Source organism: Halobacillus sp. GSS1, assembly GCF_017307035.1.
GTDB lineage: Bacteria > Bacillota > Bacilli > Bacillales > Halobacillaceae > Halobacillus > Halobacillus litoralis.
Map to the genome: position 1 here is coordinate 288102 of NZ_JAFLHE010000003.1, position 57671 is coordinate 345772.

Annotated in this window: 51 protein-coding genes (2 of these 51 cut by a window edge); 25 read left to right on the forward strand and 26 right to left on the reverse strand. The window is 44.0% G+C overall.

Features of this window, described 5'->3' with window-relative positions:
• Both J0K78_RS09850 and J0K78_RS09855 read right to left on the reverse strand, forming a co-directional pair.
• Window positions 1-91, reverse strand: the 5' portion of a protein-coding gene (locus J0K78_RS09850) for a PTS transporter subunit EIIC (RefSeq protein WP_206946550.1). Its footprint begins 1466 nt before the window's first position; the window shows 91 of its 1557 coding nt (coding positions 1-91); it begins with the start codon at window positions 89-91; the stop codon falls past the left edge of the window.
• 78 nt (window positions 92-169) lie between these two features.
• Window positions 170-1522, reverse strand: coding sequence for a 6-phospho-alpha-glucosidase (locus tag J0K78_RS09855; protein ID WP_206946552.1), 1353 nt, complete (start codon window positions 1520-1522; stop codon window positions 170-172).
• A gap of 213 nt (window positions 1523-1735) precedes the next feature.
• On the opposite strand from J0K78_RS09855, the gene J0K78_RS09860 reads away from it, so the two are divergent.
• Entirely contained in the window at window positions 1736-2446 is a 711-nt protein-coding gene (locus tag J0K78_RS09860; RefSeq protein WP_206946554.1) for a GntR family transcriptional regulator, read from the forward strand.
• 98 nt (window positions 2447-2544) lie between these two features.
• On the opposite strand, the gene J0K78_RS09865 is transcribed toward J0K78_RS09860, so the two are convergent.
• From J0K78_RS09865 to J0K78_RS09900, 8 genes are all read right to left on the reverse strand, one after another.
• A complete protein-coding gene (locus J0K78_RS09865; RefSeq protein WP_206946556.1) occupies window positions 2545-3657 on the reverse strand; it encodes a GerAB/ArcD/ProY family transporter in 1113 nt (370 codons plus the stop codon).
• A gap of 248 nt (window positions 3658-3905) precedes the next feature.
• A complete protein-coding gene (locus J0K78_RS09870; RefSeq protein WP_206946559.1) occupies window positions 3906-5102 on the reverse strand; it encodes a Ger(x)C family spore germination protein in 1197 nt (398 codons plus the stop codon).
• A 5-nt stretch (window positions 5103-5107) separates the two neighbouring features.
• On the reverse strand, window positions 5108-6625 hold the full coding sequence (locus tag J0K78_RS09875) for a spore germination protein (RefSeq protein ID WP_206946561.1): 1518 nt from the start codon (window positions 6623-6625) through the stop codon (window positions 5108-5110).
• Between the two features lie 196 nt (window positions 6626-6821).
• Window positions 6822-7649, reverse strand: coding sequence for a carbohydrate ABC transporter permease (locus J0K78_RS09880; protein WP_206946562.1), 828 nt, complete (start codon window positions 7647-7649; stop codon window positions 6822-6824).
• A gap of 15 nt (window positions 7650-7664) precedes the next feature.
• Window positions 7665-8978: a carbohydrate ABC transporter permease gene (locus J0K78_RS09885; RefSeq protein ID WP_370551107.1), complete on the reverse strand. Its 1314-nt coding sequence runs from the start codon at window positions 8976-8978 to the stop codon at window positions 7665-7667.
• A gap of 71 nt (window positions 8979-9049) precedes the next feature.
• Window positions 9050-10408 (reverse strand): ABC transporter substrate-binding protein, encoded by a 1359-nt coding sequence (locus tag J0K78_RS09890; RefSeq protein ID WP_206946564.1) that lies wholly within the window; start codon window positions 10406-10408, stop codon window positions 9050-9052.
• A gap of 29 nt (window positions 10409-10437) precedes the next feature.
• Entirely contained in the window at window positions 10438-11454 is a 1017-nt protein-coding gene (locus J0K78_RS09895; RefSeq protein WP_206946566.1) for a LacI family DNA-binding transcriptional regulator, read from the reverse strand.
• A gap of 214 nt (window positions 11455-11668) precedes the next feature.
• Window positions 11669-12130 (reverse strand): GNAT family N-acetyltransferase, encoded by a 462-nt coding sequence (locus J0K78_RS09900; RefSeq protein WP_206946569.1) that lies wholly within the window; start codon window positions 12128-12130, stop codon window positions 11669-11671.
• A gap of 198 nt (window positions 12131-12328) precedes the next feature.
• Between J0K78_RS09900 and J0K78_RS09905 the strand changes: the two genes are divergently transcribed.
• The 9 genes from J0K78_RS09905 to J0K78_RS09945 all read left to right on the forward strand — a co-directional run bounded on the left by J0K78_RS09905 (window position 12329) and on the right by J0K78_RS09945 (window position 24238).
• Window positions 12329-13636, forward strand: a complete 1308-nt coding sequence (locus tag J0K78_RS09905; RefSeq protein WP_206946571.1) for a lysine N(6)-hydroxylase/L-ornithine N(5)-oxygenase family protein — start codon at window positions 12329-12331, stop codon at window positions 13634-13636.
• A gap of 591 nt (window positions 13637-14227) precedes the next feature.
• Window positions 14228-15265 (forward strand): N-acetyl-gamma-glutamyl-phosphate reductase, encoded by a 1038-nt coding sequence (gene argC, locus J0K78_RS09910; RefSeq protein ID WP_206946573.1) that lies wholly within the window; start codon window positions 14228-14230, stop codon window positions 15263-15265.
• A 20-nt stretch (window positions 15266-15285) separates the two neighbouring features.
• Window positions 15286-16512, forward strand: a complete 1227-nt coding sequence (argJ, locus tag J0K78_RS09915) for a bifunctional ornithine acetyltransferase/N-acetylglutamate synthase (protein WP_206946575.1) — start codon at window positions 15286-15288, stop codon at window positions 16510-16512.
• On the forward strand, window positions 16475-17281 hold the full coding sequence (argB, locus tag J0K78_RS09920) for an acetylglutamate kinase (RefSeq protein ID WP_206946577.1): 807 nt from the start codon (window positions 16475-16477) through the stop codon (window positions 17279-17281). Before argJ ends, argB begins: the two co-directional genes overlap by 38 nt.
• The gene (locus tag J0K78_RS09925) at window positions 17278-18441 is read left to right on the forward strand and encodes an acetylornithine transaminase (RefSeq protein ID WP_206946730.1); all 1164 of its coding nucleotides are present in this window, start codon (window positions 17278-17280) and stop codon (window positions 18439-18441) included. Before argB ends, J0K78_RS09925 begins: the two co-directional genes overlap by 4 nt.
• A gap of 111 nt (window positions 18442-18552) precedes the next feature.
• Window positions 18553-19617 carry a carbamoyl phosphate synthase small subunit gene (locus tag J0K78_RS09930; protein WP_206946579.1) on the forward strand — a complete coding sequence of 355 codons (1065 nt, stop codon included), beginning with the start codon at window positions 18553-18555 and terminating at the stop codon, window positions 19615-19617.
• Complete coding sequence (locus J0K78_RS09935; protein WP_206946581.1) at window positions 19607-22609, forward strand: carbamoyl-phosphate synthase (glutamine-hydrolyzing) large subunit; 3003 nt, start codon at window positions 19607-19609, stop codon at window positions 22607-22609. The genes J0K78_RS09930 and J0K78_RS09935 overlap by 11 nt, the downstream gene beginning before the upstream one ends.
• Window positions 22609-23565, forward strand: a complete 957-nt coding sequence (gene argF / locus J0K78_RS09940; protein ID WP_206946583.1) for an ornithine carbamoyltransferase — start codon at window positions 22609-22611, stop codon at window positions 23563-23565. The genes J0K78_RS09935 and argF overlap by 1 nt, the downstream gene beginning before the upstream one ends.
• Before the next feature lie 187 nt (window positions 23566-23752).
• Entirely contained in the window at window positions 23753-24238 is a 486-nt protein-coding gene (locus J0K78_RS09945; RefSeq protein ID WP_160910703.1) for a GyrI-like domain-containing protein, read from the forward strand.
• 179 nt (window positions 24239-24417) lie between these two features.
• Here J0K78_RS09945 and J0K78_RS09950 read toward each other — a convergent pair whose 3' ends face one another.
• From J0K78_RS09950 to J0K78_RS09965, 4 genes are all read right to left on the reverse strand, one after another.
• A complete protein-coding gene (locus J0K78_RS09950) occupies window positions 24418-25785 on the reverse strand; it encodes a PTS ascorbate transporter subunit IIC (protein WP_206946585.1) in 1368 nt (455 codons plus the stop codon).
• A gap of 39 nt (window positions 25786-25824) precedes the next feature.
• On the reverse strand, window positions 25825-26094 hold the full coding sequence (locus J0K78_RS09955) for a PTS sugar transporter subunit IIB (protein ID WP_206946587.1): 270 nt from the start codon (window positions 26092-26094) through the stop codon (window positions 25825-25827).
• 22 nt (window positions 26095-26116) lie between these two features.
• Window positions 26117-28228: a BglG family transcription antiterminator gene (locus J0K78_RS09960; protein WP_206946589.1), complete on the reverse strand. Its 2112-nt coding sequence runs from the start codon at window positions 28226-28228 to the stop codon at window positions 26117-26119.
• A gap of 241 nt (window positions 28229-28469) precedes the next feature.
• Complete coding sequence (locus J0K78_RS09965) at window positions 28470-29879, reverse strand: Na+/H+ antiporter NhaC family protein (protein ID WP_206946591.1); 1410 nt, start codon at window positions 29877-29879, stop codon at window positions 28470-28472.
• 136 nt (window positions 29880-30015) lie between these two features.
• On the opposite strand from J0K78_RS09965, the gene J0K78_RS09970 reads away from it, so the two are divergent.
• The 5 genes from J0K78_RS09970 to J0K78_RS09990 all read left to right on the forward strand — a co-directional run bounded on the left by J0K78_RS09970 (window position 30016) and on the right by J0K78_RS09990 (window position 36810).
• Window positions 30016-30456: an SRPBCC family protein gene (locus J0K78_RS09970; protein ID WP_206946592.1), complete on the forward strand. Its 441-nt coding sequence runs from the start codon at window positions 30016-30018 to the stop codon at window positions 30454-30456.
• Between the two features lie 761 nt (window positions 30457-31217).
• Window positions 31218-32363, forward strand: coding sequence for a DEAD/DEAH box helicase (locus tag J0K78_RS09975; RefSeq protein ID WP_206946593.1), 1146 nt, complete (start codon window positions 31218-31220; stop codon window positions 32361-32363).
• A gap of 80 nt (window positions 32364-32443) precedes the next feature.
• A complete protein-coding gene (locus tag J0K78_RS09980; RefSeq protein ID WP_206946594.1) occupies window positions 32444-33148 on the forward strand; it encodes a CAP domain-containing protein in 705 nt (234 codons plus the stop codon).
• Between the two features lie 978 nt (window positions 33149-34126).
• Window positions 34127-35404 carry a sensor domain-containing diguanylate cyclase gene (locus J0K78_RS09985; protein ID WP_206946596.1) on the forward strand — a complete coding sequence of 426 codons (1278 nt, stop codon included), beginning with the start codon at window positions 34127-34129 and terminating at the stop codon, window positions 35402-35404.
• A 14-nt stretch (window positions 35405-35418) separates the two neighbouring features.
• Window positions 35419-36810 carry an amidase gene (locus J0K78_RS09990; protein ID WP_206946598.1) on the forward strand — a complete coding sequence of 464 codons (1392 nt, stop codon included), beginning with the start codon at window positions 35419-35421 and terminating at the stop codon, window positions 36808-36810.
• Between the two features lie 93 nt (window positions 36811-36903).
• On the opposite strand, the gene J0K78_RS09995 is transcribed toward J0K78_RS09990, so the two are convergent.
• Window positions 36904-37656, reverse strand: coding sequence for an alpha/beta hydrolase family protein (locus J0K78_RS09995; protein ID WP_206946600.1), 753 nt, complete (start codon window positions 37654-37656; stop codon window positions 36904-36906).
• A 152-nt stretch (window positions 37657-37808) separates the two neighbouring features.
• Between J0K78_RS09995 and J0K78_RS10000 the strand changes: the two genes are divergently transcribed.
• The 3 genes from J0K78_RS10000 (at window position 37809) to J0K78_RS10010 (ending at window position 41612) form a co-directional block, all read left to right on the forward strand.
• A complete protein-coding gene (locus J0K78_RS10000) occupies window positions 37809-38849 on the forward strand; it encodes an ATP synthase beta subunit C-terminal domain-containing protein (protein ID WP_206946602.1) in 1041 nt (346 codons plus the stop codon).
• Window positions 38850-39011: 162 nt separating this feature from the next.
• Window positions 39012-40184 carry an MFS transporter gene (locus tag J0K78_RS10005; protein ID WP_206946604.1) on the forward strand — a complete coding sequence of 391 codons (1173 nt, stop codon included), beginning with the start codon at window positions 39012-39014 and terminating at the stop codon, window positions 40182-40184.
• A gap of 135 nt (window positions 40185-40319) precedes the next feature.
• Window positions 40320-41612, forward strand: coding sequence for an alpha/beta hydrolase family protein (locus J0K78_RS10010; RefSeq protein ID WP_206946606.1), 1293 nt, complete (start codon window positions 40320-40322; stop codon window positions 41610-41612).
• Between the two features lie 99 nt (window positions 41613-41711).
• Here the strand turns inward: J0K78_RS10010 and J0K78_RS10015 are convergent, their stop codons facing one another.
• The 3 genes from J0K78_RS10015 to J0K78_RS10025 form a co-directional block, all read right to left on the reverse strand.
• Entirely contained in the window at window positions 41712-42434 is a 723-nt protein-coding gene (locus J0K78_RS10015; RefSeq protein WP_206946608.1) for a Bax inhibitor-1/YccA family protein, read from the reverse strand.
• 62 nt (window positions 42435-42496) lie between these two features.
• On the reverse strand, window positions 42497-43117 hold the full coding sequence (locus J0K78_RS10020) for a response regulator (RefSeq protein ID WP_160910720.1): 621 nt from the start codon (window positions 43115-43117) through the stop codon (window positions 42497-42499).
• On the reverse strand, window positions 43095-44450 hold the full coding sequence (locus J0K78_RS10025) for a sensor histidine kinase (protein ID WP_206946610.1): 1356 nt from the start codon (window positions 44448-44450) through the stop codon (window positions 43095-43097). Before J0K78_RS10025 ends, J0K78_RS10020 begins: the two co-directional genes overlap by 23 nt.
• Window positions 44451-44629: 179 nt before the next feature.
• Between J0K78_RS10025 and J0K78_RS10030 the strand changes: the two genes are divergently transcribed.
• The 3 genes from J0K78_RS10030 to J0K78_RS10040 are packed head-to-tail and all read left to right on the forward strand — an operon-like array spanning window position 44630 to window position 47369.
• The gene (locus J0K78_RS10030; protein WP_206946612.1) at window positions 44630-45235 is read left to right on the forward strand and encodes an anthranilate synthase component II; all 606 of its coding nucleotides are present in this window, start codon (window positions 44630-44632) and stop codon (window positions 45233-45235) included.
• The gene (gene pabB / locus J0K78_RS10035; protein WP_206946614.1) at window positions 45232-46977 is read left to right on the forward strand and encodes an aminodeoxychorismate synthase component I; all 1746 of its coding nucleotides are present in this window, start codon (window positions 45232-45234) and stop codon (window positions 46975-46977) included. The genes J0K78_RS10030 and pabB overlap by 4 nt, the downstream gene beginning before the upstream one ends.
• Window positions 46978-46997: 20 nt before the next feature.
• Window positions 46998-47369 (forward strand): thiol-disulfide oxidoreductase DCC family protein, encoded by a 372-nt coding sequence (locus tag J0K78_RS10040; protein WP_160910724.1) that lies wholly within the window; start codon window positions 46998-47000, stop codon window positions 47367-47369.
• A gap of 327 nt (window positions 47370-47696) precedes the next feature.
• On the opposite strand, the gene J0K78_RS10045 is transcribed toward J0K78_RS10040, so the two are convergent.
• The gene (locus J0K78_RS10045) at window positions 47697-47858 is read right to left on the reverse strand and encodes a hypothetical protein (protein ID WP_206946616.1); all 162 of its coding nucleotides are present in this window, start codon (window positions 47856-47858) and stop codon (window positions 47697-47699) included.
• 111 nt (window positions 47859-47969) lie between these two features.
• Between J0K78_RS10045 and J0K78_RS10050 the strand changes: the two genes are divergently transcribed.
• Window positions 47970-48794, forward strand: coding sequence for an STAS domain-containing protein (locus J0K78_RS10050; protein WP_160910726.1), 825 nt, complete (start codon window positions 47970-47972; stop codon window positions 48792-48794).
• Between the two features lie 72 nt (window positions 48795-48866).
• On the opposite strand, the gene J0K78_RS10055 is transcribed toward J0K78_RS10050, so the two are convergent.
• Window positions 48867-49874, reverse strand: coding sequence for an NADP-dependent oxidoreductase (locus tag J0K78_RS10055; RefSeq protein WP_206946618.1), 1008 nt, complete (start codon window positions 49872-49874; stop codon window positions 48867-48869).
• Between the two features lie 101 nt (window positions 49875-49975).
• On the opposite strand from J0K78_RS10055, the gene J0K78_RS10060 reads away from it, so the two are divergent.
• Window positions 49976-50740 (forward strand): GNAT family N-acetyltransferase, encoded by a 765-nt coding sequence (locus J0K78_RS10060; protein WP_206946620.1) that lies wholly within the window; start codon window positions 49976-49978, stop codon window positions 50738-50740.
• A 164-nt stretch (window positions 50741-50904) separates the two neighbouring features.
• Here the strand turns inward: J0K78_RS10060 and J0K78_RS10065 are convergent, their stop codons facing one another.
• Together J0K78_RS10065 and adh are read right to left on the reverse strand one after the other, a co-directional pair.
• On the reverse strand, window positions 50905-51273 hold the full coding sequence (locus J0K78_RS10065) for a DUF779 domain-containing protein (RefSeq protein WP_206946622.1): 369 nt from the start codon (window positions 51271-51273) through the stop codon (window positions 50905-50907).
• Window positions 51274-51326: 53 nt separating this feature from the next.
• Complete coding sequence (adh, locus tag J0K78_RS10070; protein WP_160910730.1) at window positions 51327-52847, reverse strand: aldehyde dehydrogenase; 1521 nt, start codon at window positions 52845-52847, stop codon at window positions 51327-51329.
• Between the two features lie 196 nt (window positions 52848-53043).
• Here adh and J0K78_RS10075 point away from each other — a divergent pair, with 196 nt between their 5' ends.
• Window positions 53044-53919, forward strand: coding sequence for a 5'-3' exonuclease (locus J0K78_RS10075; RefSeq protein ID WP_206946624.1), 876 nt, complete (start codon window positions 53044-53046; stop codon window positions 53917-53919).
• 33 nt (window positions 53920-53952) lie between these two features.
• Here the strand turns inward: J0K78_RS10075 and J0K78_RS10080 are convergent, their stop codons facing one another.
• The 4 genes from J0K78_RS10080 to J0K78_RS10095 all read right to left on the reverse strand — a co-directional run bounded on the left by J0K78_RS10080 (window position 53953) and on the right by J0K78_RS10095 (window position 57394).
• Complete coding sequence (locus J0K78_RS10080; protein WP_206946626.1) at window positions 53953-55224, reverse strand: tetratricopeptide repeat protein; 1272 nt, start codon at window positions 55222-55224, stop codon at window positions 53953-53955.
• 149 nt (window positions 55225-55373) lie between these two features.
• Window positions 55374-56009: an SDR family oxidoreductase gene (locus J0K78_RS10085; protein WP_206946628.1), complete on the reverse strand. Its 636-nt coding sequence runs from the start codon at window positions 56007-56009 to the stop codon at window positions 55374-55376.
• Between the two features lie 81 nt (window positions 56010-56090).
• The gene (locus J0K78_RS10090) at window positions 56091-57032 is read right to left on the reverse strand and encodes a PD-(D/E)XK nuclease family protein (protein WP_206946630.1); all 942 of its coding nucleotides are present in this window, start codon (window positions 57030-57032) and stop codon (window positions 56091-56093) included.
• A gap of 50 nt (window positions 57033-57082) precedes the next feature.
• Window positions 57083-57394 carry an MGMT family protein gene (locus J0K78_RS10095; protein ID WP_206946633.1) on the reverse strand — a complete coding sequence of 104 codons (312 nt, stop codon included), beginning with the start codon at window positions 57392-57394 and terminating at the stop codon, window positions 57083-57085.
• Between the two features lie 108 nt (window positions 57395-57502).
• On the opposite strand from J0K78_RS10095, the gene thiD reads away from it, so the two are divergent.
• On the forward strand, window positions 57503-57671 hold the 5' portion of the coding sequence (thiD, locus tag J0K78_RS10100; RefSeq protein WP_206946635.1) for a bifunctional hydroxymethylpyrimidine kinase/phosphomethylpyrimidine kinase. 635 nt of this gene lie beyond the right edge of the window; 169 of the gene's 804 nt are visible here — the first part of the coding sequence; the start codon lies at window positions 57503-57505; its stop codon lies off the right edge, out of view.

Here is a 57671-nt window from a genome sequence, read left to right on the forward strand (position 1 = left end):
ATCCCAGCAATATACCGGCAGCGGGGAGCAAGGCGACGGGAACCATCAGTGATTTTCCGAACTTCTGTAAGCTTCCAAAGTATTTCTTCACTTCTGATCCTCCTTTATAGGGAAACGCTTTCTTATTTGATGGAGAGGAGACCCCGGAATGGGCTGGGGTTCCTATGGGTTATTTTGATGTCACAAGCTGTTTGTTGGCATGCAATTCAGGCCAGTACTGTTGATTCGCCTCAATCATGTCATCCAAAATTTTGCGGGCGCGAGGTGCGTCTACAACTGTACGGTTCAACGTCAGCGCCTGCAGCGCTTTTTCATAGCTGTTTTCATAGTAGGCATCAACGACCAGTTTCTCGTATGCCAGCTGCCCTTCGATCAACCCTTTATAGAAAGTAGAAATGTTTCCGACGGCAAATGGCTTTGGTCCGCGGCTGGTAATCATCGCAGGAACTTCTACCATCGCATCGTCTGGAAGGTTGGCGATCGTACCATTGTTTTCAACCATGACGATAAAAATGTCTCCGTTATTGTAAGCCATGGATGCGGCTACACGGATCATGTAACGTCCATGAATGTCCACTTCAAGTTCAACGTTAGCCGTTGTATCATCTGCAATGATTTGATCAGCGAGGGTGTGCACGCGTTTTTCACGGCCATTGATGACTTGGCGGGCACGTGTATTGGTCACGTCTTCTTTTTCTACCATTTGAGAAGGATAGAGATAATATTGCAAGTACGTGTTCGGCAGGTATTCAGGGAAGTCTGTCACCATTTGCTCTACCTGCTTGAACGTTTTGATCCAGGAAGGGTCGTTGGCGATCTCTGCATCTTCAGGAATAAAGCCGTCTTCTGTGATGGCTCGCTTGATCGTGTCTGTGTGATCAATACCGTCCTTATCAAGGATTTTTGTGAACCAGCCGAAGTGATTCAGGCCGAAGTATTCAGGGACAAGGTCGAAGACGTCTTTTCCAAGGATCCCTGCGTAACTGACCATGATTGCTGCCGGCATATCGCAAATGTTCAAAAGCTTTTTATCTTCTGGGAACTCACGTCGAAGTGCTTCTGCGACAATCGCTGCCGGGTTGGTGTAGTTTAGGATCCAAGCATCAGGAGAATAATGACGGATGTCGTTGACAAGGTCGATCATGTCCCCGATGGAACGCAGTCCGTAAGCCATTCCACCTGGTCCGCACGTTTCCTGGCCGACGGCTCCATGGTTCAAAGGAATTTGCTCATCCTGCTCACGCATCGCAAGACCGCCTGTCCGAATTTGAACAAAAACAAAATCTGCGTTTGTCAGAGCTTCCTCTTTATCTGTTGTGTAATGGAAGCTTTCCAGTTCAGGGTACTTTTCGCGAAGGATGATTTCTGATGCTTTCGCAATCTTCTCTTGACGTTCAGCATTGGTGTCGTAAAAAGTAATCGTTTTCAATGGAAACTGTTCTTTTTCTGCAACAAGACTCATGATCATCCCGATAGTGTAGGTGCTGCCGCCACCGACGACGACAAGGTTTTGTTTTTTCATATTTTAGACCTCCAGTAAAGGTATTATATTTGTTTTATTTTTAACTTAATATGAATATAATACATATTTCTGAAAGCGTCAACATTTGTATCGTATTTTTTGCAACATTTCGTTATAATGATGGTAGAGATAGGTGTTGGACTGGTTTGAAATGTGGGGGTGGAGCGCCACATTCCCACATCACACAGGTCACTAGTTATAGGAGGAATAAAAATGGCTGCGCCTTTGTATCGTAGAATTGCTCAACAAATCAAAGAGGAAATCCAATCGGGAATATGGAAAGAAGGGGAAGCAATCCCAACAGAAATGCATCTTTCAGAAAGATACGAAGCCTCCCGCGTAACAGTGAGACAGGCCATCAAAGGCCTGGTCGAAGAGGGGCTTCTTGAGAAGGTACAGGGGAGCGGTACTTATGTGAAAGAGCAGAAGATTGAACACAACATTTTCGAACTGTTGAGTTTCACAGAAGAAATGAGACGTTTAAATAAAGAACCTGTAAACAAAATCCTTCATTTTGAATTGAAAGAAGCGGATGATCATGTGAAACGAATGCTCAAGCTTGCGGACGGGGATAAAGTGTTTTACGTCCGCCGTCAGAGACTTGTCGATGATATTCCTTATGTCGTTGAGGATACGTATTTACCTGTTTCCATGTTTCCGAACCTTTCCTATGGGATTATGGCCGGGTCGAAATATGATTATATTGAGGAGGAGGTTGGGATGAAGATTAAAGACAGCTTTCAGGAAGTCATCCCGATTCTGCCTTCTAAGGATATTGCAGAAGCACTTACGGTCGAGGATTCCATGCCGATTTTAAAGATTCAGTTGTATAGTGTCTTTGTGGATGGAACGATTTTTGAGTACAGTGAAAATTATTTCAAGAGTGATGAATACAAATTTACGCTTAGGGCTTCGCGGCCTTGAACTGAATCAGCTAAGACGATCCTCGAAAAAGCACAGCAAAAATGCCTGTGCTTTTTTATTTGTGCTCTTCATGTAACAGAGTTTCGATTTGATGCTTTTTACGAACGATCATGTTGGAGTTTCGTTTGGTTCTTGGATTTGATTAACAATCCTGCCCAAACAATTAAAGGAATGATCAAGCCATGCGTAATGGCATACGGGAACCATGTTTCATTGATAAAGGTCTCAAAATAAGCAACATCCGGGTAGGCGATGATGGATAATACAACCATTCCCATACCTAAGGGAAGCAACAAAGGACGGTGGTCTTCCATAGTTAGAAATTGAGCTATTCCTACAGTGGTTGAATAATAAAGGATGACCATCTTGAAGAAGATTGTAATCATCCAAATGATGGCTACCATAATTTCCAGTCCTTCTAAAAAACCGGCGATATTGATTTTTTGAGCTAATTTGTAGCTGGGATAGGTGTTCAATGCCGTTAAATCGCTTCCTAAAATCAAGATACATAGTAAGGTGATTAACGTTAAGACAGCCCCGCCAAGAAAAGTCCCTAACAGCCAGGCTTTTTTCTTAGTTTTTCCGTCTTTGACATAAGGGATGATCATAAGGAAAGTGACCATCTCTAATAGCGGTGTACCGATCACGAAAGTCGAGGTGTTCAGTACAGGAAGGATTCCATTGCTGAGAACAGGCTGCAGGTTTTCCATTTTTATCTGGGGAGATAAAGTGATCGTAAAAAAGAACACCAGAAGGACCACCCATGGCACAAACATTTCTGAAGATCGTCCGATGGCTTCGAGCCCTAGATAAGCCCCCCATATGACTACAATTAGAAAAAGAATATGGGTGAATTGCAAAGGTGTTTCTGGAATGATTTGGGTGGTCATGAAGTCGCCGATGTTTCTCAACACAAGGGAGGCCAGAATATAAAGGAAAGAGAGGTAGAAAAAAAGCAGAATCCTCCCAAACCATTTTCCGTATACAGCAATGGTGGCCTGTACGAACGTTTGTCCTTTCATCAGAGTTGCCATGTGGTTGTATAACATCACAAGGAGCAAGCCAGCTGCGATTGATATGATAATGGATAGCCAGGCATCCTGTTTCGCATTAGCCGTGAGCGGGGTAGGTACGATCAGAATAGAGCTTCCCACGGAAAATAAAATGACGAGAAACATAAACTGCCGGGGGCTGATCTTCTGATTATCCATTTTTACACCTCTTATTCTCATCAATTAGAATCCAATCATTTTATAGAACCTTTGAATAAGGTCTAGCGGATTAGGGAGCTCAACATTCAGACTTTCCGAAACACTAAAGGTCGTGAAGAAAAGGAGGAATATCACAAAAAACCAAGCATCTTTTTTTCTGTTTTTCTTGTACATCTTGGGAAATTCAAACATGAATATTCCGATTGCTATAACAATTATGGCAGTCATAGACCACATGTGAATCCCGCCTATTCTTCTTTTGTAATGGGTTGAGTTGTATTCCCTTTTCTTCTAATTTGTGCTTTGACTTGAATGTCTACCTTTAATTCTTTGAACTCGCTATTCCAAGTGTTCTCCACAGTCTTCCAATATTCAGGATTTTTTCGGTAAATGAGATTCCCGAAACCGAAAATATCACTTCCGAAGTTTTCCTGGGCTGCTCTGATGGAAGCTTCCATATTTTGTTTAACTTTTTTTTCAACTTCTTTATTAATGGCTTCAATGGATTCTGCTTTCGTAAGGTCGATGGGGCAGTCTAATTCGGTTACGTTGCCCTCTAATTCTAATTCGATCAATACAGCAGGCTCTCCGCCTTTAAAATTCGCTTTTAAACGGCTGTCTGTCCGAAGCACTTCAACATTTACAAGTCCTTTATCATTACAAGGGTAAGAAACAGTCGTACTTTTCATATCGCCTGTAATATAGTTAAGGCCTTTGCTTTCTTCCGGTGTTAACCAGCCGATTAGACGATCTTTTTCCATAACGGCCAGGTTATCAACTCTTAGTTGTGTAGGGGCGTCAATTTTTTCAATGTTTTCGATTGATGTACCGGTGTCAGCGTCTCCCTTGATTAAAAGTCCCGGCAGGACTGGGCTTTGTCCTTTGCTAAGAATTTGAGAGATCAGTTGGTCAATGACGATTCCTTTGGAACTTCCCTGACTCCTCTCCACAGCTTCCATGGTATGCATCAGTTTATTAGCAGGGATTTTTTCATAAGGAGTAAGGACTTTCAGGAGTTCTTTCACTCCAGTATCCTTGGCAATCGTTACAAAAAAAGCGGTGCGGAATTCATGGTCTCTATAAAAGATGTCTAGCGAGGGGAGGATACCTTCCTCAGCTAAATTATTGCCGATTACAAGAAGCCGTAATTGGGAGAGGTACATCTTCCTCGGAGACTTTTGGGTCATATTTCGAAAAGCCTCGAAGACAGAATCTCCTGTTGATTCGTAAATTGAAACAGGAGGTCTTGTTGTTGGTGCATCTGTCGCAATTTCGGAAGGGTTGATAACTTGAGTGATCAATAGAATTTGATCGTCCTCTGTTTTGTCCAATCCAACAGCTACGACAATTCCAAGGTCATCTAATTCTTTGCTATTCCAACAACCAGAAAGAAGAAGGAGACTGATAGCCACGAAGGTCGCTTTGACATATATATTTCTATACATCGCCTTTATCTCTCCTTTGATTTAGAATCGACACGCTTCTGGTTGTTTTTCGTGAATAAGCTTGGCCGCGATAACAAACCCCAGTGTGGTAAACGGATCAATACATCTTTCTGGTCTCTCGGGATCATAGGTGCGAGAGGTGCCATATAGGGCTTCCCGAACGAATTCAAACTGCATAAGTGAAAAACCATGGCAATCATACCTAAAATGATACCGAACAGTCCGAAAGTGGCCGCAAGGATCATCATTGGAAAACGAAGGATTCTGATCGAAATCGCCATATTATAAGCGGGGAACACGAAACTGCTGATTGCTGTGATGGCTACTACGATGACCATGGCAGGAGAAACAAGACCCGCCTGGACAGCTGATTGACCGAGTACGAGTGCCCCAACAATAGAGACAGCTGAACCTACGGGTTTTGGCAGACGTATCCCGGCTTCCCGAAGGACTTCAAAAGTCAACTCCATCATTAAAGCTTCGACAAAGGCTGGAAAAGGAACCCCTTCCCTTTGAGAAGCAAGACTGATCAAAAGCGGAGGGGGGATCATTTCCTGGTGGAACGTTGTAAATGCAATATATAACGATGGCATAAACAAGGCCACTGAAAAACAAAACAATCGAAGTAATCTCACAAGTGTTCCGATATCTGCTCTTTGGTAATAGTCCTCACTGGACTGCATGAAATTCACAAAGAGAGCAGGCACTAAAAGGACATTCGGCGTACCATCAATCAGGATAGCAACTCTGCCTTCCAATATCCCCCCAGCAATGGCATCCGGCTTTTCTGAATTATAAACCGTAGGAAACGGGGAGTACTGAGCATCCTGAATGAATTCCTCTATATAACCACTTTCTAAAACGGCATCGATATCAATTTGGTCCAGTCGTTCATTCACTTGTTCAATGACTTCTTTTTCAGCTGTACCTTCTAAATAAACCATGGCAACATCCGTACATGTTTTCCTTCCGATGGTTTTGGCTTCGACTCTGAGGTCAGGGTCCTTAATTTTTCGTCGTAACAGAGCCGTATTGGTCCGGATCGTTTCAGTGAAAGCTTCTTTTGGACCGCGGATGACGCTTTCTGAGGTTGCCTCCTGAACCCCCCTGTCACTCCATCCTTTTGTACTTATAGATAAAGCTTTTGTTTCTTTATCCAGGAGCAGAATGGTGTCACCTGAAAGTAACTTCTTCAATAGCTCATGCTTGTCTTCTACTTCCGACAATTCACCAATGGGAAGGTTAGCCTTTTTAATGGACTCATATAGATGGTGTGTTATAGGGCGTTTTGCAGGGATCTCAAGCATAAGAGATTCCAAGATAAAGTTTTGCACGGTATTCTTATCTACGAGACCATCCATATAAAGAATGGCGGCAGATGTCTTATGAATGGAAAAAAGACGGGTCACAAAGTCTGAGCTGTTTCCAAGTGTTGTGCGGAGATCGTTCACATTATCATCCAATGACGAATGAAGAGGCTGAGCATCAGGGGGGGTTATATGATTTGTTTTGTTACCCTTCAAAAGCTCACACCTCCGTTGTTTTTCATTAGCATGTTCATATATTGGAAATTTATGAAAGGTATATTCACTTTTTTAGTGCTACATCATCCTGCAAAAGGGTTTTTTGGGTGGCAGGGACTGTAGGGGTGGAATATGGAGTGAAAGAAATGGGTTAAAAAAAAGACTGCTCGAAAGAAGAGCAGTCTTTTGCTATGGTTTATTCTTTTACAGCACCGGAAGTCAGTCCCGATACAATTCTTCGCTGGAACAATAACACCATGATGACAAGAGGGACCGTAACAATGACGGTAGCGGCTGATATCTCTCCCCATGGAATGGTGTACTGGCCCTGAAACATCGCAATGCCGACGGGTACGGTTTTGTGGCTTTGCGCGGTATTGATAGTGAGTGCGAAAAGAAATTCATTCCACGCGGCGATAAATACAAGAATGGCTGTTGTGAAAATACCAGGTACCGCAAGCGGCAGGATGATACGGAAATAGGTCTGCATCATGGATGCGCCGTCCATTTTTGCAGATTCCTCAAGGTCGAACGGAATCTTACGGAAAAACGTGACGAGCAGCCAGATCGATAGAGGCAGGGCGAACGTTGTGTAAGGAATGATCAATCCCAGGTAGCTGTTCGTCAGTCCGATGTTTTTTAGAAAAATGTAGATGGGGGAAATGGTCGCGATCTGAGGGAACATGGATACAGATAAGACAACCCCAAGAATGACCGCTTTTCCTCGAAAGCGCAATCTGGCAATAGCGTAAGCAGCGAAGGCCGCGACGAACACCGTATAGACTGTGGTAATGGTGGCTACGACGGTACTGTTCCATAAATAAAGCAAGAATGGGTGATTCGTAAAGACAGAAACATAACTATTAACGGTTGGGTCAGTGGTGAACCAATTGAACGCAGCTGGACCGAAGAGCTCTGACAAGGGTTTGATGGAGCTCAAAAGAATCCAGAGGAACGGAAACATGATGATAAAGACGAAGGCAGCCAGAAAGATATAAAACCGTACGCCCGCTTGTTTTTTCACTGTACGTTCACTCCTTTACTTTTTCACTCCGTCTCCGAGTAAGTCGGAACCGAGGAATTTAATATAAATGGTAGAGATGATCGCTACACAGATGAAGACGATCACAGCAAGGGCTGAACCTTCCCCGAAGTTCGTCTGTGTGAACATGACCTTATAGGCGAGCATCGATATGACTTCGGTCGAGTTCGCCGGTCCTCCACCTGTAAGTACGTAGATCAAGTCAAAAACACGGAAAGCATCAAGCGTCCGAAAAAGCAGAGCGACGAGTATCGCAGACTTGATCAAAGGGAGGGTAATGGTCGTAAACTGTTTCCATTTGCTCGCACCGTCAATGGATGCAGCTTCATATAGGGAGGAGGGAATCGTCTGCAGACCTGCGAGCAGTAAAAGCGCCATATAAGGCGTCGTTTTCCAAACATCAGTAAGGATGACAGAAGCCATTGCACCTGCTTGTGTAGTAAGCAGGGTACTCATGCTATCCACAATACCGATATCAGAAAAGAACTTCGCAATGATTCCGTTCTGCCCATCATATAAAAACTTCCACATCATAGCGGATACGGCTGTAGGAATGGCCCAGGGAATTAATATGGAAGCCCGGACAAGACCACGTCCGAAGAAGGCTTTATTGATCAAAAGGGCAATGGCCATTCCGAGAACTAATTCAAAGCCGACAGACACGGTAGTGAACAGGAAGGTGTTCCCGAGAGATCTCCATAATCGTCCGTCTGACAAGTTTTGTTTGTAATGGGAAACTCCTATAAAATTCGGTTTGACGATGCTCTCGTTCAGCCCATCGGCTAACCCGGTTAACCGGTTGGCGTTCTGTAATTGATCGTCTGCAGCAAGTTCACCCAACCGCTCCTTAACGGTACCGAATGTTTCTTCAAAGTCCTGCCCGAACTGCCGCTCAATCTCAACGAATTTCAATTCATCACTCGGCACTTCAAAGTTGAATAAAATGTCATTCACCTCTTCGTACCGTTCTGCTATGTTTTCATCCTGTAAAAGTTCTTCATCGTATTTTTCTATGTTCGATTTGATCTCTGTCAGCTCTGTGGATACGTTCCCAGAGGCTTCTTCAATTTCGTCGTCCAGAGCTGTGATCAAAAAGGGCTGGTGGTTCAGGTAGCGTTCTAAATCAAGGCTATAATCTAAATGAATACTGGATTTTGTGGGCTCATTTAGTCGATAATCGAAAAGACTGAAATAAAAGGATTGGATAACAGGCCAAATCGCAATCACTAATATGAGGATTAATGAAGGGGCGATGAGGAAATACCCAAGCCTTCGCTCTTTCTTTTGAGAGTCATTCAAGTTCTTGGCCACGGTTTCGTTCCTCCTTTAATTCATAGAAGGTTCAGCCTCCAGGGAAGATTCCCTGAAGACTGAAAGGCAGGCTACTGCATGACGCCTTGCAATTCGGTTTCCATCGTCTGAACTGCCTCTTCTGGTGTCATTTCCCCAGCAATTGCTTTAGAAATGTTGATCTGAAGAATTTCAGATACTTCCGGATAGTTTGGTGCTACCGGACGGGAAACAGCTGCTTCCAATGCATTCTGGAAACCTTCTTCAGCGAAGAACGGGTTGGCATCCAGGATTTCCTGATCTTCAAAAAGCTCAGGAAGAGTAGGAGCCAGTCCACCATGGATGGCAGAGATTTTCTGGCCTTCTGGTCCTGTCATGAATTTCACGAATTCCCATGCTTCCTGCTTGTGCTCAGAGAACTTGTTGATCGCTGTCATCCATCCACCTAGAGCGGCAGCACTTCCGGCATCTCCTTCAGGAAGGGGAGCGACACCGACATTACCAACGATTTCAGATTCATTCTCATCATTCGCCAGGTTCCACTGGTATGGCCAGTTACGAATATAAGGAGATTGTCCTTCGATAAACGCCGTATGGGACTCGACTTCTGTGAATGTATTGATGTTGCCAGGTACGAAATCCGATTGTGCTACTTCTACCAGTTTGGAAATTCCTTTGATGGTTTCAGGGCTGTTGATGGCCACTTCACCACTTTCATTCAAAATCTGTCCGCCATACGCAGCGATGAACTCGACCGCGTTACATACAAGCCCTTCATACTGTTTGGCCTGCATCAAGTAACCGAACTCTGTTCCACCTTCACCGTTATTGGTTTGAGCGGATTCAATCAGCTCATCCCACGTGCCAGGAACTTGATCTTCACCAATGATGTCTGTGCGATAGAAAAGCATACCTGTATCAATGAACTTAGGCATTGCCCATTGTTTTCCGTTAAAGTTGGCAGCGGATAATGCTCCCTGGTTGTAGCTGTCTGTATCAATGCCTTCCTGCTGAAGGAAACGGTCAAGTTCCTGAACGTAACCTGCTTGGGCAAATTCCGCCGGCCATATAACATCAAGGTCCATAACGTCGATTTCGGAGCTTTCCGCGTTAAGCATCGTCACATAGGCATCGTGCTGTTGTCCTGTATCAGAAGGCATTTCGCGGAACGTCACGTTAATGTTTGGGTTCTGTTCGTTAAAAGCTTCGACAAGACGTTCGGTTGCTTCCGTTGAATCTTGCCCTCTGGCATAAACGATTTCAACCACTTCACCTGAAGCCTCTGCATCTTCATTATTTTCACCGCTTTCTTCACTGCTGTCTGATTCGGTGATTGTATCGTCACTTGAAGAATCCTCTGTTCCTGATGCCCCTTCGTCCGAGCCGCTGCATGCAGCCAATGCCAACACCAAAATCAACAGCATGGACAGTAACCAATGTTTTGCTTTCATTCCATTACCTCCTGTAAGTAAAAAATGTTTTATTCCACAGCACTCAATGATTTACCTGTAGTCGATTCACGCACAATCAACTTTAGGGGAAACTCATAACGCTCTTTTTGTGGCTGTTCTCTTATGTTGATTTTTTCGACCATGACTTTGACAGCTTGTCTTGCCATTTGATCAATCGGTTGTTCGACTGTAGAGATTTTCGGATCCATAATTCTTGATATGACTTGATTATCGAAACCGATAACAGCTAAATCCTGAGGGACTTTCCATCCATGGTCTTTCGCACATGTGATGATTCCTGCAGCAACCTCATCGCTTCCTGTGAAAACAGCGGTCGGAGGATCATCCATCTTACGTATTTTATTGAATACATCCATCCCATCTCTAATGGAGTAGGCATTATAAAAACTGTAAGCTTCATCATAAGGAAGTCCATGCTCACCTAAAGCTTGATCAAATCCCTTTCTCCGGTGATTTGCTACCATACTCTTATGACCGCCGGAGCAGTAAGCGATGCGTTTATGACCCTGATTAATGAGGTGGCTCGTCGCGATGTAGCCACCATACACCTGGTCAAGCTTAATAATCGGGATTTTAGCGGATTCTTCAAACTCATTGCACATGATTAAAGGTCCGTAATTTAAGTAATCAGCGATGATTTCCCACTCATTCTCATAAGAGGTCATGATGATGCCGTCCACTTGTTTTGTCTTCAACAGTTCCAAGTGTCCGACTTCAGTTTCAGGAGAATACATCGTCTGACAAATCAATAGCTGAAAGCCTTGTTTGGATGCTTCTACTTCTATGGATTCAACAAGTTGGCCGAAAAAGGGGTTCATTAATCTTGGGACAATGACAGCGATGATCTTCGTCTTTTTATTTCTTAGACTGCGGGCGGAAGAATTAGGGACATAACCCAGGGTGTTCATGGCGTGATAGACTTTTTCTTTCTTGGTTGGAGAAACATGGGGGTAATGGTTGATCACTCTGGATACGGTAGATTTAGAAAGACCAGCGAGCTTGGCTACATCATCAATGGTTACCACTATCAAACCTCCTATCCTAGTTATCTTTTGAAACCGATTTCAAAAAAGGGGGGAGAGTGCGGTCATACTTGAAGTCATGGAGTGACTCTTTTGAAAACGTTTTCAAAACATGGTTAAATTATATGGGATGTATAGACATATGGCAACACCATTTTGAAAATATTCTGAAAAATATGGCAGCTAATCTTGGTGGTAGGAGGTTGAGGCTTTTATATCAAGGGGTTAAAGGTTTGCGGAAATAGATCATGTCCATCCCTCTTATCCCATTTTCATAAAAAGGACCTGAGTATTGTAAGAAGAAGTCATGATGAATCTTGTGAAACCGGAAACCTGCTTTCTGATAGAAGGCTAAATTTTCAATACTAGAATTAGAAGTTCCGACAAGCATTTCTTTGTACCCTTCCTGTTGAAAAAGAGTACAGGACGCCTGGATCACTTTTTTTCCATATCCTTTTCCTTGGAAGGCTTCCTGTATGGCGATGTTTTTGATTTCTACCGTGTACTCTTCAGGAAAAACGAACAAACAGACACCAATATGTACACCATCCAGATCAACGGTATAGAAAACACCATCATCGATATAGCTTTCGATTATGCTTTCAGATTCATCAGCTAACAGAAGGTCTGCCATGAAACGGCGTCGGTTGTTCGATTCCACTAAGTGAATGGGGTTCATAAGATCCTCCTCTTCGTTTTCGGCTATTATCGTAACGATGTGGTTATGATAACATAAGGTCAGTACATCTTTTTCAGAAATCGGTCATTTTTCTGAAAAGATATCATCTATTGAGTGGAAGGCTCAGGGTGGTTTATGCGGGATGAGGAGACCCTTTCCCTAACATTTGAGCAACGTAACATAAAGGAGTCGTCGATGATGGAACAAAGAGAAAAGATTTACGATTTGATCGGAGTAGGTGTGGGACCTTTCAATTTAAGTCTGGCTGCTTTGCTGGATGAAATAGACGAAGTTGAATCCCTGTTTTTTGAGCAGAAGGAGGCTTTCGACTGGCACCCGGGAATGTTGATCGAAGGGACAAAGATGCAAGTCCCTTTTATCGCTGATTTAGTAACAATGGCAGACCCTACGAACAAATATAGTTTCTTGAACTACATCAGTAAAAATGAGCGCATGTATCAATTTTACTTTTTGCAGCGGCTGGATATCCCGAGAAGAGAATACAACGATTACTGCCAGTGGGCCGCCCATCAGCTGGACAGCTGCCGATTCGGGAGAAAAGTTACGAATATAAAGCATTACAAGGATAACGAAGAACTTTTCAAAGTTGAAGTGACGAATGAGGAAAGCGGGAAGAAGGAGGTTTATCACACGAGGAATTTAGTCATGGGAACAGGCAGCGTACCTGTCATGCCACGATCTTTCCAAGATGCCTCTTCAGAGGACGTTTTCCATACAGCAGACTTCCTTCCGAATCAGGACCGCTGCCGTAAAGCGGACTCGATTACCGTTGTAGGCTCCGGCCAAAGTGCTGCTGAGACTTTCCGCGAACTTTTGAAAGGGCAGCGCGATTGCGGCTATCGACTCGATTGGATTACACGGTCTGCGAGTTTTGAATCAATGGAAGAATCTAAGCTTAGCCTTGAGCACTTTTCACCGGATTACGTGAAATATTTCTATCAACTTCCGCAAAACCAGAAAGATGAGATCTTTGCTAATCAAGGACTGTATTATAAAGGTATCAGCAATCATACAATCAATGATATCTATAACCTTCTTTATGAATATTCAGTCGGGCAGGAAGACCTGAATGTGGGACTGCAGGTACTTAGTGAAGTGAAGGATGTCCGTCCAAAAGCAGCGGGTGGTTATGAGCTCGAATGTTACCACTATCAGAAAAAGGAAACGTTCACTCACGAAACGGACCTTGTCATTGCAGCCACTGGTTATAAGCCTTTTGTTCCAGACTTTGTCCACCACTTGGAAGATTTTCTTGAATGGGATGAAGAAGGAAGGTACAAGGTGACTGCAGATTATCGGCTTGTCACAACCGAAGAGACAGCGAATGAAATCTATGTGCATAGTGGGATTTCCCATACCCACGGTGTCGGTTCCACCAACCTTGGGCTGTCGATCCATCGGAATAAAGTGATCATCAACCACCTCGTGGGACGCGAAGTTTTCTCAATGAACGAAAAAAGCATATTCCAGTCCTTCGACGTCTAATCATCCACACCCCAGCCGCTGACGGCCGGGGTGTTTTTTCATGGTTTATTAAATAGAATGGCAGGATGGCTGAAGACTCTATTTCGAATGTTTTCGGGGTCTTTTGCATTTGAACACTTTCCTGTGAGAGAGCCGCCAAGCCTATCTTCTTCTCTGGCGGGAGTCCCGCATCTTCCCAACCGTTGTTCCATAGATGTGAAAACGCTCTCCCCGTGGAAAGCGGACTGTTGCCCGGTACGCCTATCCACCTATCAAACAACTCGAAACGGAGTCTTCAAGTATAGATAACTTTTGTATGGGGGATAGAGTAAGGGCTACTGTTGATAATGTGTATAAAATTGTGCATATGTGAATAAGAAGAGAACGTAAGAGAAGGGATTACCACTTATCCACATGTGTATAAACGATGTCCTTTTAAAAGATTAATCAATCCGTTCTCATTAGGAATTATTGAGATTATCCAGTGTTACCATTAAGAATCTGTAAAACTAACAAATTGTGATGGGAATCTATTGACATCTGGACGCTAAGGGTTAATAATATTGTAAATATACAGATGAAATAATAATTATACATAGAGGTGGATTCAGAGTGAAAGCAGGGATCGTAGGCGCGACCGGGTACGGCGGGATTGAATTGCTCCGCTTATTAACAAATCATCCACAAGTAGAAGCGATAACCTTATATTCATCTTCCCAGGCTGGGGAGAAATTTGACGACATTTACCCTCAATTTCAAGGATCAGAATCCTATGTGTTACAAGATTTAGTGCCAGAGAAGATGAGGGAGGACTTGGACGTCGTTTTCCTAGCGACGCCGTCTGGGGTTTCAAGTAAATTGACACCTCAACTGCAGGGCGGCCTTGCCAAAGTCATAGACCTTTCTGGTGATTTAAGGATTAACGAGCCCGCATCTTATGAGCGGTGGTATAAAAAAGAAGCAGCTCCTGAGGAAACGTTGGAGAAAGCCGTCTATGGTCTCCCCGAGTGGAATCAAGAGCGAATACAAGAAGCAGATCTTATAGCCAACCCTGGGTGCTATCCAACCGCGACATTACTTGGTTTGGGACCAGTAATCAAAGAGGGGTTGGCGAAGCCGGACTCCATCGTCATAGACGCCAAGTCAGGAGTCTCAGGAGCAGGGAAAAACCCAAATCCCATTACGCATTTTGCTCATGCCCAGGAGAATTTCCAAATCTATAAAGTGAATCAACATCAGCACATTCCGGAAATTGAACAACAATTGTCCATTTGGGACGATCAAATGGAGTCTGTCACCTTTTCCACTCATCTTGTCCCGATGACAAGAGGAATCATGGCGACCATTTATCTTCAGCTAAAAGAAGAGATGAGTGAAGAAGATTTGCGGCAGAAGTTTAAGAGCTATTATGAGGCGCGGCCTTTCGTCAGGGTCAGGGAGCCGGGTGGGTTTCCTTGCACGAAGGATGTGTACGGCTCTAATTACTGTGACATCGGTCTTACCATTGATGCACGGACAAACCGGGTCACGATCGTAAGCGTCATTGATAATTTAATGAAGGGGGCGGCCAGTCAGGCGGTCCAAAATATGAATCTTGTATTCCAATATGATGAGAGAACAGGGCTTGCACCACTCCCTGTTTATCCTTAAAGAAGAGAGGGAGAGATGGTTTGATACAAGCGAAGAATACACAAACAATCGAAAAAGTAGCGGATGGTTCCATTCTTACGCCAAAAGGATACAAGGCAGGTGGAATTCATAGCGGATTAAGATACCGAAAAAAGGACTTCGCTCTTCTCATGAGTGACCGACCGGCTTCTGCAGCGGCTGTGTACACTCAAAGCCATTTCCAGGCTCCTCCTTTAAAGGTGACGCAGGAAAGCATTGCGGAACAGGGGAAAATTCAAAGTGTCGTAATCAATAGTGCAGTCGCTAATGCGTGCACAGGAGAAGAAGGCCTGGCTAATGCTTACGAGATGCGTCGTATGATTGCAAAAAGGTTCGGGATGCCGGATGAATACGTAGCTGTAGCCTCTACGGGCGTCATTGGACAACAACTTCCGATGGAAAAAATAGCCCACGGCTGTGAAAATGTAGAACCGACAGAAGCAGGGTATAAAGATTTTCAGCAAGCGATCCTTACGACAGATACTTGTCAAAAGCATGCGTGCTACCAGGTGCAGGTGGAAGGGAAAGTTGTCACCATCGGTGGAGCAGCAAAAGGGTCGGGGATGATTCACCCGAATATGGCGACCATGCTTGGTTTTATCACGACGGATGCCACCATCGAACCTGATGATTTAAAACGTGCATTAAGCCCATCTATTGATAATTCCTTCAATCAGATTACCGTTGATGGAGAGACTTCAACGAATGATATGGTTCTGACGCTTGCGAATGGAGAAATAGATCACGAACCACTGACAGAAAATCACCCGGATTGGGAAGCTTTTCAAACCGCTCTTCAACTTGTTTGTGAAGATCTTGCCAAACAAATCGCCAAAGATGGGGAAGGGGCTACCAAGCTGATTGAAGTGGAGGTCACTGGTGCCCGCACAAATGAAGAAGCGCGAGTGATCGGAAAGAAAGTGGTCGGTTCGAGCCTGGTGAAGACAGCTGTCTACGGGTTGGATGCCAACTGGGGAAGGATTGTCGGCGCCATCGGCCATAGTGATGCAGAATTAGATCCGAATCAGTGTGATATCTACATTGAAGATCAACTTGTATTCAGTAACGGGACACCGTGTCCATTTTCTGAAGAACAAGCAACCGAAGACCTGGACAATGAAAAAGTAAAAATAATCATCCATCTCCATGAAGGAGATGGGGAAGGCACGGCGTGGGGGTGTGACTTGACTTATGACTACGTCAAAATCAATGCAAGTTACAGAACCTAAACCGATTATTGTCATAAAACTCGGTGGAAGTATGCTTGATCAACTCACTGAAGACTTTTACAGTAGCTTTCAAAAACTGCAGGAACACTATCAAATCATTATTGTGCATGGTGGAGGCCCTGCCATTACAAAGTTACTGGGGCAGCTGAATATTGAAGGTGAATTTTATGATGGATTACGAAAGACGACTCCAGAGACGCTCGAGGTTGTAGAAATGGTTCTTGGGGGTTCTGTGAATGGCAGGATTACAGGTCATCTTATGGAGAAGGGAGTCTCGGCTATCGGAGTGAAAGGGTCTGAAGCCGCGTTGCTGCAAGCCGATTACCTGGATAAAGAAAATCTCGGTCTTGTAGGAGAGGTAAGAGATGTGAATCCGTTGCTGCTCCATAAGCTTCTTGACGAAGGGTACCTTCCGGTGGTTGCGCCTTTTGGAAGAACCGATGATCATCAAACGGTAAATATTAATGCTGATGTGGCTGCGGGTGCTATTGCTACAGCTGTCGGTGCTGAAAAGCTTCTTTATGTTACGGATGTCCCAGGTATCCTCGTTGAAGGTGAAGTCCTGGCATACACAACACCCGAAGAAATCGATGGAATGATCGATCAGGGAATTATCTATGGTGGAATGATCCCGAAAGTTCATTCTGCAACGGAAGCTTTATCCGACGATTTAGAAGAAGTGCGGATTGTAAGTGGAGACCAAGCCTTGATGGAAGGTGATGCATTGAATGGTACCTCCATTAGAGCTAAAAGAAAGGAGACGGTATAGTGAGCTTATTTCCTACGTATAACCGCTTTCCTTTAACGATTGTATCTGGAAAGGGAACGAAAGTGACCGACGATCAAGGGAAAGATTATTTGGACTTTGTATCAGGGATTGCTGTATGTAATCTCGGTCATCGCCCTCCAGAAGTTCAGAAAGCGCTGGAAGAACAGTTGAATCAAGTATGGCATGTATCCAACCTGTACCAAATTCCTGTCCAGGAAGAGGCAGCGGAATTGTTGTGTGAAGCCTCTGGCCTACCGTATGCTTTTTTCTGTAACAGCGGGGCAGAAGCGAATGAAGCGGCAATTAAACTTGCCCGTAAACATACAGGAAGAGAGAAAATCATTACATTCAAGCAGTCTTTCCATGGACGGACCTTTGCTACCATGAGTGCAACAGGTCAGGAAAAGATTCATGATGGATTCGGTTCCCTGCTTCCGACGTTTGAATACTTCCCTTATAACGATGTGAAAAGTATAGAGGAAGTTCATGACGGTCATGTGGCTGCGATTATGGTCGAAGTCATCCAGGGAGAAGGTGGAGTCGTACCGGGAACCAAAGAATTCCTGAAGACGGTGGAAGAAAAATGCCGGGAATTAGGTGCCCTTTTGATTATCGATGAAGTTCAAACCGGAATCGGGCGTACAGGAAAAGCTTTCGCCTATCAACACCATGGACTGGATCCTGATATCGTGACAGCTGCCAAAGGATTGGGAAGCGGATTTCCTGTCGGGGCTATGATAGGGAAGGCTGAATTAAAAGATTCCTTCACAGCTGGATCTCACGGTTCTACGTTCGGTGGGAATCCGTTAGCTTCAGCGGCAGTGAAAGCGACCCTTGAAAAAATCTTTGTTCCTGATTTCCTCGCTTCTGTTACGGAGAAAGGGACAGCATTTAAAGATAAGCTTGAAGATTCATTGGCCCCCTTTAAAAGTGTGAAAGAAGTACGTGGGCAAGGTTTGATGTTGGGGATTTCCATATCCAGTGAAGCGATTCAAATCGTTCACTCATTGAGGGGAAAAGGACTTCTAGCTGTGGTAGCTGGTCCGAATGTTTTGAGGCTGCTTCCTCCATTGACTGTGGAATATGAGGAAATGGACCAAGCTGTTGCTTTAATTACCGAAGCGATTCAACAGTACGAAGACAGTCTTCAAAAAGCATAAAAAATGTATAGGCGGTGATGTTCACAGTCGTGTTCAGCACCGTCTTTCTCAAAAGTTAAATGTATAAAAATACGCAATATATAATAAATATTCATTTTATGGGGTGATGGAATGAAAGGGTACTTATGTTTACAAGACGGAACATCATTTGAAGGGAAGGTTTCACAGCACTTTGATCGAAGCGTCCAAGGGGAGATCGTCTTCTTCACCGGCATGACAGGATACCAGGAAGTGCTGACCGATCCTTCTTATAAAGGGCAAATTGTCGTATTTACGTATCCATTGATAGGAAATTACGGGATTAACGAGGAGGATGGAGAAAGCCAAGAGATTCAAGTAAGTGGTGTGGTCATGTACCAATGTGCGGAAACTCCATCACATTTTCAGACTAAGAAGTCATTAGGAACTTATCTGGACGAACAAAATATTCCATACATGACAGAAGTAGATACGAGAGAAGTGACCAAGGCCATTCGTGCAGAAGGCACCCAGCAAGCCGCCCTTTCTCTCGAGACAGATTATCTATTCAAGCCGACAAAGACCCATCAGATTCAGCAGGTAAGTGGTGAAACAATTGATACTTATGGAGAAGCGGGGGTGCATGTGGCACTCATCGACTTCGGTTGGAAGAAATCGATTTTGAATGCTCTTCTTGGAAGAGGTGTCCGCGTCTCGATCCTTCCCTTCTCCAAAATTGGAATGCTGGATACGCTTCAACCAGACGCTATTGTACTATCGAATGGACCAGGGGATCCAAAGGACACTGTCGACTTTTTACCGCATTTGAAAAAGGCTTTGGAGAAGTTTCCGGCCTTTGGAATTTGTATGGGGCATCAGGTCATTGCTCTTGCTTTTGGAGGGGATACGACGAAGCTGACATTCGGTCATCGCGGCGCGAACCATCCGGTCAAAGACGTGGTATCAGGAAAAGTGTTTCTATCCTCACAGAATCATAACTATGTGGTCAAAGAAGACAGCCTGAATGGGACGCCGCTCGTAACAAGGTTTTATAACGTTAATGACGGTTCCATCGAAGGATTGATGCATGATAAGAAGCTAATTATGTCCGCACAATTCCATCCGGAAGCCCATCCCGGACCGAAAGATGCGGAATGGTTGTTTGATCATTTTCTTACACTGGTGAAGAACAAAGGAGTGAAGACACATGTCTCGTAAAGTATTAGTCATCGGATCAGGTCCGATCATGATTGGGCAGGCAGCAGAATTTGATTACTCAGGGACGCAAGGTTGTCTCGCGCTGAAAGAAGAAGGGTGCGAGGTTGTTCTTGTCAATAACAATCCGGCAACCATCATGACAGACCATGACGTCGCGGATGTCGTGTATTGTGAACCATTGACGGTAGAAAGCTTAACAAAAATCATAGACTTGGAAAAACCGGATGCGCTCCTTGCCGGGCTCGGGGGACAGACCGCTCTTAATCTAGCTGTTGAACTGGAAAGAGAAGGCGTCTTGCAGGAGTATGGCCTTGAGTTATTGGGTACCAGTGTGCATTCCATTCAAAAAGGGGAGGACAGAGAATTGTTCCGCGGGTTGATGCATGAATTATCCCAACCAGTCCCTGAAAGTGAAGTGATTACGACGATCGAGCAGGCAGAAGCTTTTGCTGAAAAAGTCGGGTATCCGATCATCAGTCGACCTGCTTATACGCTTGGAGGGCGCGGGGGTGGAATCGTTCACAGACCAGAGGAACTGGAAGAACTAATTGCGACAGGGCTGAAAGCGAGTCCGATCCACCAGGTCATCGTAGAAAAGAGTATCGCAGGTTTCAAGGAAATTGAGTATGAAATCATGCGGGACCACAACGGAACATGCATTTCTGTTTGTAATATGGAAAACTTCGATCCTGTGGGGGTGCATACGGGCGACTCCATTGTTGTTGCTCCCTCCCAGACATTGTCGGATAACGATTACCAAATGCTCCGAACCGCGGCGTTCAAGATTGTTTCTGAACTCGATGTCATCGGTGGTTGCAATGTTCAATTCGCGCTTGATACAGATAGTCGTCAATACTATGTGATTGAGATTAATCCGCGCGTTAGTCGTTCATCAGCCCTGGCTTCGAAAGCCACGGGGTATCCGATTGCAAAAATGGCGACCAAGGTGGCTCTCGGTTATACGCTCGATCAGCTTGAAAATCCCCTTACTGGATATACGTACGCAAGCTTCGAACCGGCGCTTGATTATGTCGTTGTTAAATTCCCGCGCTGGCCGTTCGATAAGTTTTCAGAAGCCGATCGAAAGCTTGGGACGAAGATGCGGGCAACAGGGGAAGTCATGGCTATCGACCGGACCTTGGAAGGGGCATTTCAAAAGGCCGTTCAATCCCTTGATACGAACATCCCCAACATTCAGAACCCTTGGGATCACCTGGAGAAACCAACAGACTTGCGTTACTTCGCTATTCTCCACCTCTTAAGACAAGGAGAAAGTTGGGAGACGATAAACGAAAATACGAAGATTGATCGCTTCTTTTTACAGGTGCTGAAAAACCTTGTCGATTTAGAAAAGTGCCTGCAGCAGGAGACACTGGATGAAGAACTTCTGAGAAAAGTGAAGGTTTGTGGTTTTTCAGATCAGGAGATTGCTCGCCTTGCTGGGATATCTGAAAAAGAAGTGCAAAAAAAGAGAGAAGATTTCGGGATTCTTCGTCAATTCAAGCTCGTCGATACATGTGCAGCGGAATTTGAAGCAGCTACGAACTATGTGTACAGCACATTTGCAGGTGTAAATGAAATTCCCCCACTTCTTGGGAAGAAAAAAGCGTTGATTCTTGGATCCGGCCCGATACGAATCGGGCAGGGAGTTGAATTTGATTATAGTGCTGTGAAAGCTATTCAAAGTCTCCAAAACCAAGGCTGGACGACGATCATGGTGAACAACAATCCGGAAACCGTCAGTACGGATTATGAAACAGCGGATCGCCTTTATTTTGAACCGATTCAAAAAGAAATCATAACATCCATCGTTGATCATGAAGATATTGACCTTGTATTCACATCATTTGGCGGGCAGACAGCCATCAATTTAGCTGCTGAGCTAGAGGCAGAAGGGTTGCCGCTTGCAGGAGTCGGTACGGACGTTCTGGATGCACTCGAGGACAGGGATAAATTCTATGCGGCTTTAAATGACTTGAACATCCCATATGTGTCAGGAACCACTTGTCATACAAAAAACGAAGCTCTAAAAGCGGCAGAACATTACTCTTTTCCAATTCTTTGCCGCCCGTCCTATGTCATCGGCGGTCAGGGGATGGTCATAGTCAAAGATATGAGCGAATTGAAACAGTCGCTTCAAGAAGCGGATGATCGCCATTACCCGATTGTTCTAGACACCTTTATGCAAGGAAAGGAAGTAGAGGTGGACCTCGTGTCGGATGGTGAAAACCTCTATCTTCCTGATGTCATTGAACATCTGGAGCCGGGAGGTGTGCATTCCGGAGACAGTATGGCCCTTTTTCCATCTAAGCTTGATGATGAAGTCAAGAAGACCATTGAGTACTACAGCCATAAAATCGTACGCCATTTTAATTACAAAGGAATCATGAACATCCAGTTTTTACTGAGTGGAGAAAACGTGTATGTGCTGGAAGTAAATCCGAGAGCGAGTCGGACGGTGCCGATTGTGAGCAAGGTGGCAGACGTTCCCCTTGTTGATTTAGCTGTACGTGTATTGGCATCCGGTGAAGTCGATTTGCTGTCCATTCCAACACCAGTGTTTGAGCAAACAGCCGTGAAATATCCTGTCTTTTCTTCCTATGCCTTGACGGAGGTCGACCATAAGCTTGGTCCGAATATGAAGTCAACGGGTGAGGGGATGTGCCTTGGTAAGACCCCAGAAGAAGCACTGCGAAAAGTGTTCTCCCATTTACCGAATGCGCTAGAAGTAAGAGATTCCTGCTTTGTCGAAGGGGATTCTACTTTTTCACTCAAGGAATTTGACGAGTGGCTCAAGGTTGAGGAAGCATCCATTTATCTCAATGATGGATCAAGTTCACAGGATAGCGAACGCAGAATTCAGGCTGTGAAAAATGGAATGACAGTTTTCAGTGAGAAAGCAACGTTCGATGCCTATCTTCAATCATTGGCTTGTAAAGATTTCAACCCTGCCCCTCTGCCGGGTAATAAACGTGAAGGAGTGCAATCGTAATGAATTTGATGGAACAAATGTACACAACAGATGGTTCAATGCATGGGAAGGACGTCTTGACTTGGCTTGATTATAATCAAGCAGAGGTTTCTCAATTGTTAGCGCAGGCTCAACACTTAAAAGAAAATCCTTATTCCCAATCCTTAAAAGGAAAAAACCTGGCGATGATTTTTGAAAAATCTTCGACACGGACACGGGTTTCTTTTGAGGTGGGTATGGTCCAAATGGGCGGCCATGCCCTATATTTGAACACTAGAGATATCCAGATCGGCCGCGGTGAAACCATTGCCGATACGGCTCAGGTACTTTCTGGGTACGTTGACGCAATCATGTTCAGAACCACATCGCATGGGAAGTTGAAGGAGTTAGCTGAATACGCCTCTGTACCTGTGATCAACGGCTTATGTGATATCTATCACCCGTGTCAGGCTTTAGCAGATATCTTCACCATTTTAGAACTGAAAGGTCGCCTGTGCGGAGTGAAGGTTGTTTACATCGGTGACGGAAACAATGTCGCTCATTCACTGATGATTTTAGCTGCTATGATGGGTATGGAAATGGTTGTCTCAGCCCCGGACGGCTATCAGCCCGATCCTCTGATTACCGAGAAATCACAAGCGCTGGCGAAGCGGTATGGCGGATCCGTTGTACTGGAAAAGAATCCAGAAAAGGCCGCGAAGCAAGCGGACGTCATTTACACAGATGTGTGGACAAGTATGGGGCAGGAAGAGGAGAGTGAAAAACGCTTGCTGGATTTCAAAGACTACCAAGTAAATGAAGCATTAATAAGCAAAGCTAAATCGAATGTCTCCTTTTTGCATTGCCTTCCTGCCCATCGAGGGGAAGAAGTTACAGCAGGTGTCATTGACGGGAATCATTCGGCGGTCTTTCAGCAGGCTGAAAATCGTATGCATGTTCAAAAGGCCATTTTACAAGCGGTTGTCGGTTGGAAGTGAATTTATGAGCATAATTCTAACCAAACCAACAATAGGATATAGGAATAGGACCTCATAAATAAAATCTTGTAAAAAGAAGGTCGAAAGGCTACGAATTTCATCGAACACACAAATTTTACAAGGAAATCTAGGATCGATGTGGAAGTAGTTAGGGAGAATATTCAAAACCAAAAGGAGTGGCCATGCAATGAGTAAGCAATTGACAACCGCTGTGGAACCCCAGGTTGTTCGCAGGTCCAATATCAAGGTCGTCGGCGTCTCTTGTCAAACCATGATGGACGAACGGGAAATTAAAATTCCGAGGTTGATGGAGCAGTTCCATACGACCAATCTGCCGAAAGTAAGAAACAGAGTCAACGCACCACGTTCCATCGGAATGTTCGTTGATCCGCCAAATTGGAATGAGATGACCGATGCTTTTTATTGGATTGCTGCTGTAGAGGTCGATAGCTTCGAGAAAATTCCGCCAAACATGATTACAAAGACCATCCCTGCTCATACGTATGCCATGCTTGAATATGACCCTTCCGTGCATGACTTCAATCCGTACGCTTATTTGCATAAGTGGATAAAGGACGAAGGTTATCAGGAGGTGGAAGGATTCGGTTTTGAAGAATACAAACCCTATACAGGTGCTGAAACGAGTTACCGTCTATTCCTGCCTATTAAATAATGAAAACAAGGAGGCATGCCATGGTGTCTCCTTGTTTTTTTATGGTCTCCGATTAAGAGTTTATATAGTAGTCGTTCATTTTTGAACCCTCCGGCCACACTCTATCATAGTTTATGGGTGGGAATAAGGTGCGGATGAAAAAAACACTCCCTGCTTCGGCAGGGAGTGTTTCGTTGTGTTTAAGCCACATTTGAATTAGAGTTTTTCTCGCTTGTTTTTGACCTGAGGCCCCATAAGAAAGGAATGGCCAGGAGAAGAATGATGACTGCAAAAATAGCAATATTGGAATCAATGAGATTGATGATGTTCCCTAAGACGACTCCAACTACACTAAAGTCAGCATCTCCAAACGTTGTTCCCTGGAAGCCTAAGGATCCTAGTACCGGCAGCAATAGAGCCGGAAGGAAGCTGATCATGACACCATTGGCCATCGAACCGATTACTGCTCCTCTTCGACCGCCGGTAGCATTACCGAAGACTCCGGCTGCGGCCCCGGTGAAGAAGTGGGGGACCAACCCTGGAACGATGACTTTCAAACCGAGTAAAGGTAAGAATAACATGCTTACAAGTCCGGCAATAAAGCTGGATAGAAATCCGATAATGACGGCGTTCCCTGCGAAAGGGAAGATGGCTGGAGCATCAAGGGCGGGTTTAGCATTAGGGACAACTTTATCCGCAATCCCTTTGAAAGCAGGAACGATTTCTCCAAGGAGCATGCGAACCCCGGCTAAAATAATATAAACCCCAGCTGCGAACGTAAGTCCCTGCATGAATGCGAAGACTAAAAAGTTCTGTCCGGCACTCAATTCACCTTCAACAAACGCAGGTCCAGCTGCACCTGCAACAACGAAGAACAGAATGATCATTGTTAACGACACGGAAACGGAGGTGTCTCTCAGAAAACCGAGTGATTTTGGTACCTTAATTTCTTCTGTTGATTTTGACCCTTTTCCAACGCGCTTCCCTACGAAAGAAGAGACCAGGTAGCCGATGGAGCCGAAGTGGCCGATGGCGAAATCATCGGAACCGGTGACTTTTCTTGTGAAAGGCTGTAGCATGGCAGGGAAAAGGACCATTAATCCTCCAAGGATAATAGAACCTAGGATAATCAGGGAGATGCCTGAGAAACCACCCGTGGATAAAATGACAGAAATCAGGCAGGCCATGAACATCGTATGGTGTCCGGTTAGAAAGATATACTTAAAAGGGCTGATTCTTGCAAGAATAATATTGACGACCATTCCGAATAACATGATCATCGCCGTTTCTGTCCCGAAGCTTTCCTGAGCAAGGGCAACAATGGCCTCATTATTTGGGATAACTCCATCTACAGCAAAGGCTTCATTGAACATACTGCTGAATTGGCCCAGGGACTGTACGAGAACATTCGCACCAGCCCCGAGGATGACAAAGCCCATTACCGTTTTAAGCGTTCCAGAAACAACATCCCCTGTATTTTTGCGCTGTACCAGGAGTCCGATCAGGGCAAATAAACCAACAAGGATCGCAGGTGTACCTAAGATGTCTTTCATTATTAAATCAATCATGGGAGACGCTCCTTTTTAGTTTAATAGGGTGACTGAACTTTATAGATTCTGCTCTTCCAACGCTGCACGAAGTTCGTTTTTATCCATAAGGTTCCTTAATTTCACGACATTTTTCTTTCCGTCTTCCAGGCTCTCTACGATATCTTCAGACCCTAGATAGACATCCGCTTGTTCTGTCTTGGCTGTTGTTAAATCCGTGTGAGAAACTTCTGCTTCTTTCCCCATATCATTCAACGCTGCTTTAATGTTCATCTCCACAATCATGCTGCTTCCTAAACCGTTTCCACATACAACTAATACTTTTTTCATTTCTAATTCCTCCTCTTTGATTTTAAACTTCTACTGCTTGATTAATCAGGTCAATGACCTGTTCAGTTTCTTCTGCAGAGATTAAACGCTCCACATGTTTTTCATCTGATAACAGTTCTGTGAGTTGTGCCAGGGCTTTCAAATGGGTTTCGTTATCAATGGCTGCCAGTACGATGACAAGTTGAGCCCTATGTTTTTCTTTATCTGAAAAATAAACGGAGTCTTTTAGTCTTAGTAAACTCATGCCAAGTTGTTCCACGCCTGCTTCAGGTCGTGCGTGGGGGATGGCAATACCCGGCGCAATGACAATATAAGGACCTAACTCGTTTACGTTATCAATCATCGCCTGAACGTAGTCGGGGCTAATATACTGCTGATCAATGAGTGGCTGGGATGCCACTTTGATGGCTTCTTCCCAATTCTGGACCTTGTCTTTCAACTGTATCGTTTGTTCTGTTAATAATTCGTTGAGCATGGGCTTTCTCATCTCCTTTGTATGCGGAGTCTTTTGTTCGAGAAGGTATGACAATTCTCTTTTCAATTCGTCCTTACGATGAATTGTCGCGTAGCGTTCGATGACTTGAATGAATGGGTCACCTGTATCAAGATCTGTCGTACTCGAACCAAAAAGTTCATTCATCCGTTGAATGACACGCTCCTTTTCAACATTCGTTAAAATCGCGGGAACATGGACAACGGGTATATCTTTCGTTTTTATGAACTTTGTTGAAAAAATGACATCCGCCTTGTGATCGTTCCTTTGATACTCTCTCATGGAGAGGGTATCTTTGATGTTCAATCCGGCAATTAAATTTTCGAGTTGGGTGCGCAACATATTGGATGTACCAATCCCATTTTCGCAGACGATGACAGCGGTAAGTTTTGTTTCTACCTGCTTCTTTTCTTTCTTGAGCCATCCCCCGAAATGTAAAGTGATGTAAGCGGCCTCCTCATCGGGAATCTTTTTCCCGACATAAAGCTCCAGGTGCTTCATCACCCGTTTGGTCAGGTGAAAAATATCAGGGTAGGTTTCTTGAATCGTTCCCGCTAAGTCATTAGCGATTTTCACTCCATATTTCAACCGGTAATAGGTTGGCTTGATATGAGAAATCAGGTTTTCTGAAAGTCCTTCTTTATCGTCAAACACAACGCAGGAATAGAGTTGGAAGTCGTCAATCATCTGATGGACGACTTCTTTCAACCCGGACAATTCCCGTTCAGAATAGCGGCTGAAGTCATCATGTTGAACTTTCGATCCCAGCAGGTTCATGGTAATGAAACAAACTTCATCCTCAGGGAAATCGATCTCCCACCATTCTTCAAGGGCAGTGGTGATGAGTAAAGATCCCTGGTGAGCTTTGGTCTGCTTGAGAACATGCTTTTCTGCTGGCTGGACAGTGATGTACTTTCCATCCTCGATCCGTTTTGTAATCATTAACACTTGGAAGGATAGGATTTCCACCATTTCATCTGTCAGAGTCAGCCCTAACTCCTTTTCAGCTTCAAAGAGAATTTTCTTCACTTTGCGCCTCTGTTCCGTTTCCTGGGACCATGTGTCGGATTCGGGCTGAATCATCTGGTGAACTTTATTTCTGACGTTTTGCCAATCCGGTTGTGAAAAGATCGTAGCCAAAATATTAGAAAGAACGGTTCTCTTCATATCCTCAGGACCGTTTAATCGGTAACCTATATTTTTTTTGTAGTAGAGCTCGAGTCCCATCTCTTGAAACTCCTGCTTAATCGCTTTAATCATTTTAGCGATTGTGCCTCGGCTCATGCTCGTCAGGTCCATGAAATGCTGCATAGAAGCCTTTTCTTCTTCCAATAGGATTTTAGCTTTGATGAGAATTTCGCGTTCCTGTCTGGACAATTGATACTGCCAGTCATCAAAACTCTTGTCCTGGTTATCCTTCAAATGCGCTTTAGATGAAGAAGGTAAGAATAATCCCTTTCCATGCTCGCTTTGAATGGGTTCCAGATGATTGGCAAGCAACCAACTATTGATTTGATCGATATCATAGTAAATGGTCCGTTGAGACACTTTCATTCTGTCGACTAAATCCTTCGTGGGAATGGGATTGGTTGATTGTTGAATCATTGATAATAAGTGTGCACGTCTATTATCCAATACCATCGGGGTCCCCCTTGTTCAACCTTATTGGTGCATTTTTGCAAAAGTATAAACATTCTTTTGTTTGATGATCATCTTATGGGACTAGTATAAACGCTTATGCGGGGTTATGTAAGGGGTTTCAGTGTATGGTTTTTGTAAAACATAAATTTGCAAAAATGAACAGTTGTAATATTTAAGGAAATAAAATCAAACAAAAGAAATAAGCCCCAGATAAGGAAGGGGCTTATTTCTTTTGTTTGAACTATAAAAAGAAAGACATACCGAAGTAAAGAAGAGCAGCAAAGGAAGCAGCAATAAGAGCGGGCTTCAGCTTGAACCGAGCATATTTAATCGGATTCAAATTTAGAATGCCGGCCGTCGTATTTGTATCATCACTCAAAGGGGATGCGAATGCCCCAAATGTACCGCTGGCAAAAACGGCTCCGATGACAATGGGCAGGGAACTTCCTGCTACGGTCGCAATCGATATCCCGACAGGCATGAGAATTCCCCATGTTCCCCAGGAAGAGCCGATGAAATAAGAGAGGCCACAGCCAACGACGAATAAAATGACGGCAACAAAACCAGAAGGGATCCAGTCAAAAGACTTGGAGATGGTATCCGCGAAATTTAACGCTTCGGATCCACTGCTCAACCCCCATACCATGGCTAGAAGAACAATGACACTCATCATCTCGTTTCCTCCATCAACCAAGGTGTCCATCATTTTCTTGAGTTTCTCATTACGGAACTTCAAATAAACAACGAAGCCGATCAGGGTAAGTACAACAGCCAGTACCATGGCATCAAGGACATTGGCATTAATCAGCGCGTCAAATCCGGACTTTCCATCTCTGACCCCGACCATATACATGAGGAAAAAAGTAAGGAGAATCACACTGAACAATGGAACAATCAAGTGCCAAGGCTGTGCAGGAAGGTTTTTCGTAACAGCTGGATGACAGTCTTCCCATTGGTCATCATCTTCTCTTTTTTCTTGATCCATGTTCTCTGCGTCAGTGGCAGGCTTTTTATTCTTATGGAAAAAACTCATATAAAAGCCGACAGCTAACATGGAAAAGGCGAAGAAATTGAATGGAATGCTGCTGATATATAAGGAATATGCGTCTCCTTCCGTGCCTGCCTGCTGCAAGGACAGTTCAATGACCGAAGTCATATATCCAACAAATGCTGTCGCAATGGGAATTAAGACGACGAGAGGAGAGGCTGTTGTTTCGATGACGAAACCCAACTCCTGTTTGGTCATTGGAATGTTCCTTCTCAATGCTTTCATTACAGGTCCAATGGTAACAATCCGGAAGCTCGGTGCACTGAAAGTCCCTAATGAAGACAACCAGGTGAGGATGAACGCCCCTTTTTTGTGGTCAATCCTCTCCGTTGCTTCTTTAACGAATCCTTTGATGCCTCCTGACATTTTTACAAGTCCGATTAAAGCGGAGAAGGCATAGAGAAAAAGGATAATCTTCAAATTGGCTTCATCCCTCAATCCTTCAATAATGAAACCTAAGGCTGTCATCATCCCTCCCAGCCAGTGTGGGTCGATGATGTAACCGGCCACGACAACAGCGAATAGTAAACTTGGAATGACTTGTTTGGTCCATATTGCCGTAACAATGACCACGATGAAAGGAATGACGGAAACCCAATCCATAAACAGATCCCTCGCTTTTCTGGAGTGCTTCCTTTATCTTGTGTGTGTTTTGCCAGGATATTCTTGTCATGTGAAAAAGGACTCGGGGCGTGGAAATCGAATATAGGGGGAGAGCTTTTAACAGAGGAGGATACTTATGACTTTTATGAATCAGTCCGTCATCATCGAAAAACCTGTAGAAGAAGTTTTTAAAATGGCGACAGATTTCAACAACAGCCCTGAAATTATGGAAACAGTCATCGATGTACAACTTTTGAGTGAGGGACCTGTTAAAGAAGGGTACAGGTTCCAGGAAACTCGGGAAATCAGAGGCAGAAAAGCTCGCTCAATCATTGAGGTCACCGACTTTGAGCCCAATCGAAAATACTCTGTCCGCAGTCATCAGCATGGATTGGATTTACGGTACCATTATGAATTCGTACAAACGTCAGAAGGGACGAGGGTAGACTTCCAAGGGGAGCTTTATACGGAAGGCTTCCGAAACAAATTGATGAAACCACTCATCAAACAGATCATAAAAAAGGAAGATCAAGATCACCTTCAACATTTGAAGAAGTTTATCGAATCTTCTTCTTAATGGTGGTATAATAAGAATAAGCTATGGATCATGTATGAAAGGCCTCTCCATTATCCAATATGGAAAGAGGTCTATTTTTTATATAAAAAAATCCATCTTCAACTAAATGGCAGGTTTCTTGAAGACTCAGTTTCGAGACGTTTGTTGAGTGGATGGGGGTTGCGGGGAATGACTCGCTTTCCGCGGGAGCGCGGTGAGCCTCCTCGGACTGCGTCCTGTGGGGTCTCACCCTGCACTTTTTTCCCGCAGGAGTCTCGCCATTCCCCTTCGCCCCTTAACCAAGTATGGTTCTCGAAACCACTACTTAAAAAACAGCTTGTATGGATATGAGAAGTGAATGATTTAAACTCTACCTCGTTGACGTTTAGCATACGCAAATGCTTGATAGAACGCACTATATGCCCGCATAGGGGAGAAGATTTGGAACCTTGTTTATGAATACAGGTGTTCGAATCATCCACTTCCCTTAATCATTCAAGCTGACCCTTTTAGAAGTGGTTTCGAGACACTTATAAGGTAAAGGGGCGGAGGGAAACGGTGAGACTCCTATGGGACGTGTGGGACAGGTGAGACCCAGGAAGGCGTAGCCTGAGGAGGCTCACCGCCCGCCCCATGGAAAGCGAACCTTTTCCCGGAGCCCCTAGAACCACACAATCGTCTCGAAACTGAGTCTTCAAGAAAAGGGAGCTTTAGTTGAAGGGTGGGGTGGGTAATAGAAGAATATTGGGAATCTAAGGATATACGGAAAGGAAAGATTATAGATGACAGATAGTAATCCATCGTGGTTTGGGGAATTGTCCCCTTCTACGAAAGAGGCATGGCAGGTTTCAGGATATGAGAGTTTGACGAAAGTTCAAGAACAGGCCATTCCTTTTATTTTAGAAGACAAAGATGTAGTGGCGGAAGCTCCTACAGGCAGCGGAAAAACTTTGGCTTATTTACTACCACTGATTGAAAAGGTGGATCCTGAACAGAAACATACACAAGTGTTGATTATGGCATCTTCTCATGAATTAGTGATGCAGATTCATCAGGAGGTCCAGACTTGGACAAAAGGAAGCGGCATTACCAGTATGACGATGATTGGCGGCGCGAATATTAAGCGCCAAATGGACAAGTTGAAGAAAAAGCCGCACATCGTTGTGGGTACCCCAGGTCGTGTGTACGAATTGATACAGAAGAAAAAACTGAAGGCACATGAAATCAAAGCAGTGATTATGGACGAAGCGGATCAACTGCTTGTTCCAGAACATATCCATACGGTTGAAGATGTGTTGAAAAGTACGATGCGTGATACGCAAACGTTGTTGTTTTCAGCCACACTGCCTGATGAGGTTATTGAAATAGCTCAAACATTCATGGATGAAGAGGCAGAAGTGATTCGGGTTACAGAAGAACTGAAGAAACCAGACGTGACTCACACGTATATTGTTTGTGAAGACAGAGATAAAATAGAGACATTAAGAAAACTGGCCCGGATGGAAGCATTCAAAGGTCTTGCATTCATGCAGGATATTGCCAAGTTGAACGTCATGGCTGAGAAACTAACATATAAACACCTGGATATCGGGTTGTTACACAGTGATGCGAAAAAAGAACAACGGGCGAAGGCGATTAAGGAATTCCGAAAAGGGGAATATCCATTACTACTTGCTACAGATGTGGCTGCCAGAGGACTGGATATTATCGAAATTAACCATATCATCAACCTTGATGTTCCTAAAGATATGACATCCTATATCCACCGTGCAGGTCGGACCGGACGAATCGGCTCTCAAGAAGGAACAGTTGTTTCCCTTGTGAATCCTGTAGAAGAGAAACGTTTGAAGAAGTTTGCGCGTGATTTAGAGCTGCCCCTCCATAAAGCGGAGATTTATAAAGGGAAGTTAAGAGTCGCCAAGCGTTAAATATTGCCGTTTGCCTTTGAAGCGATGCCATGGAATACTGGGAGAGAGTACTTCTAGCCTGAAGTGAGGAGAGAATTGCCATGATTAAAAAGTTCTTTCTCTTTCTTGTGGCCTTGTTTGTGATCATCGTCATTGCGACACCAGTTTCTGCCCAGGACTTTTGGAAAGAAGGTCCCCGGGCTTCCTATGAGAGGGTATCGCAACATGTGCAGGGCTTAGTAGAGAATACAGATATAAAAAATGAGTTTCAGAATTTTGCAGTAGATGTCCAGTCGTTCTTTAAGTTCCTTGAAGATGTGGAATGGAAATACCCGGATGCCCCTCCAGAAGAGCAAGAATCCCCAGATCGCACGACTGAGCGGGTATCAGAGGATTCACTCTCCGGCTATGAACTGAAAGAGTTCGAACAGGAGGTTGTGGCTCTGGTCAATAAAGAACGGGAAGAGCGGGGACTTGAGCCATTAAAAACCCATAATCGTTTGAGCGCATTAGCCAACGTAAAGTCACAGGACATGGCTGACAAACGCTATTTCAGCCATACTTCACCAACCTACGGCTCGCCCTTTGAGATGATGGACGAATTTGACTTCCGTTATCGGGCAGCGGGTGAAAACATAGCCGCTGGCCAACGGTCACCCGAAGAAGTTGTAGAGGGATGGATGAACAGTGATGGCCATAGAGCCAACATCCTCCACGAAGACTTCACCCATATTGGTGTAGGATACATGGAAGGTGAAGGGCCATATAAAAGATACTGGACACAACTATTCATGACCCCTCGTTAATTAATGAAAGCCGGGTTCCGACACACAGGAATCCGGCTTTTTTTATATTTGCAGGGCAGGGATTTTAAAATATCAGGATTCCGAAAGAATGTAGGAGTTCATTAGTTTTTGGAGACGGATTTGAAATATCCTCTGACATTAACGGGGTCTGTCTCTTTCTCGGCTTCAGCCCACTCTATGATTAAGGAAAATAACTGGATGATCATGATCATCACACCTGTGTACAAAAAGGCCTCAGTATCCGTACCTTCACGGAAAAAGAAAGAAGCTTCATGATAGAGCACAAATAATATAGAGGTCAGCATTAAGTATAGAAAGCGTCTCATGTAGTTTTGGAGCTTGATGAAGGAACATTGCAACAGTAGAGGTGCCCAGTAAATAAAAGACCCGAATCCTAAAATAAACAGGTGAACAAACTCGTGGAGAGAAAAGTGAAAGGTCAAATCGAAGCTCACGAGTGCGCTCATTACGAAGGTGGTTGAACTTAAAAGGGGACGGCGGCTTAATTTTATTATCCAGCGGAGGCTGGAACGGAACCAAAGTTGTTTGTGATTAGCATAGAGAATAAGAGCAGGGGCTAGTCCAAAGCAGATGATACTCCTGATATATTGAAAAGGGGTGGGCGATAAAAGGTGATGGATAACCAGAGCAGTGAGAATGAACAGCGAATAAAGAAGAAGTGTGAGGGTGGACTTTTTATAGACCTTCATTTGGGACTCATCTCCTAAAAGCTTTCGATTCATTTACCCTCCCCATATTCAAATAAACCTATGTAGAAAAAGATTTCCATTACAGTATGTGAAATCAAACACAGCCGGTTAATATTTGATCCGTGAGGCATGGTGAATAATTAAGAAAAATGCAAAAAGTCTGTATATAAATGGAAGGGGATGATGATCTAGTGTTATAATTTTTAAGTTATAACATTAGTTTCTAGTTCTTTTCACCTTATTATTAACAGGAAAGAAGTGCTTACATATGAACGCCATCCATTCCTTGATTCATCAACCATCGTTATTTAAAAACTTATTTGAGCATTTAAGTGATGCGGTAGCCATTATCCAAAATGTAAAAGGGAGGATGGTCTATACCTATATCAATGCAACGATGCAGCGAGTGTATGGGGACCTTCAGGGATGTGCATTAAATGACCTTTATTGTGAGGCTGAGTGGAGCCATATCGCGGAGACGATGGAAAAGGCGGACAAATTCCCTGAAACGATCGTTGAGAGCTCTGGCCGTTCTCCAAACCCATTTCAAATCCCATATGGTATACAATCGATAAAGGTTGAGAATGCTTATCTTCTATATATAAAAATGGGATCCGCCCAAACATTGAAACTGATTGAAGAGAAAGAACGTCAACGCAAAGAGAGTGATAGTCGTTATGAATCGGTAGTTGAAACTTCGCCGGACTCGATATTTCTCCATGATAAAGAAGACCGTATCATTTATGTAAACCGAGCAGGAATGGACTTGCTTGGGGCGGACAAAGCTATAGAATTACTTGGTCAGGATATAAAGAAATTCCTCTACAATGAATCCCTTGAAGATGTAAGAGAACGCCTGAAGACTTTATTGTCAGGGGGATATGTGAAAGGACCGATTGAACGTCAAATTAAAAGAGTGGATGGATCGATCATTGATGTTGAGCTGCATGGAGGTCTTGTGGAATACCACCAAGTCAAGGCGGTCCAGACGATTTGCCGTAACATATCGGAACGAAGAAAGCAGCAGCATCAACTAGAGGAAATGGCTTATCATGACCAGCTGACAAAAATCCCGAACCGGCGATACTTTTTTGAAAAGTTGGAGGATGAGCTGAAACGGGTGGACCACCGGGATTCGATCTTTGCCTTACTATTCTTTGATTTGGATAATTTCAAACAGATCAATGATCGCTATGGACATCAAATCGGTGACGAATTGCTTGTCATCTTTACGAAACGGCTCAGCCGGGAGTTAAGAAAAACGGACACGCTTTCTCGCCTGGGTGGCGATGAATTTGTTATTCTTTTATCAGGGTTAGCTGACATCAACCACCCGCGTCAAGTGGCCGATCGAATGCTGGATCGTGTACTCCGACCGATCCACTTGCAAGGATGTGAGATTGAAATCAGTGTGTCGATTGGAGTGTCTATTTATCCTGAACATGGGGTGGGGCAAGGAGAACTTCTCACAAACGCTGACCGGGCTCTCTACAAGGCGAAAGAAAATGGAAGAAGTTGTGTATCGGTTTATACTCATGGTTCATGAAAGGAGAATCAGTCATGGAAATCCAAGAACTTCATCAGTTTGATGCCGTCGCATTAAAAGAGAAAATAGAAAGTAAAGAATTGAACATATCAGATGTTATTCATCACTATAAATCAGTCATGGAACGTAAGAACCCTGAATTGAATGCTGTGGTTCACTACATAGATGAACCTGTTAATACAACCGGATATTTTCGGGGCCTTCCTTTTCTTATCAAAGATTTAAATGCTGTCCAAGGACAGCCGTTATCCTACGGTTCAAAGATAATGAAAGGTTTTGAAGCCAATGGGGATGATGAAATAGTGAAACGCTTCAGAAGGGGCGGACTTACCTTTATTGGGAAAAGTAATACACCTGAATTCGGTTTCACGCCTGCTACGGAGTCTGTTCACCTAGGGTTCACGAAAAATCCATGGAACAAGAAATATTCACCTGGAGGTTCAAGTGGAGGAGCAGCTGCAGCTGTTGCATCCGGTATGGTCCCTTTTGCACATGCCAGTGACGGAGGGGGATCGATCCGCATCCCTGCTTCCAACTGTGGTTTGTTCGGGTTGAAACCGACGAGGGGGAGGACGCCTTTTTCCATGCATCTGAACAGCCTTGCCGTCAGTCATGGGGTGACAAAATCAGTAAGAGACAGCGCCGCACTCCTAGACCTGCTGGAAGGACCACAAAAAGGAGATCTCTTTGCAACCCCGGCCAAAGGGGGGCCTTATGATCGAATCTCTCACGAAGATCTCGGGTCCTTGAAAATTGCGTATATGGCAGACTTCGGAGAAATGATGCCTATCCAGCAAGATGTTCAACGAGCTATTCGTCATACGGCGGATCTCTGTGAATCGCTCGGGCATGATGTAGAAGTCGCCTATCCCGATTTTGATCTCCATCGTTTCATGGATGCGTTTGTTACAGTATGGGTCGTCGGTGGTGCTTTAGCTGTTAAAGGGGCAGCAAAAATGAATGGGGTCAATCTTGACGATCAGCATTTGGAGAAAATGCTTTCGACATTGATAAAAAAAGCGGAAGGCTACACCGCAATGGAATACGAGCAAGCACGCATGTTTTTGGCGACGGAGAGTGTGAAGTTTCACTCGTTCTTTGATCAGTATGATGTGCTGTTGCACCCGGTTAATTCCAAGTCTGCTTTACCTTTAGGATGCTATAACGGAGAAGAAAAAACAATTGATGAGATATTGGCTGTATCTGCTCAATATGCCCACTTATCCCCAGTGGCGAACGTAACTGGCCAGCCTGCCATGAGTGTTCCTCTTTACTGGAATGAAGAGAATATCCCAATTGGTTCTCACTTCACTGGGAGGTTTGGGGATGAACGTAAACTGTTAAAGTTAGCCGCCCAGCTCGAAGAAGCACGACCATGGTGGCACAAATATAACGAGATCATCTAAAGAGAACCCGTAGCCCCTGCAAGGGGACTACGGGTTCTTTATCTAAGTCCCTTATTAAACATCGTGGGAGTCTTCCACAATAGGCAGCGTTAGTTAGAAGTGTTTGTGGAGCCAGTCTATGGCTGCTTTTTCAACGTGGTTCAGGTATCCCTCAAAGCTGTGGGGCGCTCCCTTAATTACAGTCAATTGTGAGGAGGGCGGGAGCCATTTCATTCCTTTTTCAGTTAAAGGCAGCAATATCTCTTCTTCTCCTTGATCACCATGCACAATCAAGACAGGACATTGGATGGAGGACAACAACTTCTCCTGATCTAGTTGTTCAAAGTCTACTAACATTTGTTTTGATATCACAATCTCTTCACGGTAAGGGTCTTGTACGGGGTGACTCAGATAACCGGTTTCTTTTAGTTCCTTTAATTGAGCGGAAGTGAATTCTTCTGTCCAATCGTATCTAACAGGGCCGGTCCCTGCTCCTGTAAGGATCATGGTCTTAATGTAATTGGGTTGATAGCTTTCGAGGCAGACGCGTGCTCCTAAACTGTGGCCGTAGAGAGCAATCTGAGTAAACCCTTTGGAAACAGCATGATCGATCGCGGCTGTAAGGTCGTTTACTTCATCTTCAAGGCTCAATGGTCGGTTTTCACTTTCCCCACAACCCCCGAAATCGAATCGCATCACATGGTATCCGAGGTTTTGGAAGCATTCTGCAAATCGATCGAATCGACCGTGCGATGAGCGATTGGAACGAAATCCGTGGCACATGATGATCAGTTTGTCATTTGTCCCTTTCTGAAGGACGCCTCTTAGCTTCAATCCTTGTATATTACGAAAAGTAATCCTTTCCATTGCCTTCCCCCCTAAGCTTATTCTAATAGCTTACCATAATATGGAGGGTGAAGGTTTTAAATTTAAACGTAATTTGAATTTCTTTTTAAAGTAAAATTTGTTGCTTTTGAAAGTAATCAAGATTACTATATAAGGTAATAAGGAGGGTGATGATGGAATCTATTCACTTGAATGTCGCACTTTTAAGAAGGCGTGTGCCGAACTTAACGAAAGCAGCAAGATCGGTCGGTTTACGACCTGCAACAGTTTCGAATCTTTGTACGGGTAAAATTGCGCTCGGAAGAACGGAAGTACGAACGTTAGTCGCTTTGGCAAGCTTGGCGGAATGCAGTGTAGATGAACTGATTATCAGAGGGGAGAAATTCGAAATGATTGAAACAGGAATTAAGACGATCGACTTGTTTGCTCCATTGGCTAAAGGTGGAACAGCTGGCCTAGTAGCAAGACCGGGGATGGGACAGCTGGTGGTTTTAGCGGAAATCTTTTATCGTTTGAAAAAAGAAGGATGCTTCATCGTCATGCTTCAGCCGGAAGGAGATCATCCCGAGGTTTCAGACATTACAGCTGATGTAGATTCCATACACCTCACCATAGAAGAAGCGGAAAAGGCTGTTGTTGAAGCATCGAAAACGCAAGAAGTCATTTTTGTCTCTGATCGTTCTCATGTGCAGAATGGAAGTATCTATCAGCTACAGGAAAAATGGGCAGGGGAGGCTTCTGTCACTACATTTCTCGTCGATTTGAAAGGAGAAGCTGTGGACGAAGATTTGCCATATGGACCTCTTGAGACCTTATGGCAGTTTGATATGGATTTATCAGCACGTCATATGTATCCGGCTATCCATCCGATCTATTCCACATCTTCCGTTTTAGAAGGAGCAAACTTGGATCAGGAGCATTTTTTAACCCAACAAAGAGCACAAAAGCTGTTGCGCCGTTATCGTGAACTGAAATCTATTGTCCGGGCGAGTGGGATGGACCCCTTGTCAGAGGCGGATACGCAGCTGTTCAAGCGTGGAGAGAAATTGGAGTCTTATTTAACTCAACCATTTTTTGTAGCCGAAGCCTTTACAGGTGTGAAAGGCACTCATGTTCCAATGAAAAAGATGCTAATAGACGTAAGGAAAATTACAGATGGGAGCTACGACCACAAAAAGGTTGAAGAATTCAGCATGGTCGGCAGCCTGGACTGATTTCAAATTGGGGTGATCTGCCAGCTTCTTTAGGTTAAACAACTGGAAGAAAAAAAATTTCATAAAAAAACGTTTACATGAAAAAAGACAGTTTTAACCCGGATTTAGCGGGGAATTTCCTGAAAATGTTCTGATACAAATCATTTTCAGGAGGTACCCCACATGACAAAGGGAAAAAGTATACATGCATTAATTATTCTTATGTTTACCCAATTCATTTCGGGTGGCGTAACCAATACAAAGGGGATTGTACTGGATCAAGTAGAGAAGGACCTGGGGTTGGATATGAGCCAATTCGGTCTTGTTGTTCTCATTTTCCAACTTGGCTTCACGCTTGCCAGTGTCGTTATCGGTTACTACACCGATAAGAAAGGCTTGCGGACGATGACCATCATCGGTTCCATCATTATGGGTCTTGGATTTCTTGGTACGGGACTTGCGCCTAATATCATGTTCTTCTTAGGTTTCTATATGATTGTAGGGTTCGGATTAGGAGCGCTCGGTGTCGCTTCCAACGCGATCGTTCCCGCCGCTTATCCGGAAAAACAAAATCAGATGTTCAACCTTGCGATGGGAGTGTATGGGTTAGGAATGGTGCTATTTCCACAATTTCTAAACTACATGTTCCAATTTGCCTCCTGGCGTTATTTTTATATAGGGATTGCCGTCAGTTTAGTAGCTGTAATCATCTATATTACCAGCGTAGCTTTTCCATCAGGGAAAGCAGAAAAAATTGATTTAAAAGCATTCATTCCGATGCTGAAAGACGCTCAGTTTGTTTTTCTCATGATCTTTCTCGTCTTCCAAGTATCGGCAGAAGTCTCGTTCATGAATTTCTTCCCGACGTACTTGAAGTCGCTGGATCTTGGCGGAATGTCAACGTCTAATAAAGAGGACATGGTAGCCACCATCCTGTCTGTCTTCTCCATCTTCTTCATGGCAGGACGTCTAGGTGTGGCCTATTTGACCAATTGGATCAATGAGCGCATCATCTTAATTACATTTTCTGCCGGCGCTCTGTTGATGGTAGGTGCCAGCTTCTTAGTCGCTGAGAATTTCCCTTACCTATTCGCAGGGGCAGGGTTATTCTTCTCCACCTTGTTCCCTACTGCCACAGCCTTTGGTACCCAGCTGTCTAAAACAGGTGGTTCAGCCCTTGGACTCATTTATATCGCGGCAGGTATTGGTGGCGGTATTGCTGGTTACATCGTCGGACTAGCTTCTGAAGCTTTCGGAATGGCCGGTGGTTTCAGTATCGTTATTGTATTTCTTGCTCTTATGTTTATCACAACATTCTTCCTCAATAGTAAGAAGTCAACTCAGGCTCAAGCATAAATGTAAGCACTCCGTCTTTTTTGACGGAGTGTTTTGTGAGCCGCGATGATCTAACGCAAATGAAATGGTTTACTAACATCCTGTTATAAATTTCCTTCATCTCTTGTAAAATGGTAGATATGAGGGAGGGTGACGATGAAAAAGCTATTTTTGCTGGCAATCGTACTTTTTATTATTACAGGTTGTAACAAGAAGAATGAGGAAACCGAAGGAAAAGAATATAAAGAGTTGGAAGGTCACTGGGAGGGTGAAATTCAAATCCCCAATCAACCATTGAACATTCTGGTCGATTTTCATTCTGGAGAAGAATGGACAGGGACAATCGCCATTCCTGCTCAAAATGTTACGGATTTTTCGTTAACCGAGATCGTTGCCAATGAAGAAAGTGTCTCTTTTCAGATGCTTCTTCCTGGGCAGTCTGTTCAATTTGATGGAAAACTGGAAGGCGAGCAATTGAGCGGTACTTTTACACAGAATGGACAAACGTTCCCATTTTCACTGAGAAAAGGCGAGAAAGGGGATAAGGGGGATGACGAGGGAGATTTCTTATCTATTGAAACATCGACAGGCCAATTATATGGTGAGTTATTGCTCCCTGAGAAAGAAGGTCCCTATCCTGTCGCATTAATTATCCCAGGTTCAGGACCTACCGATCGAAATGGGAACTCTCAGGGAGGCGCGGGAAACAACAACAGTCTCAAGCTTTTGGCAGAGTCTTTAGCAGACAAAGGGATTGCTTCCCTAAGATACGATAAACGAGGCGCAGGCAAAAATATAAATGCTGTCACGGATCAAAGTGAAATGCGATTTGAAATCTTTATTGATGATGCCAAGCAATGGTTGGAAACATTAGAAGATGATGAACGTTTTACAGATATAGCAGTAATTGGCCACAGTCAAGGGTCCCTTGTCGGAATGATGGCTGCAGGTGCTGAAACGACAGAAGCATTCATTTCCTTAGCAGGTGCCGGCCAAACCATTGATTATGTTTTAGAAAAGCAGCTCGGTGACAGTTTACCGGAAGATTTGTTTGAAGAAAGTCAAACGATTCTTGGACAGATGCGTGAAGGTAAGACGGTTCCTGACGTCAGCCAGTCTCTCCAAGGTGTGTTTGCTCCGGATGTTCAATCCTTTCTTCTTTCATGGATGGCTTACGACCCTTCCGAGCAGTTAAGTGAGCTAGATGTCCCGACATTAATTATAAATGGAACGCATGACATACAGGTGCCGGAATCAGAAGCACAGCTCTTGAAAGAGGCAGATCCGGAGGCGGAACTGATGCTTGTGGAAGGGATGAATCATGTGCTCAAGGAAGCTCCTGAGAATAGGGATGAAAACTTAGCGACTTATACGAACCCTGACCTGCCTCTTGCGGATGGACTTGTCGAGGGTATCGTAGATTTCCTGAACCAGCACGGTTTTCATTAGGTGCTCATAAAGGGACGATTATTCTAGTAATAAGGAAGCTTGAATAGAAAGAAAAGAGAGGGATTTCCTGAAAAAGGAAATCCCTCTCTTTTTAGTCGTTTAACGTCTGAGTTTTTGGAGAAGGCGGAGAATTTCGATGTATAACCAGACAAGAGTTACAATCAAGCCGAATGCTCCGTACCATTCCATGTGCTTGGGCGCACCTCGGTTGACGCCTTTCTCAATGAAATCAAAATCAAGAACGAGGTTCAAGGCGGCAATGGCCACGATGAAAAGGCTGATTCCGATCCCGATAGGACCACTGGAATGGAGATAGGGAACAGTCATGCCGAAAAAGTTCAATATAAAATTCACCAGATACACAAGGAAAATGCCTAACGTAGCTGAAACAACCATCAGTCGGAAGTTCCTTGTGACTTTAATGACTCTTGTTGCATAAAGAATCAATAAAGCTCCCATTACGGCGAGCGTCAGGCTGACAGCCTGAATGACAATCCCGGAATAAGCTCCCTCAACGAAGGCCGAAATACCACCGATGAAAAAGCCTTCCAGTGCTGCGTATATAGGGGCAGTGACGGGTGCAGCTTTAGGAAAAAAGGCGGTGATCAAAGCGAAAATAAGACCTCCAATAGCCCCGATGATCATCATGAGCGTCACATCGACTCCCAATGAGTACTGGTACCATGTGTATGCCGCTGTTCCTAGTAAAAATAAAAAGAGGAGGGATATTTTTGCTGTTGTCCCACCCAGGGTCATCGTCTTTCCAGTTGCTGCAGAACGCTGAAATGTATCGTCTTTTAAAACGGGATTTCCCGATCTCATCTTACCACTCCTTCTTTATGCATCTCCTTTAAAGGTATACCCTTCGTGAACACGAGAGACACTTAATGGGCATACCATTTGTAAAGCTTTTTCGGTCGTCCGATTTTCTGATGACTCACCACTTGTTTGACTTTGCCTTCTTCTAGTAAATGCATGAGATATCGGTACACGGTCGGGTAGGCAAGGCCGATGTCTTTTGAGATAACGTCTACAGGATAGGCGTCACGATTTTCCTGTAAGTAGCTGGAGATGGAACCTAATGTTCCTTTGCTGATTCCTTTAGCGGTGAACACATCATCATCATCTTCCTGCTTGTTTTTCATGTTAGCAATTTGTGCATGAAGCTTGATTCTGGAAATGAGATCAGGAGCCTTCACTGGTTTTAAGGCGAAGTCGGTGGCGCCTTCTTCCAGGAAGCGATCAGCCACTTCCTGCCGTTCATCTACCGTGAGCACGAGAATGGGGACGACCGTATTGTGTTTGCGGATTTCCCTGACGGTCTGGAGTCCATCCATCTCCGGCATATGGTAATCGACAAGGATGACATCGTAAGTTCCTTTTAAAAACATATCGGTCCCTTCGCGACCGTTCACTGCCGTGTCTGATTCCCACCCGGCATGTTTACAAAACTCTGTCAGCATGTAACGTAAGGATTCATCATTATCCATGATCAGTATTTTCATCTCGCACTCTCTCCTTCGGTAAATGGATCCAGAATGTCGTTCCGACTCCTTGCTCGCTTTCAATGGATAGCTCCGCGCCGTGTTCATTGACGACGTTTTTGACGAATGTCAGGCCTACACCAGGATGGGATTTCGTACTGTATCCTGCATTCCAAATTTTATTGATATTGGATTGGCTGATGCCATGACCGTTGTCTTTCACACCAATAAGAATGCCTGATTGTTCTACTTTGGTAGCGATGGTCACTTTGGCGTCTTTTTTTCCTTCAACAGCATCGCTGGCATTATCAATCAAATTGACAAGCGCTCGTGTCATTCTGATTTTATTAATATAAATTTCAATATTTTCATCAGCGCTTAAATCAAACGCATAAATGGTGGCTGAATCTGATAATTTATTCGCGCGTACATATTCGATGAATGTTTTTAAGGTACACCAATTTTTCTTCTCGTGATACAAGATTTCAGATACCATATCGCTGGTTGCTTGAATGGACGAGGAAATTTTATTGGTGTACTGAAGGATTTCGTCGTCCTTCGTTTTCATTTGGATGAGGCTGTTCAGCCCCTCCATCAGGGATAATGGAGTTTTCAAGTCGTGAACGAGGTGTAAGGCTTCTCTTCCAGAACGTGATTCCACCATGTCGAGCCGGGCAATGTCCAAGTCCTGTCTCATTTTTGCTTTTTGTTCAGCAACAGTTAAGTACACCGCGAGGAACGTGGCATTTACGATAAATACCGCAAAAAAGACGAGGCTGTAAAAGCTTAACGTACTTCCGAACCCTAGCTCCGCAGCCATACTTTTCACTTCCATGGAAATTTGTCCGCCACCAAATCCGAAAGCACTTAGGAAAAGTACCGTATCCAGCCATTGGAACCCGAAGAGCAATTGGGCGAGAATGAAAGCTTTGAATACAGGGCGTAATTGCCCATGTCCTAAAAAGTGAAGGACGGCGATCGATAATAAAAGAAAAATCGCAGGACCTCCGAAATGGTAATTGATGGAGTTGTACCCGTTAATCAAGGCGTAAACCAATGGGATGATGATCAGTGGGACAGCAACCTTCAACCAGGGCCGCTTCAACTTTACACCGAGCTCATCTCCGAGCAGCAGAGCACCAATGTAATGAGGGAGGGCTCGAACCGTATTTAACATGACTAGTCCGAACGCAGCCATCATCAATGTGGCACCTGAGGGGGCAGCTTGAAGCCTCTCGATGACAGCTGCAAGGCCGGACCTCTCCACACTCAGCCAGAGCGGCATAGTCATGCCAATCAATATGAGAACGATTTTAATCCATATACTCTTCGACTTCAGCAATTCTGATTTCATGGCAGTCACCCTAACGACGAGATCTTTCTATATATTCTAATATATGAGACTGATATTTTCGATGCTTTTTTCCTTTGAAGCACTACAAAGTGATGAGTTTCCATTCTTATCTTCTATGGAAAACACAGCAAGCGGTAGTATAATAGACATATATTTAAGGATGAAAGGTGTCCGCAACTATGATTTTAATCATTGATAACTATGATTCATTCACATATAATCTAGCTCAATATTTTAAACAGATGGATCCGGAAGTGATCGTGAAACGAAACGATGAGTGGCAAATGGAAGAGATTCGTTCCCTCGAACCGAACCTTATCGTGCTTTCCCCAGGGCCTGGGAGGCCGGAAGAATCAGGGATATGCAAGGATGTCCTGCACCATTTTGGTGGAGATATTCCACTATTAGGTATATGTCTTGGCCATCAGTTGATGGTTGAATATTTTGGTGGAAGGGTCGTTAACGGAAATCAACCGATGCACGGGAAAGTAACGATGATTACGAATGATGGCCGGACGATGTTTCACAAGCTCCCTGGATCTTTCCGAGTCACCCGTTATCACTCTCTTCAGGCAGATCTAGCTTCGTTGCCGGAAGATCTTGAAGTCACCGCTCTCTCTGAGGATGGCGTCCTTATGGGGGTCCGCCACCGGTATAAGATGATGGAAGGTATTCAATTCCATCCGGAATCCATATTGACAGAGCACGGATATGATCTGCTTCGTAACTTTTATGACCGGGCAGTTCGCTACAGGGCAAGTAGAAAGGAGGGAGTAGGCGTATGACAACCTCACCATTTTTACAGTTTGAATTCGCAAATGCGCAAGGGGAACCGTCCCCTAAAATATTTCAGCAGCCACTGGAGATTCTTATGACCGATGATTTGAACGAGGTGAAAACAATCTTCGATCGAGTGGAAAAGAGGCTTGAGGAGGGGCTCTATGTAGCAGGTTATGTATCCTACGAAGCAGCCCCTGCTTTTGATCAAGCCCTTCGCGTACACTCTCGTCCCGAATGGCCGCTGGTTTGGTTTGGAGTGTTCGATGGGTATCAAACAGTTGGGCAGTATACAGACTCTGATTCTTTTCACGTATCGGACTGGAATTTGCGTGGAGATTATGCTTCTTATCAGAAAGGAATAGAAGAAGTGAAAGCCGGGATTGAAAGGGGCGATACGTATCAGGTGAATTTTACGACCAGAATGGCAGCCTCTTTCTCTGGTGATGATTACACTTTCTACAGAAGGCTTGTCAGGAATCAGCAGTCTTCCTATAGTGCCTACTTGAACATGGGAGAACGACGGATTCTGTCTGCTTCCCCGGAATTGTTTTTCAGGGTCGATAACCAGCAATTGAAAACAAAGCCAATGAAAGGTACGGCAGCAAGAGGACGTGATGGCAAAGAGGATGAGTCCAAGCGCCGGCATCTTCAGACATCAGAAAAGGAACGCTCAGAGAACCTTATGATTGTTGATTTGTTGAGAAATGATTTAGGTAGAATCGCCGTACCCGGGAGTGTCCATGTCCCCAACCTATTCGAAGTGGAAACCTATCCAACGATTCACCAGATGACTTCGACTGTGGAAGGCCGGTTGCCCGAAAATTACACCATGTACGAATTGTTTCAATCCTTGTTTCCGTGTGGCTCAATTACAGGGGCTCCTAAAGTGAGAACCATGGAGTATATTCAAAGATTAGAAGACTCGCCACGTGAAGTATATTGCGGGGCCATCGGTTATATGACTCCGGATAAAGATGCCATTTTCAATGTCCCTATTCGTACAGTCATGGTTGACCAAAAGCAGGAAAAAGCCGTTTATGGCACAGGCGGAGGTATTACGTGGGATTCAACTTCGGAAGGGGAATATGAGGAGCTGAAGACCAAGGCGCGTCTCCTGACAGAAGATCGACCAAAATTTCAACTTTTAGAGACGATGAAGCTGGAAGGTGGATCGATTGATTTAATAGACGATCACCTGGATCGAATCATGGCATCGGCTTCTTATTTCGCTTTTCCCATCAAAAGAAGTGATTTAGAAAAGACATGCTCTCAAGTAACCAATGCTTATCCCGAAGGTCTCTATAAAACTCGCATGCTCGTTGACGAAAAAGGGAAAGCTGATATTGAAGTGTATGGTTTAACGGCACCCGCCTCTTGTGTAACCGGCATCTTATCTGAAGATCCTGTAAACGAAGAGGATCCTTTTCTCTTTCATAAAACCACTCATCGGGAGGTTTATCATCGTCATCAATCCGACAAAGCGGAATCGACGCTGCTCTGGAATCGAAGAGGAGAATTGACGGAGTTCACGATAGCCAATCTCGTCGTCAACATTGACGGGCACTACTATACCCCGCCTGTTCATTGTGGATTATTGGTTGGGACGTATAGGAAAGATTTATTAAGGTGTGGAAAACTGAAAGAAAAGGTTCTCTATAAAGAGGATATCCACAAGTTCGATGAAGTATGGATGATTAACGCCGTAAGAGGCTGGGTAAGGGTTGAACTACAGGAGAACGCTCAATAATGTGAAGGAGTGTCTTGTTTATGAAGAAACATATCGTTTTTTATGACGCACAGTGTCCGTTTTGTTTTTATGTGAAGAAAACGTTCCGAACATTTGACTGGCTTCATCAAATAAAATGGGTGGCTGTCCAGGAAACAGAGGGGACAGGGAAATACCCTTACCTGGAAGGACGCAATACGCTTGATGAAATTCATATGCTGACAAAAGAAGGAGAAGTAAAAGAAGGGTTTGAAACCATTCGTAAACTGCTGCTTTCTCTGCCTTTATTTACTGTGATCGGCATTCTTCTCTCCTTCCCGGGCGTCGACCGGGTAGGCTCTCCGTTATACCGCTGGTTTTCTGATCACAGACACCAATGGTTCGGCCGCTACGACCTTCCCAGATACGCATAAAAGACCCTCCTCAGCGAGGGTCTTTATTCCGTTGGCAGGATTCTGGAAGACTCAGTTTCGAGAATTTCCGGGTTTTGTTGCCCCGGTTGAGCGTTAGGGGTAGCTGGGCTGCTTATGCCAGTCGTGTCTACCAGGGCGATTCCGCATTTGAACACTTTCCTGTGGGGGAGTGGCGAGCTTCCTCGGGCTACGCCCTGCGGGATCTCTCTCCGACGGGAGTCTCGCAGCTTCCCAGCCACCCCATACGATTGAGGTGAGAAACGAACCCCTCCGCCCGAACATACCGAACCAGAGTCTTCAACTAAAGGGAACTATTCTGGGGAAGGGTTATTTGCCTTTTTTTCTTAGCATGCTGTAGGAACCAAGAGCGATGACGATGATGGCGAAGGTCAGGGATGTCCACTGGCCGTTCGCAACGCCTTGATAAATACCATGAGAAAGAAACAATAAACATAAAATCAGAAATAGGACCAACGATACTTTATTCATAGTGACCTCCTATGCGTAAACTTCCTTTATCATACCGGAGGATGTTCGTTTTATCTAGTGTTCTGTGTTACATTATTATTGGATAATAATTTGACTTGAGGGGTATCCAGGATGAGAGAAGAAATTACATATATCGGTGAAAAAATCTCGAAAAACTCGAATCAATTAGCTAATACAGTACGTGAGTTGAAAACAGAGGAATTCGGAGAGGCTACCATTCGGACAGCGAATTGGGAGGAGCTATTCTCCTATATTGGTGAAGTGATTACCGGTGACGGTGTTTCTTCGATGGAGCACATTGAAATGTGGGCCAATCGTGAAGGGGAACAGAAGGTAGAGGCGGAAGTCGAGCTGGATCAATCTCTTCGAACGATGAACTTTGTTCGTCGAGCTATCTGGGGGATATTTTCTGATGAATTGTCCAACGATGAATTCGCTTCTTCTACGGTCGTGCATATCTGCAAAACCATTAATGAAGTTTTAGATGAAATTACGAAACACTTTAGTCAGACGTATTCCAGAAACATTCGCAGGGAGTGGGAAAGAAAAGAACTGCGGATGGCTGAACTGTCTGTCCCTGTTGTACCGATTACAAAGGGAGTGGCTGTACTTCCTTTGATTGGAGAAGTGGATACCAATCGGGCTCAACAGATCATGGAAACCTCCTTAAATAAGAGTTCTGAATATGAATTGGATTATATTTTTATTGATGTGTCTGGTGTTCCAGTAATTGACACGGTCATCGCACATTACATTTATCAGGTTGTTCATGCCCTTGAGCTGGTTGGTGTTCACGCGACCCTCACAGGATTGAGGCCGGAAACAGCAAAATCTCTTGTAGACATGGGTGTAGATTTCACTCAAGTCCATACGAAGGCTGGATTGCACCAGGCTTTAGAAGAGATCGGCATTTACATTCATCATGGTGAAGAGTAACATCATAGAAATACAAAAGGACGGGGAATTCTTATTTCCCCGTCCTTTTATCGTCTGATTTTTTATGGGTGATTATTTTTTGGAGGGTTCAGCAACTTTGACAAGTTGTTTGCCAAGGTTCGCTCCTTCAAATAAACCAAAGAATGCATCCGGGATGTTTTCAAATCCTTCGGTGATTGTTTCCTCATATTTCAAACGGCCTTCCTGAAGCCATTGAGCTAAATGGGAGAATCCTTCCTGGAATCGATCCTGATAGTCTCCCACTGTGAATCCTTTAATAAGTGCGCTGGATTTAATTAAATGCATCTGCATCCTTGGTCCTTGATCGTTCGGAACGTTGTAGGATGCAATGGCTCCGCACTGAGCGATGCGCGCGAATTTGTTCAGCAATGGATAGACCGCGTCTGAAATGTCGCCTCCGACATTATCAAAGTAGACGTCTACGCCATTTGGACAAGTTTCTTCCAGGCGGGCAGGAACATTTTCAGTTTTGTAGTTGATGACTTCGTCAACGCCAAGTTCATTTTTCAAATACGCTAATTTTTCATCTGAACCGGCAATGCCGACCACATGACAGCCTGAGATCTTACCGATTTGGACAACAGCGGAGCCGACTGCACCGGCAGCTCCGGAAACGACTAATGTTTCGCCTTCTTTAGGCTGTCCAATATCCATCAGGCCGAAATATGCTGTCAATCCTGGCATGCCGAGGATTCCTAAAGATGTAGTGACGGGGCCAAGACTTGGATCAACTTTTCTGAGCGTGTCTGCGGGAGCTGCTGCAAACTCTTTCCACGGCAGCATGCCTGTGACAATGTCACCTTCTTGTAAAGCATCTGCTTTCGATTCCACAACTTCCCCAACGATTCCGCCTTCCATAGGTTCGTTCAATTGGAAGGGAGCGATATACGATTTAGCGGCGCTCATTCTGCCTCTCATGTAAGGATCCACGGAAACATAAAGCAATTTGACGAGTACTTCCCCCTGAGATGGTACAGGGCGCTCGGTTTCTGCCATTTTTATATGCTCATGTGTAGGAGCGGCTTCTGGACGTTTGACTAATTGAATTTCTTTGTTCATTTTTATCACTCTCCTTTCTTGTATCATAACGGGTCTCATCCTTTATTGGGAAATGATATGTTTGTGGATGTAAGGTACGATAGAACAAAGGAGGTGGAAGTATGAAGGAAAGGCTTTATGAAAAGGTGAAATTCGTGGAGGGAGAAAATTTCGTGACTATTGAAGACGCCCGCCATCTCACAGATGAAGAGCTTCAGTCATTGTCTCTCATTTTTTTAAAAGATTCTAAGTTTGTTGGAGTGAAAAATCGGACAATCCTTGTTCCTTCTACCTTTAAAGAAGAGACGACCAAATACATAAAAGATCTCGGATTTAAACATCACGATGATGTTTATTTTGTACGCTGTCACTTGTTGGAGGAGGATAAGGGGAAGAGAGAAGCCCAACCTTTTGAATTCATTTCTCTAAAGCAGGGCGAGGAGGCCGTTTTTAAGGAGACGTGGTGCCGGTCTATGGAAGGATCCTTGAACGCCCCCCAGTCCCTGAACATGGACGAACAAATGAAAAGCGTCAAAAAAGAATTGGGTCCAGGCTATGTGGATTCCTGCTTGACTGTTTATGAAAATGGGAACCCTATAGGAGTGATCATGCCACACATTGAACCGGGGACGAAAAACGAAGGAAGAATTTTTTACTTTGGTTTGGTTCCGGAAGAAAGAGGTAAAAACAAAAGCACGGCTTTGTATGAAGAGGGATTGTACTTACTGAAAAATTATTTTAAAGCAACCTATAGCATTGGAGCAACAAGTATCCATAACAAACCAATGTTGAAGGTGTTTGAGAAATGCGGTTGTGACATGACGGAAAAAGTGGGGATCTATAAATATTCACAGGAACCATATAAATCATCAAAGCTTATTTGGTAATAAGGGGAAGATGGAGGAGAAGCTCGACAAGCAAGATAGGATATCAGTCACGGGGTATATTGGTCTTAGTTAAAATAGGCGTATATGAACCAACTCCTCGGCTTTTATGAGGGGTTGCAAAAATATAAGAAAAACGCCCAGGCACCGGCCTGGACGTTTTTTTATTAGGAATCAATACTTGCTTTTAATTCTTCGTACTCCTCATCGGTAAATGCGCGGGAGCGGGTGAGAAATCTTTTTCCTTCGACTCCTTCAAGTGAAAACATTCCTCCACGGCCGTCAACGACATCAATAATAAGCTGTGTATGTTTCCAATAATCGTATTGCTTTTTGTTGATGTAAAAAGGGGTTTCGCCGATTCTTCCAAGTAAAACGTCTTGACTGCCGATCATAAGGTCACCCTCCTCGTAACACATCGGAGAGCTCCCATCACAGCAACCGCCTGATTGGTGGAAAAGAAGAGGACCGTGCTTTTCCTTCAGCATTTCAATGAGATCAAGAGCAGCGTCCGTCGCTTCTACACGTTCAACCATCTTTTCAGCTCCTTTCATATTGCCGAAAATCAAGGAGTTTTTAGCTTCTCATATTAAAAGAATCCAAGTTTCTGCGGGCTGTAGCTGACGAGCATATTTTTCGTTTGCTGATAATGGCTCAGCATCATCTTATGGTTCTCACGGCCAACCCCGGACATTTTGTATCCGCCAAAGGCTGCATGAGCAGGGTAGGTGTGATAACAATTGGTCCAAACGCGTCCTGCTTCGATTCCGCGCCCGAAGCGGTAGGCTGTATTCATATCACGTGTCCAAACACCGGCGCCTAATCCATAAAGGGTATCATTAGCGATCTCCATCGCTTCTTCTTTGTCTTTGAATGTTGTCACAGATAGCACAGGGCCAAAGATTTCTTCCTGGAAAATCCTCATGCTGTTATCGCCTTTGAATACCGTCGGCTGCACGTAATACCCATCTTTGAAGTCGCCTTCCATTTGATTACGCGCTCCTCCAGTGAGGCACTCAGCCCCTTCTTCTTTACCGACTTCAAGGTAAGACAAGATTTTCTCCAATTGTTCGGAGGAAGCTTGAGCACCCATCATTACTTCAGGATCAAGTGGATTACCCGTCTTTATTTCTTTGATGCGTTTAATAGCACGTTCCATGAACTCGTCATAGATTGATTCCTGGATGAGGGCGCGAGAAGGGCATGTACATACTTCACCCTGGTTTAGAGCAAACATGACCATTCCTTCAATCGTTTTATCTAAGAAATCATCATCTTCACGCATGACATCCTCAAATATAATGTTCGGTGATTTGCCACCAAGCTCAAGCGTAACAGGAATGATATTTTGAGACGCATATTGCATGATCATGCGTCCAGTAGTCGTTTCTCCAGTAAAAGCGATTTTACTGATACGAGGACTTTGTGCTAACGGCTTCCCAGCTTCTAATCCAAAACCGTTGACGACATTCAATACCCCTGCAGGAAGCAAGTCTTCGATCAATTCCAGCAAGTACATGATGGATGCGGGGGTCTGTTCTGCGGGCTTCAGGACAATCGCATTCCCAGCTGCGAGCGCGGGAGCTATCTTCCATGTCGCCATCAACAGCGGGAAGTTCCATGGAATGATTTGACCGACCACTCCCAGGGGCTCGTTAAAGTGGTAAGCAATTGTATCGTTATCAATTTCCCCGATGGATCCCTCTTGGGAACGGATAACCGAAGCGAAATAACGGAAGTGATCAACAGCAAGCGGAAGATCAGCATTCAGAGTTTCACGGACAGCTTTCCCGTTTTCCCACGTTTCCGCAATGGCAAGATTCTCGAGGTTCTCCTCCATGCGGTCTGCAATGCGGTTAAGGACCAAAGAACGTTCCGCCACGGATGTCTTTCCCCAGGCGTCTTTCGCTTTGTGTGCGGCATCAAGGGCAAGCTCAATATCTTCCTCCGTCGAGCGTGCAACCTGACAAAAAGTCTGCCCCGTTACGGGAGTTACATTATCGAAATATTGGCCTTTGACTGGTGCTGTCCATTCTCCGCCAATGAAGTTGTTATAGCGTTCCTTGAACTGAACGTTAGATCCTTCCGTATTAGGAAAAGCATATACCATAAAAACATCCTCCTAGTAATTTTCTTTTGCAACCGCTTACAAAAAGAGATATGTAAGTAAGCGCGCTTACTTTTTAAATTATCACTTGTACAGAATATTGTCAATTTACAGATAAATATGTGAAAATTTCTAGTACGAACAAAGGACAAAGATTGTTATAATGTAACTATTCATAGGCAAAAGGAGTTATTAAATAATGACAACAACCAATCGAGTGATGCTCGTTGATGGCATGGCGCTGCTTTTCCGTGCGTTTTACGCCACGGCGATGAGCAATTATTATATGATCAATAGTAAAGGTATTCCCACTAATGGGGTCTATGGCATGATGAAACATATGTTTACGGCTATAGAAACCTACCAGCCCACGCACGTGATTTGCTGTTGGGATATGGGGAGTAAGACGTTCCGTAATGATCTTTTTCCAGATTATAAAGCCAATCGGGGTGCTCCTCCGGAAGAATTGATCCCGCAATTTGATTTAGCTAAAGAAGTGGTGGAGGCCCTCGACATTCCTAACGTTGGACAAGTGGGGTATGAAGCGGATGATTGCATGGGGACGCTGAGTCGGGCGTACAGTGAGCATTCCCAAGTCTTCCTTTTAACAGGGGACCAGGACCTTCTTCAACTGTTACAGCCGAACGTGCATGTCGTCTTATTAAAGAAAGGGTATGGCAATTATGCGGAGTACCAGGAGGGCACCTTTACAGAAGAGAAAGGGATTACGCCACAACAGATGATTGATTTGAAAGCCCTTATGGGAGATTCTAGTGATAACTACCCTGGTGTGAAAGGAATCGGAGAGAAAACCGCTCTTAAGCTACTCCTTAAATACGGCTCTATCGAGGGAATCCTTGAAAATATTGAAGAACTGACGAAGGGGCAGCGCACGAAAATTGAGGACAGCCTGGATATGCTGCATTTATCAAGAAGGCTTGCTGCCATCCATTGTGAAGCGGATGTAGATTGTTCGTTAGAAGAGGCTCTATTTTATATTGATGATAAGAAGATGGGCGCAAAATTTGATGAACTTGAATTTAAAAATTGGGAAAAAAATATCGTACGAATGTAAAAAGGTCGGAGGCATTATTCCTCCGACCTTCCTTTATAATAAATCCTTTTTTTGGGTTTTGCGATAGTTGTTTACCTCTTTAAAGTAGATGGCTGCTTTTTTATACATACGCTTTTCATAATATAGGTTGCCTAACATTTCGCAATAATTTTTGTAACTTCCGTATTCATTATGTTCTCTGAAATAGGGAATGATTTCATTTTCTAATGTATCTATGAAGGAATCTTCCAATGTCTTATCTAGAACGGTATTCCTGAGTACGAAAAATTTATATTTAAAGAATTGAATCTCATATTCTTCTGAGCTCTTTTCTCCTTTTTCGATAAATTCCCAGGCTTTGTCTGTATTCCCTGCATAGTAGTGGGTTGAGGCAAGAGAATAAATCGTGTTGACGTAAAAATAATGGTCTTTGATTTCAAGGGTCATGCTATGAGCTTTCTCGGAGAATTCGAGAGCGGCTTCATATTTTTCTTGGTTTGCATAGATATAGCCAAGATTATGATAAATTCTTCTTTCATCCATGGATTTCAAGTGATACTTTGAGATCTTTTTTAGTTTCTTGAAATATTCTTCAGCAATGGGATAGATTTCTAAAGCTCTGTAATTTAGCGCAATAATCATATACGTATCCACAATTCGTTCGTAATCAAAATCTTTAATATATCCCTCTAAAGCCGTTTGAGCATAATAATTCGACTCGACCGCTGCTCTTGACTGCGAATAAGTAAGAGCCAAGTGAAAGTAGGATTCACTGTCGGTGAAAGGAAGCTTTTTTAATAGCTCTTCTGTTTTGTGGAAATGATGAAGGGCATTTTTTAGTTGGTGGTTTTTCAATAGATAATGGATTCCGACCGTTTTATGGTAGAAAAATTTATATTCATCCTTGGTATATGGATATAAATCATCAATTTCCTTGAAGTCTTCATCGGAGAGAGGTCCTTCATTCAACTTCATGGTGTGGCGAGCTTTAACGATGGTATATAAATGATTGAGTTCTGTATTTTGATTGGATTTTAATGCATCTGTACATTTTCGGAAATATTCTTCCATTAATTGAAGGTCCCGGCGTTGAATGACCTCATGCCATTCCAACAGTTGCTGGTGAATAGATTCATCGAATTCCTGGTTAATATCCGTCAACTTGATATTCAACCGTTCTCCTAACAGACGATAAATTTCATCACTGGCGTTAATGGTATCATGTTCAATTTTACTCAAATAAGAAACAGAGCAAATTCCTGATGCAAGTTCTTCTAAAGTCATATTCTTAAATTTGCGGTGTTGTTTAATTAAGGAACCTTTCATATTCACTACTCCTTTAAAGCGCCAATTACTTACATTATATCAAAATATCGGTTTGTTCAATGTATATGATTCCCTTTTAAGGTTTTTATAGGAATAGAAAGGGGGTGTATGTAAAAAGCTCAACCACACGAAGTGGTTGAGCAGATGGATCAAGATAATGTCTTCAGGGCTTCTTCGATTTGAGTATCCCCTGATATCATTTCGAATGTTTTATGATAAGCGTTTGGTTCTTGCAGGGCAGCAATCATTGCCTTAGCCACGTCTTCACGAGGAACTGTGCCTCTTTCAACCGTTTCACCGACCTGGATTTTGCTTGTCCCTTCGTCGTCCGTTAAACCACCAGGACGTACAATCGTATAATCAAGCTCGGTCGATTTCAGATAATCATCCGCTTCACCTTTCATTTCAAGGTAATGCTTTAATTCTTCAGGTCCTCGTTCTGGATCACCTGCACCCATGCCGCTCAACATAATGAATTTCTTTATGCCAAGGTTTTCAGTTGCTTTAGCAAGGTTGATGGCTCCATCGCGATCAACGGCTTCTGTTTGCTCAGCACCTGTGCTGGAGCCTGATCCAGCAGCGAACATGACAGCGTCCATACCTTTGACCGCATAACCGACATCTTTTGTTAGATCAGCAAGTACGGGGGTGCCGCCTAATTTCTCAACGGTCGCTTTTTGTTCTTCTTTACGAATCATGCCGTACGGCTCATGACCATCGGCTTTTAAATTTTTGATAAGTAGTCGTCCTGTATTTCCGTTAGCTCCTGCTACGAGTACTTTCATCTATAATCACGACTCCTTCTGGGAAATAAGATTACAGTACCTATTTAGCCGGTTTCCGTACCTAATAAACATACGGAACTGCTAGGAAGGAGGGAAACAAAGCTCCTGGTAGTTACAGCGCGCACAGACCCTTGGGTCATCCTGCAACGGGAATTGCTCTACAGGAAGGGGTTTGTTTTTTTCAGTATCTTCTAAATAAAGTTTCATCTGTTCCATACTGATCTGGTAGAGGTGTTGAACATTGATAAGGTCCTGATCAGTTAAATGATGTTCGACATATGTGCCATCAACCAGATATTCGTTTCGAATGATGATATCATCGAGAGACTCTATTCCGTGCTTGTGCTGTAGATAAAGGGCGTATAGGGCAAGTTGGTTTCTGTCCTCATCGGATGATTTTCCTGTTTTCCAGTCGACAATAATCCATTGATCATTGTCGAGGTCTTTATAGACGAGGTCCATCACAATAAACACTTTCGCTTCGTCCGTCTTTAGGAAGCGGAAGGTCTCGGACTCCATAAACTTCATCTGTTCTTTGTTACGTACATCATTAAAAGTTTTACTGGAATAAAAATTGCCGACCGTTTTTTGGAGGCGATCCGTTATTTTGCGTACTTTTGCTTCCGGGAGAGTGTCTGTCTGGCTGTAATAAATTTCGTGAAGCATCGTATAGTGCTTTGGGCGGTTCATCCATAAATGTTCTTTCTTCGTGGATTCGATGAATCCACGATTTAAATGATGGCGGACTTCATCCATGAACTCTTGTTCAGTCATAACCGACTGGTTTTTTAATACGCGTTGGATAGTTTGATAGATTAAATCGTGGACTACGCTTCCGAAATGCATTTCAAGGTTGGTCATTTTTTTCAATCGGTACGCTTGTTTGGCCAACGTATCAGCTGAACGGAGCCATCCATTATGGGATACATAATAGTCGTACGCATATTTCCTTGAGCAGGATAACATTGTTTTATGTCTGGACAAAGACCAGGATAGTTCCGGGTAGGGTTTCACTTCAAACATGAGTAACATCCTTCGTTAGTTTCATAGATTTAATGTTCCGTTTCTATTCTCTATTCTTCAAAACAGAGGGGGTCATCGTGTTGGTATTCTCTCATTGATATTTTATCATGAATCACAACAACGCCCTCGTTTTCTAAAAGCTGACGTTGCCGGGAAGGGTCTTTCACAGCAATTTCCCCTTTTGTATTAACTACACGATGCCAGGGGAGGTCATGTTTATCACTCATACTGTGAAGCGCACGGGCTACTTGTCTTGCCGCCCGGGGGTTTCCAGCACATGCTGCAATTTGCCCGTATGACATGACACGACCTTTTGGAATACTATGGATGATTTGAAGAATACGTTCAGTGAATGGTTGCATAAATTGGCCTCCTTACTTAAATTTTACAAGATCGCAGGGTTTTGTGATTAGAAGCTACCCTCTATTACTGATACAATTTCTATAGATGACAGAGAGGAGACGACTAGGATGAGCATATCAAAAGTATTAACAATTGCTGGTTCTGCTGCACAAGGGAGTGCCGGAATTCAAGCAGATCTTAAAACGTTCCAAGAGTTCAATGTTTATGGCATGAGTGCCGTTACTGCCATTGTAGCGAATAATAAACAAACAGAACGAGGGATTTTCACACAGCCAA

Bases quoted from the DNA above. Each gene is read 5' to 3' on its own strand.
- J0K78_RS09855 (WP_206946552.1), bottom strand. From the start codon at position 1,522: ATGAAAAAACAAAACCTTGTCGTCGTCGGTGGCGGCAGCACCTACACT.
- J0K78_RS09860 (WP_206946554.1), top strand. From the start codon at position 1,736: ATGGCTGCGCCTTTGTATCGTAGAATTGCTCAACAAATCAAAGAGGAA.
- J0K78_RS09865 (WP_206946556.1), bottom strand. From the start codon at position 3,657: ATGGATAATCAGAAGATCAGCCCCCGGCAGTTTATGTTTCTCGTCATT.
- J0K78_RS09870 (WP_206946559.1), bottom strand. From the start codon at position 5,102: ATGTATAGAAATATATATGTCAAAGCGACCTTCGTGGCTATCAGTCTC.
- J0K78_RS09890 (WP_206946564.1), bottom strand. From the start codon at position 10,408: ATGAAAGCAAAACATTGGTTACTGTCCATGCTGTTGATTTTGGTGTTG.
- J0K78_RS09900 (WP_206946569.1), bottom strand. From the start codon at position 12,130: ATGAACCCCATTCACTTAGTGGAATCGAACAACCGACGCCGTTTCATG.
- J0K78_RS09905 (WP_206946571.1), top strand. From the start codon at position 12,329: ATGGAACAAAGAGAAAAGATTTACGATTTGATCGGAGTAGGTGTGGGA.
- argB (WP_206946577.1), top strand. From the start codon at position 16,475: ATGACTACGTCAAAATCAATGCAAGTTACAGAACCTAAACCGATTATT.
- J0K78_RS09930 (WP_206946579.1), top strand. From the start codon at position 18,553: ATGAAAGGGTACTTATGTTTACAAGACGGAACATCATTTGAAGGGAAG.
- J0K78_RS09935 (WP_206946581.1), top strand. From the start codon at position 19,607: ATGTCTCGTAAAGTATTAGTCATCGGATCAGGTCCGATCATGATTGGG.
- argF (WP_206946583.1), top strand. From the start codon at position 22,609: ATGAATTTGATGGAACAAATGTACACAACAGATGGTTCAATGCATGGG.
- J0K78_RS09945 (WP_160910703.1), top strand. From the start codon at position 23,753: ATGAGTAAGCAATTGACAACCGCTGTGGAACCCCAGGTTGTTCGCAGG.
- J0K78_RS09950 (WP_206946585.1), bottom strand. From the start codon at position 25,785: ATGATTGATTTAATAATGAAAGACATCTTAGGTACACCTGCGATCCTT.
- J0K78_RS09955 (WP_206946587.1), bottom strand. From the start codon at position 26,094: ATGAAAAAAGTATTAGTTGTATGTGGAAACGGTTTAGGAAGCAGCATG.
- J0K78_RS09960 (WP_206946589.1), bottom strand. From the start codon at position 28,228: ATGGTATTGGATAATAGACGTGCACACTTATTATCAATGATTCAACAA.
- J0K78_RS09965 (WP_206946591.1), bottom strand. From the start codon at position 29,879: ATGGATTGGGTTTCCGTCATTCCTTTCATCGTGGTCATTGTTACGGCA.
- J0K78_RS09970 (WP_206946592.1), top strand. From the start codon at position 30,016: ATGACTTTTATGAATCAGTCCGTCATCATCGAAAAACCTGTAGAAGAA.
- J0K78_RS09975 (WP_206946593.1), top strand. From the start codon at position 31,218: ATGACAGATAGTAATCCATCGTGGTTTGGGGAATTGTCCCCTTCTACG.
- J0K78_RS09980 (WP_206946594.1), top strand. From the start codon at position 32,444: ATGATTAAAAAGTTCTTTCTCTTTCTTGTGGCCTTGTTTGTGATCATC.
- J0K78_RS09985 (WP_206946596.1), top strand. From the start codon at position 34,127: ATGAACGCCATCCATTCCTTGATTCATCAACCATCGTTATTTAAAAAC.
- J0K78_RS09990 (WP_206946598.1), top strand. From the start codon at position 35,419: ATGGAAATCCAAGAACTTCATCAGTTTGATGCCGTCGCATTAAAAGAG.
- J0K78_RS09995 (WP_206946600.1), bottom strand. From the start codon at position 37,656: ATGGAAAGGATTACTTTTCGTAATATACAAGGATTGAAGCTAAGAGGC.
- J0K78_RS10000 (WP_206946602.1), top strand. From the start codon at position 37,809: ATGGAATCTATTCACTTGAATGTCGCACTTTTAAGAAGGCGTGTGCCG.
- J0K78_RS10005 (WP_206946604.1), top strand. From the start codon at position 39,012: ATGACAAAGGGAAAAAGTATACATGCATTAATTATTCTTATGTTTACC.
- J0K78_RS10010 (WP_206946606.1), top strand. From the start codon at position 40,320: ATGAAAAAGCTATTTTTGCTGGCAATCGTACTTTTTATTATTACAGGT.
- J0K78_RS10015 (WP_206946608.1), bottom strand. From the start codon at position 42,434: ATGAGATCGGGAAATCCCGTTTTAAAAGACGATACATTTCAGCGTTCT.
- J0K78_RS10020 (WP_160910720.1), bottom strand. From the start codon at position 43,117: ATGAAAATACTGATCATGGATAATGATGAATCCTTACGTTACATGCTG.
- J0K78_RS10025 (WP_206946610.1), bottom strand. From the start codon at position 44,450: ATGAAATCAGAATTGCTGAAGTCGAAGAGTATATGGATTAAAATCGTT.
- J0K78_RS10030 (WP_206946612.1), top strand. From the start codon at position 44,630: ATGATTTTAATCATTGATAACTATGATTCATTCACATATAATCTAGCT.
- pabB (WP_206946614.1), top strand. From the start codon at position 45,232: ATGACAACCTCACCATTTTTACAGTTTGAATTCGCAAATGCGCAAGGG.
- J0K78_RS10040 (WP_160910724.1), top strand. From the start codon at position 46,998: ATGAAGAAACATATCGTTTTTTATGACGCACAGTGTCCGTTTTGTTTT.
- J0K78_RS10045 (WP_206946616.1), bottom strand. From the start codon at position 47,858: ATGAATAAAGTATCGTTGGTCCTATTTCTGATTTTATGTTTATTGTTT.
- J0K78_RS10050 (WP_160910726.1), top strand. From the start codon at position 47,970: ATGAGAGAAGAAATTACATATATCGGTGAAAAAATCTCGAAAAACTCG.
- J0K78_RS10055 (WP_206946618.1), bottom strand. From the start codon at position 49,874: ATGAACAAAGAAATTCAATTAGTCAAACGTCCAGAAGCCGCTCCTACA.
- J0K78_RS10060 (WP_206946620.1), top strand. From the start codon at position 49,976: ATGAAGGAAAGGCTTTATGAAAAGGTGAAATTCGTGGAGGGAGAAAAT.
- J0K78_RS10065 (WP_206946622.1), bottom strand. From the start codon at position 51,273: ATGGTTGAACGTGTAGAAGCGACGGACGCTGCTCTTGATCTCATTGAA.
- adh (WP_160910730.1), bottom strand. From the start codon at position 52,847: ATGGTATATGCTTTTCCTAATACGGAAGGATCTAACGTTCAGTTCAAG.
- J0K78_RS10075 (WP_206946624.1), top strand. From the start codon at position 53,044: ATGACAACAACCAATCGAGTGATGCTCGTTGATGGCATGGCGCTGCTT.
- J0K78_RS10080 (WP_206946626.1), bottom strand. From the start codon at position 55,224: ATGAAAGGTTCCTTAATTAAACAACACCGCAAATTTAAGAATATGACT.
- J0K78_RS10085 (WP_206946628.1), bottom strand. From the start codon at position 56,009: ATGAAAGTACTCGTAGCAGGAGCTAACGGAAATACAGGACGACTACTT.
- J0K78_RS10090 (WP_206946630.1), bottom strand. From the start codon at position 57,032: ATGTTTGAAGTGAAACCCTACCCGGAACTATCCTGGTCTTTGTCCAGA.
- J0K78_RS10095 (WP_206946633.1), bottom strand. From the start codon at position 57,394: ATGCAACCATTCACTGAACGTATTCTTCAAATCATCCATAGTATTCCA.